Raw genomic sequence first — 57,399 nt, 5'->3', positions numbered from 1 at the left:
GGTCAGCGCGGTGGTGGCATCGCGGAAATACCGGGCACCGAAATCCGACGCGGCCTTGCTCCCCGTGGCAGCATTCGGATCAACGAATGCCGACAGTTCGGCGACAGGGCTCGCGGCAACCACCTGCGCATGCAGGAGACCCATGTAGCCGGCACCGACGATGGCAATCTTTAACTTGCTCAAAGGGTTTCTCCTTACAGGCATGTTGCAAGGTTGGATGCTGGCCGGGGTGCGCAGGCTGGTGATGTGATCGTGCGATCACCGAAGGCCAGCGTCATCACGTCTTCTTCCGTCGCCCCACGAGCCAGCGTGCCGACAGAGTGGCCTTCGCGCATGACGACGATGCGGTCGGCAACGCCGAGAACCTCGGGCAACTCGCTCGACACCATGAGGATCGCCGCGCCCTCGGCCTTCAATCTTGCGATCAGGTGATGGAGTTCGGATTTTGCGCCGACGTCGACGCCGCGTGTCGGCTCGTCGAGCAGGATGATCTTCGGCTTGGTGGCAAGCCATTTGCCGATGACGACCTTCTGCTGATTGCCGCCCGAAAGCTCGATGGTCATCTTGTCGGGCTGGGCCGGCCGCACCCCCAGTGAGCCGATGAGATCGCGCGCGAGTGCCAGGATGCGGCGAGGTCTCAGCAGGCCGAAGTGACTGTTGTCGCGAATCCAGGCGAGGGACAGATTGTCCCTGATCGACATCGTGCCGACGAAGCCTTCCAGATGCCGGTCTTCGGGTATGTAGACGATGCCGGCGCGATTGGCGGCCTTGGTGTCGCCGCCGGTCTGCTGCCCGCCGAAAATTCTAAGCGTGCCGCCATGCATGGTCTCGAGGCCGGCAATCAGCCTGAGCACCTCGGAGCGGCCGCTTCCCATCAGGCCGGCGAGCGCGACGATTTCGCCCCTGCACACGCTGAGCGTGGCCGACTTCAAGAGCTTGCCATCGGAGATGTTGCTGATCTCGATCGCGGTTTCGCCGACTTGCGCTTCGAGATAGGGGAAGATGTCGCCGACATCGCGCCCGACCATCATCGAGACGATCTCGGCCTCGCTAGTCTGGCGGGTCTGGCGCTCGCCGATGAAGCGCCCGTCACGCAGAACGACGACGCGGTCGCACTGGCTGAAGATCTCTTCCATCTTGTGGGAGATGTAGAGGATGCCGGCGCCGCGAGCTCTCAGCCTGTCGATCAGGTCGTAGAGTTGGTCGCGCTCGCGGTTGGAGAGCGCGCTGGTCGGCTCGTCCATGATGAAGAACCAGGCATCGGACAGAACGGCACGGGCAATTTCCACCATCTGCCGGTGTCCGACGGAAAGCGTTCGCAGCTCCGCGCCAATGTCAATATCGAGCGACAACTCGTCCATGATGGATTTCGCATTGCGCCGCATCCGGGCCCGGTCGAGAAATCCCAGGCGGGTATGCGGTTCGCGGCCGATGAAGAGATTCTCCGCCACCGTCAGGTCCGGCGAAAGGCTGAAATGCTGATGGATGACGCTGATGCCCTTGGCGTCGCTGGGGGAGTGGAACTGGACGGCGTTGCCGTCGATGACGATCTCACCCTCGTCCGGGCGATGCAGACCGGAAATGCACTTCACCAGCGTCGATTTTCCGGCCCCGTTCTCGCCGGCAAGTCCTACCACCTCGCCGGCCGAGACGGCAAAGCTGACACCGTCGAGTGCCTTGACGCCCGGAAAAGACTTGCCAAGCCCGCGCAAGGCGATGCTGTGTTTGCCGACCGGTGTTGCGGCGGTGTTGCGGGGCGACGGGGTGGACTTGCGGCCACCGGTCTTGAACAGGGCGGCGACACTCTCCGGCTGGCTGGTGAGAACGGCCACCAGAATGAGGCTCGCGGTCACGAAATAGATCAGGATCTGCGGTACCTGCAGGAAGGACAGGCCGGTGTTGATGACGCCCAGCAGCAGCGCCCCGATCGCCGTTCCCCAGATGGAGCCCTGGCCGCCGGACAGTTTCGTGCCGCCGATGATGGCGGCTGTGATGGCTGTAAATTCGAGGCCGGTGCCGGCAAGCGGCTGTGCCGAACCAAGGCGGCCGATGGTGAGTATCGCGCCGAGCCCGGCCGTTGCGCCGGCAATCAGGTAGACGGAGATGCGCACGAGGTCGACGGGAACCAGTGAGGCCCGCGCTGCTCCCGCATTGCCGCCGACCGCATAGATCCAGCGCCCGTACACCGTGCGATTGAGCACGAACCACCAGAGGCCTAGGCAGATGGCGGCGATGATGACGGAGACCGGCAGGAGGCCGATCGTCTCGCGTCCCGCGAAAAGCAGGACCGGATCGGCGACCGCGATACTGGATGCGCCTGAGAGACTGAGCGCCAGGCCGCGCGCAAACGCCATGGTGGCGAGCGTTGCGATGAATGGAGAGATGCCGGCAAAGCCGATCAGCGCTCCATTGAGCAGACCGATTGCGGCACCGCCACCGATCGCGGCGAGAAGGCTCAAGCTCGCCGAGCCGGTTGCCGTGTAGGCAAGGCCCGCGGCGATGCCGGAACAGGCAAGGTTGCTGCCGACGGAAATATCAATGCCGCGCGCGATGATCACGGCCGTCATGGCAAAAGAGATGAGAGCGATGACCGCACTCTGCTGCGCGATGCTGACAAGATTGCCGGTCGACAGAAAACGCGGATCGATCCAGCCGAAGACGGCGATGGCGACCAGCAGCACCGCGATGAGAACCGGTTCGTTGCGCCGCAGTAACGGAGAGGTCCAGGACTGGAACATGGGTTGGTCCTCTTATCGAGCATCATGCGCGGTCACCACGGAAGCGGCGACGGCGATCGTCAGGAAAAGGGGACGCCGGATGATATGTCATCCGGCGCTTGAGCCGCTTTAGGCTGTTACTTTGCCAGGGTCATGGCGGTCGCCGGAACCTTGGGACCGAGTTGCTCGGTATAGTTCTTGGCTTCCACCGCCTCCTTGTCGGTATTGATGTATTCGAAGGTGAGGCCATCCGCCTTGAGCTTCGCCGCCGTCGCATCCGAGGTCACGAAATAGGTCGGCATGTAGAGATCCTGCGGCAGCTTTTCGCCGTTGGCCAGGCGAGCGGCAACGGCGATGTTCCAGTAGCCGACACGGTAGGCGCCGGTCAGCACGTCCATCACCATCTTGCCGTCGTCGATCAGCGGCTTCATCTCGGCGTCGCCGTCATAGCCGCCGTAGAGCAGCTGGGTTCCCATCGAGCTGGCAACGGAATCGGCGGCCAGGCAAAGGCTGTCGGAGATGCAGCCGATGGCCTTCAGATCCGGATAGGTGGTGAGCCAGGTCTGGGCGGCATTGGTTGCCTTGGCTGCGTCCCAGCCGGTCGGCTCGATCCCGACCACCTTGATGTCCGGAAACTCCTTTTTCAGGGTTTCGACAAAGCCTTTTTCGCGCGTGTCGGACACGAAGTTGCCACGCGAACCGACAAGCAGAGCGACTTCGCCCTTGCCGCCAAGCGACTTGCCGAGCGCGCGGGCAACCATCGACATGTTGTCGTAGTCCGGATAGAGCGTCGAATAGTTCGAGCCGGCCTCGACCTTGTTGCCCATGGTGATCACCGGAATGCCGGCGGCGGTGGCTTTCTGGATGACCGGAATGACCGCATTCTTGTCGATCGGATCGATCAGGATCGCGCTGACGCCCTGATTGATGAAATTCTCGATGATGCTGACCTGTTTTTCCAGACTGCCCTCGGCGCTCTGCCAGGTGGATTTCACCCCATAGTCGGCGGCAGCCACGTCGCCCGCTTCCTTCATGCGGACAAAGAAGGAATTCTGCAGGTCGATTGCCGCAAGCCCAAGAACCTTTTCCGCGGCAAGCGAGGGCGTCGCGATGGCGAGTGCGAGCAGGGCAATGGATGCTTTCAGGGAAATGCGCATGTTTCAGTTCTCCTCTTGTTGCGACAGGGCGATTCTTCGCCTCTTTTTCATGTTCCGCACGACGACCGTCCCAGCGACAGGCATTCCGGCGGTATTCCGCGGCACTCGTGCCGTATCCATGTCAGGGCCGCGTCCTGCGTGGACCGACCTTGTTCAACCTCAGCCATTCAGGCCTTCGACACCGGCGCCGCAGACAAGCCCGGCGATGCGGGCGCCGCGCGGTGGCTTGAAAGCTCCGCTCGTCAACGCGGCCAGCGATGCCGCCCCACTGAGGTCGGCGGCAATGCCGAATTCGAACCAGAGTAATTCAGCGGCCTTCTGCATGTCCGCATCACCGACAAGGACGATGTCGTCGACGTGTTTGGCGACGATCGCGTAGATGCTTTCGTCCGTGCGGCCGCAGGCCATGGTCGCCACCTTCGTCGTTATCTCGGGCAAGCGAACGACACGGCCGGCAGCCAGGGAGGCATGAAGGGTCGGTGAACCGGTCGGCTCGACACCAATGATCCTGGCTTCAGGTTTGACATCCTTCAGGACTTCGGACATGCCGCTGATAAGGCCGCCACCGCCGATCGCGACGATGTAGATGTCGGCATCGGGAATCTGTTCGACCATCTCCAGCGCCACGGTTCCCTGACCGGACACGATCTGCGCATCGGCGAATGGATGCATGTAGAAGGCGCCGCGCGCCTTTGCCTCGGCCGATGCCGCCTCATGCGCTTCATCCCAGACATTGCCTTCGAAGCGAACGTCAGCGCCCCATTTGCGCAGCTTTTCCGCCTTCAGCGGGCTTGCATTGTTCGGCAGGTAAATGGTGGCGGGAACGCCGGCCCGGGCAGCCACACAGGCGGTGGCCAGGCCATGATTGCCGCCGGATGCGGCGACCAGTCCGTTTTCGATCCGGCTCGGCTCGAGCGTCTTCACCCGGTTCGTGGCGCCCCGGATCTTGAAGGAGCCGCTCACCTGGAGGCACTCGAGTTTCAGATAGACATCATTTTGAAGGTTTGCGCCCGCGGCATGGTCGAGCTTGACGACCGGGGTGCGCCGTATGAAGGGGGCAATGCGCCGGGCAGCCGCAATGATGTCCTCATGGCTCATCGGTCAGTGCCTCCGGATATTCGTTGGCAAGCACGAAGCAGCAATTCCCCGGACGCACGCGGCCGGGCTGACGCTTGGCGAAAACGATGCCGTCGATGGGGTGAAGGAGATCGATGGGCGCGCGGGACGGTGTGTGGAGGAAGTGAATGCGTCCGGCAAGGTCGCCTTTGCTGACGGCACTGCCGAGCGGGCTCAAGGGCTCGAAGACACCGTCCTCCTCGGAAAGCAGATAGCCTTCGCTTCCGGGCACCTTGAGCACGCGTGCGTTGGCGCCAGGGGCAATGTCAGGCGCACCCTTCAGGACGCCTGCATGTTTCAGCACATTGCGGATGCCCCTGCGGCAGATGGCCAGCGCATCTGGACTGACAAGGCCGCCGCCGGCCATCTCACTGCCGATGACGATCAGCCCCTGGTGGTTGGCGGACGCGGTCGAGGTCCGGGTTTCACCGAGATTGTCGACCATGACAACGGTCGGCGCCCCGAAGGCGAGCGTCGCCCTGATGTTCTTGCGATGCCCTTGCGCGGTCGGGGATGGCTCGATGATCGCGCTCGGCAGGATCATCAGGGACGAACCGCCGGAATGGAGATCCAGGAAGTAGTCGGCCATCGGAAACAGGATGTCATGCACGTAAGCCGCGATCTGGCTTGTCAGCGTGCCGTTGAAATCGCCCGGAAAACTGCGGTTGAAATTCAACCCGTCGACCGGGGAAGTGCGGGTGCCGGCCTCGACAGCCCGAATGTTGATGGCCGGAATCGCAATGATGCGACCGGCAATATCCCGTGGATCGATCTCGCGCAGAAGCTCGCCGAGCGCGATCGGCCCTTCATATTCATCGCCGTGGTTGCCGCCCTCGATCAGGACCGTCGGACCGTCTCCGTTCTTGATGACGGCGAGCGGAACCCGGACCGTGCCCCAGGCATCGTCGTGCGGCGATTGGGGCACATGGAAGAAGCCGATCTGCTTGCCCTCGCGATCGAAATCGACCGACGTGTAAACACTGTTGTTCCGGGGAGTGATGGTCGCGCGGACAGTGTTTGCAGGTCTCTGTACGGTCATCGGGTCGGCCTCGAAATTCATTGTCCCCGTCATCATGTCAGTTTTATATATGGTGTCAAGTTTGGATATAAAACCAATGGCAATTTCAATTTCTTGTCTCTATCGTGCGTGGACCGCCGGGGATTCTTCGAATGTCAGATGACGCAAAAGAGAGTGGCAAACCGACCTATTCGGCCCCGGCGCTGAGCAAGGGCCTGGATGTTCTGGAACTGCTGGCGGAAGCGCGGGCACCCTTGACGATGAAGGAGATCGCGGAAGGCCTCGGCCGTTCGAAGAATGAGATATTCCGGATGCTGATCGCGCTGCAGGAACGTCAATACATCGAGCGCAACGCCGAGACCGACGCCTATTCGTTGACCGACAAGCTTTTCAAGCTGGGGCTGCACACGCCGAGCGCTCAGGATCTCATGTCCGCCGCCATGCCCGAACTGACGCGGATTGCGGGGAACTCAAATCAGTCGCCGCACCTGGTCGTCTTCAATCACGGCTTGACCGTCGTAACCGCGGCCGTTCCCGGGGGCGAGGACATGGCGTTCACGCTTCGCCTTGGATACGGTCGTCTGGCCACCGACGCGACCTCCGGCCATGTGATACTTGCCTTCCAGCCGCCAAAGGTCGCGGCGCGGATGATCGATGAAAGTGAGGCGCACTCCCCGGCGCCGCTGGATCGTGACGCGCTGGAAAAGCAGCTTCGGATCATCCGCGCGGACGGCTACTGGATGCGCGAAAGCCGCGACTTCGTCGGCATCACCGATATCTGCTGTCCGGTCATCGGACCGGACGGCAGCGCCGTCGCCTCCATTATCGTCGCCTATATCAATCGCCATACGCGTGAAAGCCGCCATGCCTTTACTCTGGAGGTCCTGCGCGCGGCCTGCGATCGCATCTCCATGAAGTTGTCACCGCGGGTTCGCTGAGGGATCGTGGTGGGCCGGGGGCGCGGACGAAGCACCGTCCGCTGGCCGTTTGCACCGGATTGGTAATACCAGTATAGGTCCAGTCAGGAATGTTCCGATCCAGGGTGCTTCTCGCGCGGAGGAAAGGCAATGACAACCGTGAACCTGATCGGGCTTGTCAGTCGGGAAATGGAAGCGACAGCGTCCGATGTGCCGCTTTACAGGCGGTTGAAATCGGCGATCGAGGCAGCGATCCGCTCCAATGCATTGAAGGCCGGCGCGGTTCTGCCAGGCGAGCGGGTTCTGGCGGAAGCCCTGTCGATCTCGCGAGTCACTGTGAGAAAGGCCCTGGCGCTGCTCGAAGAGGAAGGGCAGCTCAATCGCCGGCACGGTTCCAAAACCGAGATCGGGTCGCGGGTCGAGAAATCGCTTTCGACGCTGACGAGCTTTTCGGAGGACATTCTGGCGCGCGGCCTGAAGCCTGGATGTCTATGGCTTTCCAAGCAGATAAGCCGCCCATCCCCAGCCGAAATGATGGCCTTGGGTATTGCAGGCAATACCAATGTAGTTCGCATGCGTCGTGTGAGGACGGCCGATGGCGCGCCGATCGCCGTCGAGGTCTCGGCCGTGCCGGTTCGCTTCCTTCCTTCGCCCGAGATGGTTCAGGATTCCCTTTATGAAGCGCTTGATGCACGCGGCTTCCTGCCTCAGAGGGCAGTCCAGCGCATGCGCTCGCGCGGCGCGTCGCTGGAGGATGCGAAACATCTTCATTGCGAGCCGGGCGCACCGCTGCTGATGACCGAGCGCCGCTGCTTTCTCGCCGACGGACAAATCGTCGAATACTGCGAGACACGATACAAGGGCGACGTCTACGATTTCGTCTTCGAGCTGCAAAGGTAATACCAGTTATGAACTGGTTGTAATCTGGTATTTTCCATTTATCGTGATGGCGACAAGGGAGTGCCGACGTGCAGCGGGAAGACATCACCAACAGTCTCATCGTGTCCTGCCAGCCGGTTCCCGGCGGCCCGATGGATAGTGCGCAATTCGTGACAGGCTTTGCCAAGGCCGCTGTTGAAGCCGGAGCCAAGGCCCTGCGCATCGAATCCGTGCCCTATGTCGCGGCCGCCCGCCTGGCCGTCCGCGTGCCGATCATCGGTATCGTCAAGCGCGATCTCACCGACAGCCCCGTGCGCATCACACCCTATCTGTCCGATGTCGAAGCCCTGGCCGAGGCGGAAGCCGATATCATCGCTTTCGATGCGACGGACCGTGTCCGTCCCGTTCCTGTCGAAGCGCTTGTGAAAGCCGTCAAGGCCAGGAACAAGCTGACCATGGCCGATTGCTCTTGCCTTGACGATGCGCGCCGGGCCCTTGCCGCGGGTGTCGATTTCGTCGGCACGACGCTTTCCGGCTATGTCGGCGGGCCGGAGCCGGAGGATCCGGATATCGCCCTCATTGCTCAAATGCGAACCTTGACCCCCTACGTCATCGCCGAAGGGCGTATCCGGTCGCCTGAGCAGGCGGCTGCCGCCGCGCGCGCCGGCGCCTGTGCCGTGGTTGTCGGCTCGGCGATCACCCGTACCGAGCACGTCACCTCATGGTTCCATCAGGCGCTTTCCGACGCCTATGTGGCGAGGGGCGCGCAAACCGCCCTTGGCACAAGTGTCCTGGGCCCAACCGTCCGGGGCTCAACCGTTCTGGGCCCATCCGTCTTGGGCATCGACATCGGGGGAACCAAGACCATGGCCGCGCTGGTCAGCGGCGGCAAGGTGATCGAGGACATGATCGTGCCGACCGCGCGAGAGGCTGGACCCGACGCCTGGCTTGCATCCTTGGCGCAAAGCACGTCGGCCTGGTCGAGCCGCTTCAGTCGTATCGGCATTGCGGTGACCGGATTGGTAGAGGATGGACGCTGGTCGGCGTTGAATCCGGCAACCCTCGGCATTCCCGACGGCTACCCGCTGGTCGAAAGGGCGTCCTCTGTTTTCGGCAAGCCGGTCTGTGCGGTCAACGATGCCCAGGCAGCTGCCTGGGGCGAATACAAATTCGGCGCCGGGCAAGGTCGCGACATCGTCTTTCTAACCATCTCGACCGGAATTGGCGGCGGCATCGTTTGCAACGGCCGATTGCTGTCCGGTCTTGCCGGTCACTTCGGTCTGATCCGTAGTCTGTCTGAAGACCGGGCTCCGCTCGAGGACGGCACCTCCGGCCGCTGGATCGCTTCGCAAGCCCTCAAGGCCGGCTTCAAGGCCGATGCCGTCGATGTGTTCAGGCGTGCGCTGAAGGGCGAGGCCTGGGCCGGCGCCATCGTCTCGCAGAGCGCCTCGCGGGTCGCGACGCTGTGCCGGGACATTCAGATGATGTTCGATCCCAAATTGATCGTCATCGGCGGCAGCATCGGTCTTGCAGAAGGCTATCTCGACCGGGTGCGCGCACATCTGAGCGAGGTCCCGCCGCGCCTTTCCCCCGATCTCGTAGCGGCGAAGCTCGGAGGCCACGCCGGCGTCATCGGTGTTGCCGATCTTGCCGAATGGGCAAGGTAACGGCGCGCCCGATCATGTCATGCAAAAATCATCAAAAAAGAAGGGAACGATCATGAAATTGAGCAGGACGTCTTTTGCGCTTATGGCCACCCTCCTTGCGGGGACGGCTTTGCCGACCTCTGCCAACGCAACCGTGACCGTGCTCGGCTGGCCTGGCGGCTCCGAGGAAACCGCACTGCGGGCAACCGTGGAAACCTACAACACGCAGGCCAGTGATGCCGACAAGGTGGAGTTGCTGTTCTTCAACCGCGAAGGCTTTTACGACAAGCTGCAGGCCGACATGGCGGCCGGATCCAGTGCCTTCGACGTGAACCTCGTCGCCACCTACTCGCTCGGTCGCTACGCGCCCTATATGGAGCCGATCGATCTTGGCGCGGACGCGGCCAAGGTTTTCGGCGAATCCGTTCTCAAGACGATGCAGTTCGACGGCAAGCAATACGGCGTGCCGACAGACCTTTCGTTGCACTTCATGTACTACCGCAAGGATCTCATCGACGCCTTGATCAGGGATGACGCCGCCAGGAAGACCTATGGTGAAATCGCCCAGAAGTATCTCGGCAAGCCGCTGCAGCCGAAAGACCCGGACAGCTGGACCTGGGACGACTGGGGGGCCACCGCCCTCTATTTCACCAAGCGGGTGAACCCCGACAGCCCGGTGCGCTACGGCACGGTCCTGCAGATGAAGAACCTGCTGTTCAACATGATGGTCTTCCAGTCGCTGCCGCGCTCCTACGGCGGCGACTGGATGGACAAGGACGGCAATGTCACGGTGGATTCCGATGCCTACAGGACAGGCCTCGAGCTCTACAAGAAGCTCTATGATGCCGGGTCGTCGCCCAAGGATTCGCTGAGCTACGAATATGCGGAAACCAACGCGGCCTTCGCATCCGGCCAGGCCGCGACAGCGCTCCAGTGGAACGCCGCGGCGGCGGATCTGACCAGCACCGAAAAATCCCCGGCCGTCGCCGAGGTGACCGGGATCATCGCGCCGCCGGCAGGTCCCGACGGACGCGCCGATCATATCCACGGCCTTGGTTTGGGCCTCAACAAGAACGCCAAGAACAAGGAAGGCGCCGTCAAGTTCCTGAAGTGGCTCGCCACCGAGGATGCGGCCTTGCTCTATGCGCGCAGCGGCGGTTCGCCGGCATTGTCTCCCGATGTCGTCGGCAAGGTTGCGAAGGAACGTCCCGACCTCGTCAAGCTCGGCGAATTCGCCAGCAAGTACGGCTATGTCATGACCGGAGCGACGTCCGCGAATGCGCTCCCGGTTTATGAGCTGCAGGCAAAGGAGTTCACCGGCTACTGGTCCGGCCAGCAGAGCCTCGAGGATGCGCTCGCCCACACCAAGGCGGGCATGCAGGACCTTCTGAAGAAATAAATTATTGGCCGGACGCCGGGCCGAGGCCCGGTATCCGGCGCGTTTGGCGGATCGACATGGCCCTTGTGACACGTGCCGAAGGCAGGAAGTATCTGACGCCGCTGGTCGGCTTCCTGCTTCTGTTTCTCGGCTTTCCGGCGATCGTCAATCTGATCTATTCCGTTTCGACCGTCACATTCGAGACGTTGCGCAGTCCGGTGTTGAGCGGTTTCGGTAACTATGTCGCGGTGTTGAACGACCGCGAATTCTGGAGCTCGGCCTGGTTCTCTCTGCGCTTCGGTATTCTTACCGCATCGGCGGAATGTCTGATCGGCCTTTTCCTTGCCATCTTCCTGGCGCCGCTTCTGAGCAAGCGTCCAGTCCTGATGGCGCCGTTGATGCTGCCGCTGATGGTCGCGCCGGCCATGGTCGGTCTCATGTACCGGCTGGTGCTGCATGAATTCGCGGGCCCCGTCCCCTACTATCTCTTCGAATGGTTCGGCGACAGCCCGGCCTTCCTCGACATCGACAATGCCTTCCGCACCCTTGTCGTCGTGGAGACGCTGCAATGGACGCCTTTCGCCTTCCTGCTCTTCTACATGGCCTATTCGGCCATACCGCTCGACGTGCGCGAAGCCTCCTCGCTCGATGGCGCATCACAGTTTGAGATCGTCCGCTGGATCGACCTGCCGTTGATGAAGCCGACGCTGGTCATCGCGTTTTTCATCCGTTTCATCGACGGTTTCAGGGTGTTCGACAATGTCTACGCACTGACCGGCAGTGGCGCTGGCGGTTCAACGACGTCCTTGTCGATCTACATCTATCAGGCTTTCTTCAAGGAAGGGGCTATCGGCAAGGCGGTCGCCGCCTCGGTTGTGCTGTTCCTGGCTTCGTTCATCGTTCTCCACGGCCTTAACCGGCTTGCCGGCCGCAGGAAGCTTTGACGATGGTCAGGGCACTGCGCTGGATCGTTTTTGCCATCGCCGTGCTGGCGATGAATTTCCCCATTATCGTGACGCTGATCACATCGCTCAAAAGCCAGCGCGAGCTTTCGACGAACCCCGGTTTGTGGATCAGCCAGCCGACGCTCGAAAACTATCTGGAGGTCCTGACGCAGACCAGCCGCTTCAACATCTATGCCTATCTGCTGAACAGCACCGTGGCGGCGCTGATTGGAACCGGCCTTGCGATCGCGCTCGCGTTCCCGGCTGCCTATGCGATCGCGCGTAGCGAGGCGGGAAAGCGCTTGGTCCTGCCGATCGTCATCAACCTTCGCGCCGTGCCGCTGATCATCTTCGCGATCCCGCTTTACATGATGTACCAGTGGCTGGGCCTGCTCGATACGCGGATCGGGCTCGGGCTCATCCTGACCATCGTCAACGCGCCGCTTGCGCTCGTCATCCTGGTGAACGCGATTTCAGATGTACCGGTCGAACTCGACGAGGCGGCGAAAGTCGATGGCGCAAGTTCCTTGCAGGTGATGATGATGATCGTCCGGCCCGTCATCCGACCGGCGCTCGTCACAACCTTCATTTTCGGCTTCATCACTGCCTGGAACGAGTTCCTCTTCGGCCTCATGCTGACAACCAGCCGTGCCGTCCCGATGACGGTCGGCGCATCGTTTTTTTTCGCCGCAAGCGGCGGCGGCGTAAAATGGGGAACCGCTTCCGCGGTCATGATGCTGGGCGCCTTGCCGCCGGCCTTGCTGGGTCTTGTGATGTATCGGCAGATATCAGGATCCATGACCGCTGGAGCGGTCAAAGGCTAAGGCAAGACGAGTTCGTCGTTCTGACTAGTTGGACAACCCTATCCGACAGGGCGAGCGCACTTGTCAGGCCAGGTGACTCGATTCCGAAAAGACTGATCAGCCGTCCGGACGAATCTGCCAGAATGTCGAAATCGCCGAACTGCAACCCGTTCGTTTTAGGCCGCAGCCCGCAATAGCTCGGCTCCAGTTCCCCGTCCCTCAGCCCCGGCCAATAGCGTCGGATGGCCGCGTAAAATGGCGTGGCCCGAGTTGGGTCGACCGCGTAGCCGACCTCATCGACGGGCTCGACGTCCGGCCCGAAACGAACCGATCCGCCCATATCCAGCGTCAGGTGAACTCCGAGGCCGCCTGGTTCCGGAACCGGATAAACAAGATGGTTGAAGGACGGGCGGCGTCCAAGCGCAAAATAATTGCCTTTGACGTAGGTGACATCTGGGATTTTGCCGCCATGCCCGCCCGCGAGGCTTCGGGCAACGAGATGGGCTGACAATCCGGCCGCATTGATGACCAGATTTGCGGCGATCCTATAGCCTTCCATATCGCCGCCAAACTGGAGCTCGCAGCCCGTTTCGTCGACGCTCCCGCCGAGAACCGGCGCGCGAAACGCAAAGGTGGCACCGGCATTCTCGGCATCGCCCTGTAGCCCCAGCATCAGCGCGCGGCTGTCGACGATCCCCGTGCTTGGGGACAAAAGCGCGCCGGCAACGTCCAGTTCAGGCTCAAGGCGTTCCACATCCGAGCGGCTGAGCATCTCCAGGTCCGCAACACCATTGTCCGCAGCCTTGGTCCGGATCCCCTCCAGAATCGGCAATTCCGCGTCGCTGGCGGCGACGATCAGCTTGCCGATGCGTTTGTGCGGAATCCCGCGCGCTTCGCAATAGCGGTAAAGCGCGTTCTTTCCTTCGACGCATAGCTGCGCTTTCAGGCTGCCCTTCGGATAGTAGATGCCGGCATGGATGACCTCGCTGTTGCGGCTCGACGTGCCCAGCCCGGGGCTGTCCTCGGCCTCCACGACAAGAACTTCGCGTCCATCGAGCGCCAGCTGCCGCGCAATCGCCAGGCCGACGACGCCGGCGCCGATGACGATGCAATCGACTTTCTCGTCGGGGACCTCCATCGTCAGTCGCCAGACCCTAGGGAACAATGCAGGACGTGCAAGCAGGCCTCACCAGAATTGCGGACCCACCGAAGGCGCCGCCAGCATGAGATGTCACCACAAGCATGACATGTCACTCCACCGCCGAGCAAATAGAACGAGATGTCCAGACCGATGCCGTTCATCGGCTGCTGGGTTCAATTCAAACTTGCGTTGTGTGGCGCACGCAGCGCAATTTGTTTGCGTCCCGTTGCATTGATGCCAACCGCGATCTCGGCGGCCCTGCCAAGGTCGTGCTTCAGAACCCAGACGCGCGGCGAAAGTTCATCGTCTTTCTGCAAGGGCAACTCGGCATCTCCGCGCAGGAGGCGGATACGATGCTGGAGCACTGCGCCAACTCCTTCGTCGGCATCTTCACGACCTTCGACCGTCGGTTTCGCCAGCGGTTCGCGAAGGCCGACATCGAAAGGCTGCTGCGCGAGATCAACGGCGAGGCGGATGAGCGGGACGATCAAGCCGCTTGAATTCGATGGCGCGTGCCCGCCGCAGCCCAGCTGCAAAAGGTAGCGGTTCAATGTTTGATTCACTGAACCGCTCCAACTTATTGTTTTTGCGCGGCTACTGAAGGAAGGCCGCTGTACGCCTTTCCTGGAGTTGCGCTACAGAAATTATCCCCGGCCCAGGATCATCTCCGCTGCCCGCTGCCCGATCATCATGCTGGGGGCATTGGTGTTGCCGCCGATCAGCTTCGGCATCACGGACGCATCCGCGACCCGCAAGCCACCGATGCCGCGCACCTTGAGCGTTGCCGGGTCGACGACGGCCATCGCGTCGGTCCCCATCTTGCACGTCCCCACCGGATGATAGACGGTGAGCGCTTCGGCACGCAAATAGGCGAGGATCTCGTCATCGCTGCGAACATCCTTGCCCGGCAGCATCTCCGTCCCCCTGATCGGGTCGAACTCGGATGCGGCAAAGATTTGACGCGCGATCTTGATGCCTTCGACCAACACCCTGGCATCCTCGTCGTTCGAGAAGAAGCGATGATCGATCAGCACATCCCGCTTCGATGCCTGGCCTGACAGTTTGAGTTCGCCGACGCTTTTGGGCCTGAGCACGCAGGTGTGGATTGCGTAGCCATGGCCGTACTCCACCAGCCTGCCGCGATGGCTGCGATAGCCGGGCACGAAGTGGAACTGGATGTCGGGAGTGCCGATCGCATACTTCGTCCGGGCAAAGCCGCCGGCTTCGACATAGTTGGTGGTGAGCATGCCCTTGCGGCCGGCAAAGTACCGGAAAGGCGCAGCCAGCACGCGGGGCAAGTTGGGCAGCGACAGGCCGAGCGTCTTCGTGCTCGAGGAGCGGACCGTGATCATGCCGTCGATATGGTCCTGAAGGTTCTTGCCCACGCCCGGCAGATCGACAACCGGCTTTATGCCGATCGCCTGCAACTCGGCGGCTGCGCCGATGCCGGACGCCAGCAGGATCTTCGGTGAATTGATGGCCCCGGCCGAAAGCACGATTTCGCGGCGGGCCGACAGCGTCTTCTGCTCGCCCTTGTGCCGCACCCGTACCCCTGTCGCGCGCCCCTGGGCTATATCGAGGTCGATCACTTCGCATTCGCTGAGGATTGTGAGATTCTTGCGATCGAGCACCGGGCGCATGAAGGCGGTGAAACTGCTGAAGCGCTGGCCGCGATCCTGGGTGACATTGTAGATGCCGAGGCCGAACTGGCTTTCGGCATTGAAGTCGCTGTTGGCCGGAAGACCGGCATTGTTGCCGGCCTTGACGAACATCGACGACAGCACATTCGGATCGCGCGGTCGACCAGCAGTTCCCCGCCTGTACCGTGGTAGTGCGGGTCTTGGCCAAGCAGGTTGCGCTCGAGCTTCTTGAAGACGGGAAGCACGTCGCTGAATGCCCAGCCTGCGCAGCCGAGTCGCGACCACTCGTCATAGTCCTGCGCGGCGCCCCTGATGTAGACCATCGAGTTGATCGAACTGGAGCCGCCCAATGCCTTGCCGCGATTGACCGGAATCCTGCGGCCCTTGAGGTTGGGCTGAGGCACGCCGACATAGCAGTAGTCATAGTTCGGATTGCCGTAGAGCGAGAGGATGCCGGCAGGCACCTTGACCCGCAGGCCGCTGTCGCTGCCGCCGGCTTCGATCAGGCACACTTTGTGGGACGGGTTGGCGCTCAGGCGATTGGCAAGGACGCAACCGGCCGAGCCTGCGCCGATGACGATGTAGTCGTAGTCAAGATTTTCGGTCTGCATGGCCAGCCCCTTTGAGAATGGAGATGCCGGGGCGGCGCGCGCCCCGGCTGAGCGGCTCATTGCAGAAGCTGCGTCCAGACCTTGGTGACGAGTTCCTGCGCCGCCGGCGAGCAGGCCTGGCCCATCTTGACGGGAACGGTCGGGAACAGCTCCGGAGCGTTCTCCTTGTTGTAGAGCGCCTTGCTCTCGTCGATCTTCACCGGCGAAGAGTGGCCGTAATAATTGTACTGCGCCGTCGCGTTGTCGATCTGGGTCATGAAATCGATGAACTTCTTGGCGTTCTCGATATTGGCCGCGCCCTTCGGCACGACATAGGAATCCAGCCAGCCGACCAGACCTTCTTTCGGCATCGCGTATTCGACATTGGCCTTGTCGTTGCGGCGAAGCCTCATGGTGTTGCCGTCCCACCAGAAATGGGCGGCAACCTCGCCGCTGCCGATGCGGTTTTCGATGTTGTCGCTGGAATAGGCCGCCACGAATGGCTTCTGCGCCAGCAAGAGGTCGAGCACGCGCTTCATCTCCTGCGGGTCTTCGCTGCAATATTTGATGCCGAGATAGTTTTCCGCTGCCGGTATGACTTCGTCGGGCTGCGCCAGGCTGGCGATCTTGCCGCGCAGCTCCGCCGGTGGCTCGAAATAGGTCTTCCAGCTGTCGACCGGGCCTTTGTAGAGGTCGCGGTTAACGGTGTAGCCGGCATTGCCGAAGGCGAGCGGGATCGAATGATTGCCTGTCGCATCCCACCACGGTTTCTGCCAGTCCGGCAGGACTTGGCTGTAGGCCGCCATCGAGCTGGCGCCGAAATCCTCGAGCAGCCCACTATCGATCATGATCTTCACGAAGTGCTGCGAAGGCGTGACGATGTCGTAGCCCGACGAGCCGGCCTGCAGCTTGGTCAGCAGGTCCTCGTTGGATGAGAAGGCGTCGACCGTGACCTTCATGCCGGTTTCCTTCTCGAATTTCGTGACCATCTCGGGCGAGATGGAATCCGCCCATGCGTAGATGGCCAGGCTGCCCTCGGCGAGAGCGGGCACGCTAAAGGCGAGGCTCATGGCACCGGCCATGGCGAGCGCTGCAATTTTAGTCGTCATGTCATTCCCCTGTTTGTTGTTCTCCCAAGGGCGACGATAACAAACCGTCGGGTTCGATAAATTCGATTTGCCCGACGCCTTGATTAGGAAAAACTACGCCGCTGCTACTGCCGTCGCTGAAGCAGGAAGGCCACGGTCGCCAGCACTACCGAAACAATCATGATCAAGGTCGAGATTGCGTTGAGCTGCGGCGACACGCCCTGCTTGATCAGGGAAAAAATGTAGACCGGCAGCGTGGTGGCGCCACCGGAATTCAACAGGTTGCTGGTGATGAAATCATCCATCGAGATGACGAAGGCGAGCATGGCGCCGGCGAACACACCCGGCAGGATGAGCGGCAGCGTGACGCGACGAAAGGCGACCCAACCGGTTGCATAGAGATCGCGGGCGGCTTCCTCCAGATCGAAGTCCATTCCCTGCAGGCGGGCGCGTATCGGCAGGAAGGCGAACGGGATGCAGAAGGTGGTGTGGGCGATCATCAGCTTCACCATTCCGTTGGCGAGCCCGATCTCGGAGAAGAGGATCAGGACGGCGACAGCAACGACGATTTCGGGCAGGAGCAGCGGCAGGTTCACCACCGCTTCGGAAATCCGGCGGAACCGGACATCGCGGCCGCGCACCAGCACCAATGCCGCCATCAACGCGACAAGCGTCGAGGCGACTGTGGCGACCGCGGCAACGAGCAGGGAGGTCTTCACCGCCGTCATCAGGTTCGCGTTGGACAAAGCGGTGGCGTACCAGTGCAATGAGAAGCCGCCCCAATTGGAGACGATCCGGTTCGCATTGAAAGAGTAGAACACCACGACGGCGATGGGCAAATAGAGATAGGCGAAGAAGATCGCGCTGAAGAGACCGAAGCCCGGATAGCGCCTGACATCATCGTCCGCGTTCATGCCGCACGCTCCAGGCCTTCGGTGCGCATCGAGCGCAGACCCTGGAAAATCAGGAAGACCATGACCGCGGCCATCAGCACGATGGCGATGGCGGCGCCGAGCGGCCAGTTGCGGGCGCCACCGAACTGCAGCTGGATGAGATTGCCCATCATCATGGTCTTGCCGCCGCCGAGCAGGGTCGGCTCCAGGACCGCGCCGAGGCTTGGAACGAACACCAGGATCGCGCCGGCGATCATGCCGGGCCGGGTGAGGGGTAGGATAACGCGGCGCAATGTGGTGAGGCGGTTGCCATAGAGATCATGCGACGCCTCGATGAGCGCAGGATCGAGCTTTTCGATCGAGGCGAAGATCGGCAGGATCATCAGCGGAATGTAGCTGTAGACGAGACCGAGCAGCATGGCGGTGTTGCCGAACAGCAGCGAGTCCATGTTGTCGACGAGGCCGAGACCGCGAAGGGTCTTTTCGACGACACCATCCTTGCCAAGGATGATGATCCAGGAATAGACGCGCACGATCATTGAAACCCAGAATGGCAGCGTGACGAGATAGATCAGCAGCACTTTGATCGCCGGCCGCTGCAGCGCGATGAAATAGGCGACCGGGAAGCTCAGAAGCAGGCAGATCGATGTTGTCACGGCCGACAGGACCAGCGTCCTGGCAACGACGATGAGATATTGCGGATTGAACTCCAGCTCGCCGGTCCAGCCTTCGTTGAACAGCAGCTGCTTGTAGGGCGCGGTGGTGAACACATATTCGAACCCGCCGTAAGGTCCGCGCGTCGAGAACGACACCACGATGATGATACCGATCGGGATGATCAGCGTCAGCAGCATGATGAGATGGGCCGGCAGCAGGCCGAGGACATTCCAGTCAGGAGTTTTTGTGGGTGCCTTCATGCGCCGAGGATCCGCACGGATTCGGCGGCAAAGCCAACTTTTACCGATTGCCCGATTTCGAACATCTGGCCGCGGCTGACGCTGTTGCGCTTGGAGATGCGCAGCTTGGTGCCGCCCGCTTCAATCAGATAGTATGTGTAGCCGCCGAGATAGTTGGTGCTCATGATCGTGCCGTCGATAGCGATCGGGTTGTCCTGGGCGGGCAGGCTGATTTTCTCCGGACGTATCGAGATGAAGGCCTTCTGCCCGGCGACCGCTTTCTTGTGAGAGGCCGTCAAGGTCATGCCGAGCTGCGTTTTCACGGTTGCCTGCTCGCCGTCCACGGCAATCACGTCAGCATCGAGGAAGTTGGTCTCGCCGATGAAATCGGCGACGAAGCGGTTCGACGGCTCCTCGTAGATCGCCGCGGGTGTGCCAAGCTGCTGGATCTCGCCATCGCCGAGAACGCAGATGCGATCCGACATGTCGAGCGCTTCTTCCTGGTCGTGGGTGACGAAGACGAAGGTGATGCCGGTCTTGCGCTGCAGGATGCGCAGTTCGTCGCGCATGGCCTGGCGCAGCTTCAGGTCGAGTGCCGAGAGCGGTTCGTCGAGCAGCAGCACTTCCGGTTCCGGCGCCAGAGCGCGGGCGAGCGCGACGCGCTGGCGCTGGCCGCCCGACAATTGCTGCGGCTTGCGCCCGGCAAAGGCCTCCATATGGACGAGACGAAGCATATCGGCGACGCGCGTATCGCGGCGGTCCTTTGACCAGCCGAGGTTTTCGAGCCCGAAGCCGATGTTCTGTTCGACGCTCATATGCGGAAACAGGGCGTAGCTCTGGAAGACGGTGTTGACCCGCCGCTTATGAGGGGGAAGTCCCTGTATGTCCGAGCCGTGCAGGAAAATCTGCCCCGCCGTCGGCCGCTCGAAACCGGCGATCATGCGCAGCAGGGTGGTCTTGCCGCAGCCGCTCGGGCCGAGCAGCGTGAAGAACTCGTTGTCGTAGATGTCGAAGGAAACAGGCTTCAGCGCCTGATAGGTGCCGAACACCTTGGAGACGCCCTTGATCTCGACGGCCTTTCGAGGTGCGCCGTTGCCGGCCTCGTCATTCATGGTCAGGCGCTCCGGTCAGGACTTTTTGCGAGCTCGGCGGTGATCGACGCCGCGCCACGAGAACGGGCGGCGTCGATCAGGTAGTTACATCTTCTCCCATTTGCCGCTGCGAACGACGAACATGTCGATGTCGATGGCCATGTTGGTCTGTCCGTTGGCATCGAACGAGACGTCTCCCAGAATGCCGTCGTGGTGGATGTCACGAATGGCCTTGCTCAGCGCTTCCTTGTCGTCGAGGCCTTTTTCCTTGATGACCTGAAGCAGGATCTGCGTCGCCTCGTAGGCATATTTCGCATAGGAGCCGGCAGGATCGGGATAAGCCTTGGTTTCATAGGCCTTGTTGAATTCCTCGAGCTTGGGGTTCGACTGGACGGCCGGAGTTCCGGCGATGGTGCCCTCGGCTGCAGCTCCCGCGATCTCGATGAATTTCGGGTCGTAGATGCCTGAAATTCCGTACATCGGCAGATTGCCCATGCCGAGGTCGGCCATCTGGCTGCGCACCAGCGCTGCTTCGGTGACGACGCCGCCGAAATAGACCGCGTCGGGCGACGCTGCCTTCGCGGTAGTCAGCATAGCGCGGAAATCGGTCGTGCCGACAGCCGCGGCATCCGAAGAAACGACCTCGCCGCCGGCCGCCTTGAAGAAATCGCCGAACCATTTGGTGTTGGCCGCACCGTAGTCGGTCGTGTCGGAGATGATGGCGATCTTCTTGATCTTGCCTTGCTTGGCGATGGCTTCGGCCAGCGGCTTGTTCTCGTTGACCAGCGTCGGCGTCACGCGGGTCACGTTCGGGAAGTTCTGTTCGGTGATCTTCGGGCTGACCGCGCCCCAGACGATGAACGGCATCTGCGAGCGGTTGAAGACCGGGATCGTCGCCAGCGCGACCGAGCTGTTCCAATGCCCCGTTGCCGCGACCACCGCGGGATCGTTGACCAGCTTCTGCGCCGCCGAAACGCCGACGGCCGGATCGGAGGCGTCATCGAGCACGACGCCTTCCACCTGGTGCGGATAGCCGCTGGCATTGGCCTGCTCGATGGCGAGCAGGAAGCCGTTGCGGGCGCCGAGGCCCTGCTGGGCGTTGCCGCCGGAGAGCGGCCCGATGAAGCCGAGCTTGATCTGGTCGGCCTGCGCCTGGGCGGCGCCCAGGGCGATGGCAAACAGAGAGCCGGCCAGAATTGACGATACGCGGATAAGCGCACTGCGCCTGTTTTGCATGGTTCCACCTCAAACAGAATTATCTGCCGCCGTCGTAGCGACCCGGCCGATCGTGATCGTCGGCTGATCATCAGTGTACGGGCGCGTATTCAGTGACGAAATTCGGAAATTGTGACTCGTGAGTTCGGAGATTCGTTCTGTCCGCCCGGGATGGCGGTTGATACCTGTCGGCTTCAATCGAGAGACGGACCGCATGGCGGAACTGCTTGTCCAGCAACTGGTGAACTGGATAACCCTTGGCTGCATCTATGCCTTGCTGGCGATCGGATTCAGCCTGATCTTCGGTGTCTTGAACGTCATTCATTTCTCGCATGGCGATGTCGCGATGACGGCGCCGTTCATCACGCTGGCGCTTGCCCAGGCGTTGGCGACCGCTCTTGGCGCCTCGGGGCCCGCCTGGCTGGTGCTTGCGGTTCCGGTCGCCGTGCTCGCCGTCGGTTTGATCGGCGTCCTGCTCGACAAGGTGGTCATCAGGCGCTTCCGCGATGCGCCCGCCATGATGGCGCTGGTGGCGACGGTGGCGCTCGGCATCGTCATCCGCGAGCTGATCCGCCATCTCTATCCGCAGGGATCGAACCCGCATGCCTTCCCGCGCCTGGTGTCGGGCATGGCTTTCGAAATCTCCGGTGTTGCCATCAGTTGGTTCGCGCTGCTGGTGGTGGTGCTGACCGTCGCGCTGGTTGCCATGCTGTTTGTCTTCCTGCGCATGACCCCGCTCGGACTGCGCATCCGGGCGGCCTCGGAGGACCGGGTTGTAGCGCGCATGATGGGCATCCGCGATGCACGCGTCTTCCGTGCGACATTCTTCATTGCCTCGGCTATCGGCGCCATCGCCGGACTTCTGTTCGCAAGCTATGCCGGCGTGACACGGTTCGACTTCGGCGTCATGGCCGGCCTGCTCGGCTTTTCCGCCGCGGTGATCGGCGGCCTCGGCTCGATGCCGGGCGCCATATTGGGCGGACTGATCATTGCCGGCATCGAAGTGCTGGCGCAGACATTCGTGCCGGACGGCGCTTCCTACCGGCTGGTCTTCGTCTTCCTGCTGGTCATCGCCGTGCTCATCTTCCGCCCCGCCGGCCTGCTTGGGCGCACCGTCATGGAGAAAGTCTAGCATGCAGGGTCGTGCTTCACCCGACGTGCCGGGCATAGCCGCGGCCACGGTCTTCGCCATCGCCTCGCAAATCATCGGGGCAGCGTTCCTGTACCTCATCCTCAGAGTCGACGGCGGCTGGCAGGTGGTCGGCCTGCTGGCCTTGCTCGGCCTCGGTTTCTATCTGCTGGAGAGGCTGCCGTGGATCGCCGACTATGCGTTGGCGAGCTTTGCCCGGGTTCCGCTCGTGGCGATGATCACTGCGGCGGTCATCGTCCTGGCCTTTCCGTTCTTCGTCGGTTCGAACACCTATATCCTTCATCTGCTGATCGTCGCCGAGCTCTATGCCGTGCTGGCGCTGGCGCTCAATTTCCAGCTCGGCAGCGCCAACATCCCGAACTTCGCCACCGGCGCTTCCTACGGCATCGGCGCCTACGTGTCGGCGCTGCTGGCGATCAATTTCGGCGTCAGCTTCTGGCTGACGCTGCCGGTCGCGGCGCTGGCCGCGACCTTGTTCGGTTTCATCATCGGCATCCCGTCGATGCGCACGCGCGACACTTATCTGGCGCTTGTCACCATCGCCTTCGGTGTCGTGGTCCAGCAACTGCTAAACAATTTCAGTTGGACCGGCGGACCGAACGGACTGGTCGGCATTCCGGCGCCCAGCCTGTTCGGCCATTCCTTTGCCGATCCGCTGGTGATCTTCGGCTGGAAGCTGCCGAGCCAGGCGAACTTCTATTATCTGTCGGCTGCATTGGTCGTCGTCGCCATCGTCACCGCGCACCGGCTGCACGGCTCGCGCATCGGGTTGGCCTGGAACGCGCTGCGCGCCGACGAGATCGCCGCCAAGGCGCAAGGCATCAACGTGGCGTGGTTCAAGGTGCTGGCCTTCGCGGTCGATGCCTTTCTCGCCGCTTTTGCCGGCACGATCTACGCCTTCTACGTGTCCTACATTTCTCCCGACAATTTCACCTTCCTGGTCTCCGTCACCATCATGACCATGGTCATCGTCGGCGGCATGGACAATATTTTCGGTGTCATCGTCGGTGCGTTCCTGCTGACCATCCTGCCGGAGAAATTGCGCGCGTTCGCCGACTACCGCCTGCTGTTCTTCGGCGTCGTCATCATCGGCTTCCTGATGATCCGGCCGCAAGGCCTGTTCCCGCAACGCATGCGGCGCTACGGAGGCGAGCCGTGAGCGCGCTTCTCAAGGTCGAGAATTTGACGATGCGCTTCGGCGGCCTGGTCGCGCTCAACGATGTCAGCCTGTCGATCGACAAGGGCGCGGTGCTCGCCGTCATCGGCCCGAACGGCGCCGGCAAGTCGACGCTGTTCAATGTCGTGACCGGCGTCTACCGGCCAACCTCCGGTCGCGTGACCTTCGACGGCGCCGAGATCACCGGCCGCCCGTCCTACGAAGTTGTCGACCGCGGCATCGCCCGCACATTCCAGTCGTCGCGTCTGTTCTCCGACCTCAGCGTCCTCGACAACGTGATCATCGGCATGCACACCCGCACCAGGACCGGCGTGCTAACCGCGCTGTTTCGGCCCGGCGCGTCGCGCCGTGAGATGGCGGCCTGCGTGGAAAAGGCCGAAACCCTGCTCAAGCTCGGCTCCGGCGACCTGTTCGAACAACGCTACCGGCCAGCGGGCACGCTGGCCCAAGCCGACAGGCGGCGGCTGGAAATTGCCCGCGCGCTCGCATCACAGCCCAAGCTCTTGCTGCTCGACGAACCTTCGGTCGGCATGGACGACACGGAAACCGACGCACTGGTGGCCGACATCACGCGGCTGCGCGTACAAAACCCTGCTCTGTCGGTGATCCTGATCGAGCACGACATGCGGGTGGTCGAAGCGTTCCCGCAGCATGTCACCTGCATCGACTATGGCAGCAAGATCGCCGAGGGCGACTTCGCGGCGGTGCGCGCCGACCCGCGCGTCCAGGAAGCCTATCTCGGGAAGGCTTTCGCCCATGCTTGAACTCAGGGATGTCGATACTTCCTATGGCGCGGTGCCGATGCTGCGCGGCGTGGCGATGAGCGTGCGCCCCGGCGAACTGGTCTGCCTGCTGGGGCCGAACGGCGCCGGCAAGACGACAACCTTCATGACAGTCTGCGGCGTCGTGCGAGCGCAGCGGGGCAAGGTCGAGGTGATGGGCAAGGACATGGCGACGCTCGGCACGGAAAACCTCGCGTCGCTCGGCGTCGGGCTCGTTCCCGAAGGGCGCCGGCTGTTCCCCGGCCTGACCGTGATGGAGAATTTGCGCCTGGGCTATGACGCGGTGTCGGGCAGGGGACCCAACTTCGCGGTGCAACTGGACAAGATGTGCAAGCTGTTTCCGCGCATCCGGGAGCGCCTGCGCCAGGTCGCCGGGACTTTGTCGGGCGGCGAACAGGCGATGGTGGCGCTGGCGCGCGCCCTGATCGGCGAACCCAGACTGGTGATCATGGACGAGCCGTCGCTCGGTCTCTCGCCAAAACTCATCGGCGAGTATTTCGAGATCACAAGGGAGATCCATCGCCAAGGCACGACCATCCTGTTGATCGAACAGAATGCCGAAATGGGGCTGGGCATCGCCGATCGCGGCTATGTGCTGGTCAAGGGTAAGGTCGCCCAGGAGGGGCCGGCAAAGGAGTTGCTCTCGTCCAAGGCGGCCAGAAGCCTTTATCTCTGAGCCGTCCGTTTCTTCTGTCTCGACAGTGATGATCCACGCCCCGCGCTCCACATCTTCGGCCATGCTTTCCGGCATTTAGGGACAAGCTAACCACTGCCACATGAAATCATAATTTTCGCTGCCCGGTGCCTCCAGTAAACCAACGATCAGATCTCCGCCGCATCCGCAGACACTCCCGGGGAGAGCCAGAAAGGGCCGCTGAAATGCCAGTCGAAACGGTAGACACGCTTGTTGTTGGCGGCGGCCAGGCGGGGCTGGCCATGAGCGAGCATCTGAGCAAGTGCGGGGTGCCGCATCTCGTGCTCGAGCGGAGCCGCATCGCCGAACGCTGGCGTACCGAAAGATGGGACTCGTTGGTTGCCAATGGTCCCGCCTGGCATGATCGTTTTCCCGGCATGGAATTTCCGGACGCCGGTCCCGACGCCTTTGTCGGCAAGGAGAAGGTCGCCGACTATTTTGTCGCTTACGCCGGCATGATCGCTGCCCCCATCCGCTGCGGCGTGGAGGTCAGGAGCGTGGAAAGGCTTGTCGGCCGTCCCGGCTTCCGGGTCGAAACCTCGGATGGCGTGATCGAGGCCAGGAGCGTGGTTGCCGCTACCGGGGCTTTCCAGCATCCGGTCATTCCGGCGGTTGTCCCCGGGGATGCCGGAGCGATGCAGATCCATTCCAGCGCCTATCGCAATCCGGGCCAGTTGCCCGAAGGTGCGGTGCTGGTGGTCGGCTCCGGGTCCTCGGGGGTGCAGATCGCCGACGAACTCCAGCGCGCGGGACGGCGCGTCTACCTCTCGGTCGGGCCGCATGATCGGCCGCCGCGGGCCTATCGCGAGCGTGACTTCTGCTGGTGGCTGGGGGTTTTGGGCAAATGGGACGCCCAAGCGCCGGCGCCTGGCACCGAACACGTCACCATCGCGGTGAGCGGCGCGCGGGGCGGCCAGACGATCGACTTCCGGCGTCTTGCCGCGCAAGGGATGACGCTGGTTGGCCGGACGGAATCCTATAAGGAAGGGGTCATGACCTTCGCTCCGGATCTGGCTAAAAATATCGCGCGCGGCGATGCGAACTACATGTCGGTGCTGGACGAGGCCGACGCCTATGTCGCTCGCAACGGCCTCGACCTTCCCGAGGAGCCCGCGGCCCGCGAGATCGGACCGGACCCTCGATGCATGACTGATCCCATTCTCGAGCTGAACCTGGCTGAAGCCGGGATAGGTTCGATCATCTGGGCAACGGGATTCACCGTCGATTACAACTGGCTGAAAGTCGATGTGTTTGACGAAAAGGGCAAGCCGAAGCACCAGCGCGGCGTGTCGACCGAGCCGGGGATCTATTTCCTGGGCCTGCCGTGGCAATCGCGGCGGGGGTCGAGCTTCATCTGGGGCGTCTGGCACGACGCACAGCATGTGGCAGACCATATCTCCACGCAGCGCAAGTACCTGGCCTACCATGCGTCCGCAAAGCGCGAGACCAGGGTAGCATAGAAACGGACGTCCCGACCTCGAGCCTGACTGACGGAGACCAAGATGGCGCATACAAGAATTCGCAAGTTCAACACCAAGGACACCTATCCCGAGCAGAAACTCGACAATGATCTGTGCCAGGCGGTCGTTACGCGGGGCGGCAGGACGGTCTATCTGCGCGGCCAATGCCCGCAGGATCTCGACACGGCCAAGAATATCGAAAGCCATGATCCGGTCGAGCAGACGCACAAGGTCATGCAGAACATCCGCCAGCTGATCGAGGAGTGCGGCGGCACCATGGAGCATTTGGTCAAGGTGGTGGTCTACATTACCGATGTCCGTCATCGCGAGGGGGTCTACCGCACCATGGGCGAGTATATCAAAGGCGTGCATCCCGTCTCGACCGGCCTTGTCGTGCAGGCCCTGGCGCGGCCGGACTGGCTGGTCGAGATCGACGGCACCGCAGTTATCCCGGATTAAAGTCATGACATTCTCCATCGTCGCGCGGTGCAGCCGCACCGGCATGTTCGGGGTCGCGGTGTCCTCCTCGTCGCCTGCTGTGGCGGCGCGCTGCGGCTATGCGCAGGCGGGCGCCGGCGCCATTGCCAGCCAGAACGTCACCGATCCGACGCTGGGGCTGCGAGGTCTCGAATTGTTGGCGCGCGGTGCGTCGGCCGCCGAGGCGGTTGCCATCCTGAAGCGCACCGGCGCTTATCCCGAATACCGGCAGGTGCTGGCTGTCGATGCCGCTGGAAAGACCGCGATCCATTCGGGTCCCAAGGCGCTTGGCATCTGGGCGGAGGCGCGTGCGGACAATGTCGCCTGCGGCGGCAACATGCTGGCCCATGACGGCGTTCCGCAAGCCATGGTCGACGCCTTCCTGGCGTCGGAAGGGCATCTGGGCGACCGCCTCATCGCGACCATGCGCGCCGCGCTGAAAGCGGGCGGCGAGGCTGGTCCTGTCCATTCCGCCGGCATGAAGCTGGTGCGCGAGGTTGCGTGGCCGGTCGCCGATTTGCGCTGTGACTGGACCGATGACTGCCCGATCGAGCAGCTGGCGACGCTGTGGGAACTCTACAAGCCGCAGCTCGATGCCTATGTGACCCGCGCCATAAACCCATCCGATGCGCCGAGCTACGGCGTGCCGGGCGACGAATAGTCAAGACAGGGTCACCTGCGATGAGCGAACTCAGCCACAAGGACTGGATCGGCAAGGCGTCCGCGATCCGTTTTCGCGACAAGGCGTTCATCGACGGCAAGACGGTTGCGGCGCGTTCGGGCCGGACCTTCGCCAGCGTCAATCCGGCAACTGGCGAGGTGCTGGCCGAAGTGGCGTCCTGCGGTGAGGAAGACATCGATCTGGCGGTTGCCGCAGCGCGGCGCAGCTTCAACACCGGCGTCTGGTCGCGGACCAGCCCGGCGCACCGTAAGGAGGTTCTGCTGCGGCTGGCGCAATTGCTGCGCGAAAACCTGCATGAACTGGCCCTGCTGGAATCGCTCGACATGGGCAAACTGGTCAGGGATGCGGCCGCGGTCGACGTCCCCAGCTCGGCAGCGATCTTCCAATGGTATGGCGAGGTCATCGACAAGATCTATGGCGAAGTGGCGCCGACCGGCGAAGGTGATCTGGTGCTGGTACGGCGCGAACCGCTTGGCGTGGTCGGCGCGGTGGTGCCTTGGAATTTCCCGCTCGACATGGCGACGTGGAAATGCGCGCCGGCACTGGCGGCAGGCAATTCGGTGGTGCTGAAACCCGCCGAGCAGTCGCCTTTGTCGGCCCTGCTTCTGGCGGAACTGGCAATGGAAGCGGGCCTGCCTGCAGGCGTGCTCAATGTCGTGCCCGGCCTTGGCGAAACCGCCGGCCAGGCGCTTGGCCGCCATATGGATGTGGATTGCCTCGCCTTCACCGGTTCGACCGCCGTGGGCAAGATGTTCCTGCAGTATTCCGGCCAGTCGAACATGAAGCAGGTCTGGCTGGAGACCGGTGGCAAGAGCCCGAACCTCATTTTTGCCGATTGCGGCGATCTCGACGCGGCAGCCGACATGGCGGCCTTCGGCATCTTCTTCAACCAGGGCGAGGTCTGTTCCGCCAATTCACGCCTGCTCGTCCAGCGCGGCATCAAGGATGCTCTGGTGGAGAAACTGGTGCAACGTGCGGCGGTCACGCAGCCCGGCGATCCGCTCGATCCGGCTTCGAAAATGGGCGCGATGGTCGATAGTCGCCACGCCGCCAACGTCATGCGCTTCGTCGAGGCCGGCAAGAAAACCGCGCGCCTGGTCGCGGGCGGCGACCTGGTCACGGTCAACGGGCGCGGCAGCTTTGTCCAGCCGACCATCTTCGACGATGTCGCGTCTGCCGATCCGATTGCCCGCGACGAGATCTTCGGGCCGGTGCTTTCGGTCATCGCCTTCGACGACGAGGCCGACGCGATCCGCATCGCCAATGACAGCCCTTATGGGCTGGCCGCATCGCTGTGGACCGACAGCCTGTCGCGCGCGCATCGTATCGCGGGCCGGCTGCATGCCGGCACGGTTTCCGTCAACACGGTCGACGCGCTGAGCCCGATGACGCCGTTCGGCGGTTTCAAGCAATCCGGCTTCGGCCGCGACCTGTCGCTGCATGCGCTCGACAAATACACCGCGCTCAAAACGACATGGATCAAGTACTGATGGGCGCCTAAAGCGCATCGCGATTGAACGGATTCACGCGATGCGCTTTAGGCCTTTGCTCTATGCATGTCGTTTGCGCAAAACCGGGGCCACTTTTGCGCGACATGCATTAGGCTTGATCGAAGCCCTCAAACCGGCAACATAGCCAGCCATGCCGCTACGCTTCACGCTCAGACAGCTGGAATATTTCGTCGCCGTGGGCGAAGCCGGCTCCATCGCCAAGGCGGCCGAACAGGTCAATGTCTCGCCGCCGTCGATTTCGGCTTCCATCGCCCAACTGGAAACCGAGTTCGGCGTCCAGCTTTTTGTCCGCAAGCATTCGCACGGTCTCTCGCTCACGGCCGGCGGCCGCGTCTTCCTCAAGGAAGCCGCCCGGCTGCTCAACGATGCCGACGCCTTGCACGACGTCGCCGGCGACTTTGCCGAAAAGGTGCGTGGTCCGCTGGCGGTAGGATGCCTGCTGACGTTTGCGCAGATCGTGCTGCCGGCGCTGCGCATGCGGTTCGAGCGCGCCTATCCCGATGTGCGCGTGCGCCAGTTCGAGCGCAATCAGGGGCAATTGCTCGAGATGCTGCAGCGCGGTGAAATCGATCTTGCACTGACCTACGATCTCGAACTGTCGCAGGACATGACCTTCGAGCCGCTGATGCTGGTGCCGGCCTATGTCATGCTGCCGGCGGGGCATCGCTTCGCGGCAAAGGCGTCGATCACGACGGAGGAATTGGCCGATGAGCCGATGGTGCTGCTCGACCTGCCGTTCAGCCGCGAATATTTCCTTTCGGCATTCCACCAGCGCGGGATCCGCCCCAACATTGCCGAGCGCACCGGCGACATCGCCGTCATGCGTTCCATGGTGGCTAACGGCTTCGGCTACGGCATCGCCAATATGCGGCCGCTCAACACGCTGGCGCCGGACGGCAAGCCGCTGGTCTTCGTGCCGTTGGACGGCGATCTGCGGCCGCTGACCATGGGCGTCGCCTTGCCCAGTTCCGAACACCGCACGCAAACCGTCCAGGCGTTCATCGACCACTGCCGGCATTTCGTCGTCGAGCAAGGCGTGTTCGGCGCCGAGCGGGCCGTCGGCCAGGCAGCACTTCCACAGAAGTAGCCCCGGTTAAGCCAACTGCTGGTCGGCAAGCCGCTGCAGCAATTTTTCCAGCATGCCGTCGCAGCGGCGCATCTGCTCGACGCTGACGAACTCATCCGGCTTGTGTCCCTGCGCCATCGATCCCGGTCCGCACACGACCGTCGGCGTGCCGAGATCGCGGCTGAACAGGCCGCCCTCCGTACCGTAGGCAACCTTGATGGTGTTGTTGGCGCCGGTCAGCGATTTGATGAAAGCGACGGCTTGCGAACTGGCCGGCGTGTCCAGGCCGGGATAGATGTTGGTGATGTCTATGTCGATCGCCGCCTCGGGGGCGGTGGCCGAGGCTTCGGATGCAATATGAGCAGCCTCCTTGCGCAGACGGTCGAGAATCTCGTGCGGATCGTCGGCCGCGACATTGCGGATCTCGAAGTCGACCTGGCAGAGGTTCGGCACGATGTTCAGCGCCACGCCGGCGTTGATCTTGCCGACATGGACGGTCGTGTAGGCAATGTCGTAGTCGCCGTCGCGGGCGCCATCGCGCACCAGCCGATCCTGCTCGCGGCGCAAGGCGGCGACGAAGTCGCAGCCGAGATGGATGGCGTTGAGCGCCAACGGGGCCAGCGCCGAATGGCCTTCGCGGCCTTTGCAGAGCGCGCGTGCGGCAAGCTTGCCCTTGTGGCCCGTCGCCACCTGCATGTCGGTGGGCTCGCCGACGATGCACAGCAAGGGCCGCTGCGGGGCTGCTTGCAGCATGTCGATCAGGCTGCGCACACCAATGCAGCCGATCTCCTCGTCGTAGGAGAGTGCCAAATGCAGCGGCGTGCGCAGCGTCATTTTCGAGGCTTTCAGGCACGCCGCGAGCGCGCAGGCCACAAAACCCTTCATGTCGGCTGTGCCACGTCCGTAAAGCTTGCCGTCTCGGCTCGTCATCTCGAAGGGCGGCAGCGTCCAGGCTTGGCCGTCGACGGGGACGACGTCGGTGTGACCGGACAGCATGATGCCGGAAGCGTCGGCCGGTCCGATGGTGGCAAAGAGGTTGGCCTTGTGGCCGTCCTCGCTGTGGATGATCTGGCTGGCAATGCCATGCGCGTCCAGCAGCTCCGCCACGTAGCCGACGAGGGCGAGGTTCGAATCGCGGCTCACCGTCGGGAACGCGATCAGTTTTTCAAGGATCTGGATGCTGTCCATGCGTCTTGTGTCTCATTGGCCGTCGGCACTTCTAGCATCGGGCGGCCGCGGCCTTGAAGTCGCATTTGGCTCAGCCGGGATTCAGCGGATGCTAATCCCGGCGGGCGATTAGGCGCGTCCTAACCGGCACAGAAGAAATCTGTTGTTTCCCGGCGCTTGTCGCAATTTATGAATGGTCTCAAGGCATCAACCCACTGGGCTGGCCGGCTTGCACCTTGGCTCGAAACCATGATCGGGCATGTGCAAGGCGACGCTGGCAGGAAGGCACGTTCCATGCGCGATCCGCGCTACGACATTTTGTTCGAGCCCGTGAAGATCGGTCCGGTGACCGCCAAGAACCGCTTCTACCAGGTTCCGCATTGCAATGGCGGCGGCTACCGCGACCCTTCGGCCGCAGCCGAGATGCGCCGCATCAAGTCGGAAGGCGGCTGGGGCGTCATCTTCACCGAGCAGACCGAGATGCACCATACTTCGGAGATCACGCCCTTCATCGAGCTCAGGCTGTGGGACGATGCCGATATCCCGGCACTGGCGAAGATGGCCAAGGCCATGCACCAGCATGGCGCGCTGGCCGGTATCCAGCTGGCCTATTCAGGCATCAACGGGCCGAACCTCTACACCAAGGAAGTGCCGCGCGGGCCATCGGCCTTGCCGATCCGGACCTTCACCAACGATCCGGTTCAGGCGCGCGCCATGGACAAGCAGGATATACGCGACCTGCGCCGCTGGCACCGCAATGCATTCAAGCGTGCCAGGCTTGCGGGCTTCGACCTGGTCTGCCTCTACGGCGCGCATGGCTTCGGCATCATCCAGCACTTCCTGTCCACCGCCACCAACCAGCGCAGCGACGAATATGGCGGCTCGCTGGAAAACCGCTCGCGGTTGATGCGTGAGTTGATCGAAGAGGGCAGGGATGCCATCGGCGACACGTGCGGCCTGACGCTGCGGCTGTCGCTGGACGAGATGATCGGCGAGCTTGGCTTCGCCAACTCCGAAGTGCGCGACATGATCGAGATGCACGCCGACCTGCCAGACCTCTGGGACCTGGCGCATGGCGCGTGGGAGGATTGTTCGGGGCCGTCGCGGTTCAAGGAGGAGGGCGCGCAGGAGAGCCTGGTGTCCGGCATCAAGACGCTGACCTCCAAGCCGGTCGTCGGTGTCGGCCGCTTCACCTCGCCGGATGTGATGGTGAAGATGATCAAGTCCGGTACGCTCGATTTCATCGGTTGCGCGCGCCCGTCGATCGCCGATCCCTTCCTGCCGAAGAAGGTGGAGGAGGGTCGGATCGAGGACATTCGCGAATGCATCGGCTGCAACATCTGCATCACCGGCGACATGACCATGTCGATCTCGCGCTGCACGCAGAACCCGACCTTCATGGAAGAGTGGCGCAAGGGCTGGCATCCCGAACGCATGCAGGCCAAGGGCGACAGCGACAGCGTGCTGATCGTCGGCGCCGGCCCGACCGGGCTGGAGGCGGCGCGTGCGCTCGGCCTGCGCGGCTATCAGGTGGCCATCGCCGAAGCCGGCACCGAACTCGGCGGCCGCGTGGCGCGCGAATGCCGCTTGCCCGGTCTCTCGGCATGGGGACGCGTGCGCGACTACCGCCAGTACCAGATCAGCCAGATGTCCAATGTCGACGTCTATTTCGAAAGCCGATTGTCGGCGCAGGAGATACTGGACTTCGGCTTTCAGAACATTGCGCTTGCCACCGGATCGACATGGCGCCGTGACGGCGTGGCGCGCGCGCATGTCGTGCCGATGCCGGCGGACCCGGCCATGCCGGTCTATACGCCGGACGATCTGATGGGCGGCAATGTGCCCACCGGCACTGTCGTGCTGTTCGATGACGATCACTATTACATGGGCGGCGTTCTGGCCGAGCTGATGGCGCGCCAGGGCGCGAAGGTGACGCTGGTGACACCGTCGGCCTATGTGTCCGACTGGACCCGCAACACGCTGGAGCAGGGCGCCATCCACCGCCGGCTGGCCGAACTCGGCGTCGATATCGTGCTGAATCGGATTGTGACCCGCATCGTGGCGGGTGGGGTTGCCACTGCGTGTGCCTATACGGGAAGCCAACGCGACATCGCCGCGGACGCCGTCGTGCTCGTGACGTCGCGCCAACAGGACGATGGCGTCTGGTGCGAGCTGAAGGCGCGGAGGGATGAATGGGCCGATAGCGGCATCCGCTCGATCAAAATCATCGGCGATGCCGAGGCGCCGGGTCCGATCGCCTGGGCAACCTACGCCGGCCACCGCTTCGCCCGCGAGCTGGACGAAGCCGATATTGGCGACGCACTGCCCTTCCGCCGCGAGGTCACGACGCTGGCGGCGGATTAGGCGCCTGCGGCGCGGTTAGCGAATCTCGGGTTGTTCAACCATACCGCATTGCACAACTCCTCCGCTTGGTCACAATGCAGGCATGGTTCGAACCGCACTCGCCGTCCTGGTGATCGACGAAAACCGCATCCGCGCCGCGATCATCGAGGCGGGGTTGCGCGAGGCCGGCCATGAGCGGGTCACCGTCATCCATGATGTGACCGGCATTGCGCGGCGGATCGCCGAGATCGAGCCCGATGTCATCGTCATCGATCTCGAAAACCCTAATCGCGACATGCTGGAAAACATGTTCCAGCTTTCGCGTGCCGTAAAACGGCCGATCGCCATGTTCGTCGACCGCTCGGACCAGGCCTCGATCGAGGCGGCGGTCGATGCCGGCGTTTCGGCCTATGTCGTCGACGGTCTGCGGCAAGAGCGCGTCAAACCGATTCTCGACATGGCGGTCAGCCGCTTCAACGCTTTTTCGCGCATGGCGCGCGAACTGGAAGAGGTTCGCGGCGAGCTCGAGAGCCGTAAGGTGATCGATCGTGCCAAGGGCATATTGATGAAGTCGCGCGGCCTCTCCGAAGAGGCCGCCTACACGCTGCTGCGCAAGACGGCGATGAACCAGAACCGCAAGATCGGCGACATCGCCCAGAGCCTGGTGACTGCCGCCGGGTTGCTGGGGCCGGCGGAGGACGAATGAGCATGGACGCCGCGCACCAGATCACCGCTGGCTTCATGCCGCTTTTCGACAGCGCCGTGCTGGTCGCGGCCGGTGAGCTTGGCTTTGCCGCACGAGAAGGCATCGACCTCACCCTGCACCGCGAGACGTCCTGGGCTAACATCCGCGACCGCATCGCCATCGGTCACTTCCATCTGGCGCATATGCTGGGACCGATGCCGCTCGCCTGCAATCTCGGGCTGACGCCGCTCGCTTCGGAAACCATCGTGCCGTTCTCGCTCGGACTCGGAGGCAATTGCGTCACCGTCTCCAACACTGTGTGGGCCGGAATGGTGGCGCACAGCGCCGAAGCCGATCTCGACCCCGCGCGCGCCGGTGCGGCGCTGCGCGCGCTCATTCGCGAGCGCGCTGCGGCCGGTGGCGACCCGCTGCGCTTCGCCGTGGTGCATCCGCATTCCGGGCACAATTACGAATTGCGCTATTGGCTCGCCGCCTGCGGCATCGATCCGACGCGCGAAATCGAGATCGTCATCGTGCCGCCGCCCTTCATGGCCGATGCACTGGCCGCCGGCCGCATCGACGGCTACTGCGTAGGCGAACCCTGGAACAGTGCTGCGGTTGCCGCCGGCACCGGGCATATCGTCACCGTCAAGGCGCGGATATGGCGTAACAGCCCGGAGAAGGTGATCGGCGTGCGCAAGGCCTGGGCAGACGAAAACCCCGAGGCCTTGGCGGCGCTGCTGCGCGCGCTGCATCACTCGGCACGCTGGTGCCAGGATCCGGCCAACCATGGCGAATTGGCTGCCGTCATGGCGCAGGCCGGCTTTCTCGGCCTGCCGCCGGCCGTGCAGATGCCGATCCTGACCGGCCATCTCCGACTGGGCGGCGGCGCGGAGCGGAGCATCGACGACTTCTTCCTCCCCTTCGACAAGGCGGCGAACTTTCCGTGGAAGAGCCATGCGCTGTGGTTCTACACGCAGATGGTGCGTTGGGGGCATGTGGCGCATACGCCTGAAGACCTCGCCATCGCGCGGGATTGCTATCGTCCCGATCTCTATCGTTCGGCGCTGAAGCCGCTCGGCATCGCACTTCCCGGCGCCAATTCGAAGGTCGAGGGCGCGCTCCAAGTTGCAACCGCGGTCGGCGCGACAGGCGCCGGCCTTGTGCTCGGTCCGGACGGTTTCTTCGACGGCCAGATCTTCGATCCGGACGAGGTCGACGCGTACATTACCGGCCAGAAATCGGCTCGCGCGGAAGCCTGATCATTTCCGCGTCATTCTTGTGCATTGCACAAAAATTGTGCGCGCGATTGCCCGAATGAGCAATCTTTGACCTTCCGGCCATAGGACCCGGCGCGTCCGCGATCGGCGCTGGTTACTGATTTAATTGATCTTTTTCGCCTCTCTCAAAACTGGCACGGTTCCTGCTTTGAAATAGACAGGCCCTTCGCGGGTCACGGAACAGGCGCCCAATGGCGGGCGCCACAGGCAAAGCTGCCGCTCAGGTTAATACGCGCTCCCGGTCACCCGGACGCGAAGACCTGGCTGGCGGCTTTTTTGTTTTGATCAACACACAATCGACGACGCGGATCCCAAGCCGCGCCCAACCGGAGACGACGATGACGAAACGGATCAGGACTGGAACGACCCTCAAAGACATGACGCGCCGCGATTTTCTGGTCAGCAGTGCAATGACGGCCGGCCTGTTCGTGGCGGCCCGCAAGCTCTTCCCTTCCGGCGCCTATGCTGCGACCGCCACTCCGGAGGTCACCGGCGCCAAGCTCGGCTTCATTGCCCTCACCGATGCGGCACCGCTGATGATCGCCAAGGAGAAGGGGCTGTTCGCCAAGTTCGGCATGCCCGATGTCGAGGTGCTCAAGCAGGCCTCCTGGGGCGCGACGCGCGACAATCTGATGCTCGGCGGCGCCGCCAACGGCATCGACGGTGCCCATATTCTGACGCCGCTGCCTTACCTCATGCACACCGGCAAGGTGACGCAGAACAACCAGCCGATGCCGATGGCGATCGTGGCGCGGCTCAACTACGACTGCCAAGGCATTTCGGTCGCCCAGGAATATGCCGGCACCGGCGTCGGCCTCGATGCCTCGAAGCTGAAAGACGCCTTTGCCGCCAAGAAGGCGGCCGGCAAGGAAATCAAGGCCGCCATGACCTTCCCGGGCGGTACGCATGATTTGTGGCTGCGCTACTGGCTGGCCGCCGGTGGCATCGACCCCGACAAGGACGTTTCGACCATCGTCGTGCCGCCGCCGCAGATGGTGGCCAACATGAAGGTCGGCAACATGGACGTGTTCTGCGTCGGCGAGCCGTGGAACGAGCAGCTCGTCCATCAGGGCGTCGGCTTCACCGCCGCCACGACGGGCGAATTGTGGAAGGGCCATCCGGAAAAGGCGCTCGGCCTGCGTGCCGAATTCATCGAGAAATACCCGAACGCCACCAAGGCGATCCTGATGGCCGTCATGGAAGCCCAGCAATGGTGCGAGGCCAGCGACAACAAGGACGAGATGGCCGCCATCATCGGCAAGCGGCAATGGATGAACGTGCCTGTCGCCGACATCATCGGCCGCCTCAAGGGCGACATCAACTACGGCAATGGCCGCGTCGCCAACGGCACCGATCTCTACATGAAGTTCTGGAAAGGCGGCGTCTCCTATCCGTTCAAGAGCCACGATGCGTGGTTCCTCGCCGAGAACATCCGCTGGGGCAAATTCGCGCCGACCACCGACATCAAGGCGCTGGTCGATCAGGTCAACCGCGAGGATCTGTGGCGCGAGGCGGCCAAGGATCTCGGCGTCGCGGCGGCCGACGTTCCGGCGTCGTCGTCGCGCGGCGTCGAGACCTTCTTCGACGGCAAGATCTTCGATCCGGCCAATCCGTCGGCCTATCTCGACAGCCTGAAGATCAAGGCATCGGCGTAGCACAACCGCAAGCGGCGCCCTGCGCCGCTTGCGATCACTACCTGCCCCCAAGGAGTTTTTCTCAGACATGTCGATCCAGACTATCGAGGACACAAAGGTGAAGGCGTTCCCCCCGAAGCCGGCGGAGGTCATCGCCTTCACCGCCAAGGCACGACGCCGCTTCGATCCGCTGGCGATTGCCGGCAAACTGGCGAGCGCGCTGGTGCCGCCCATCATCGTCATCGCGCTGATGCTGGTCGTCTGGCAGATCGCCTGTTCGTCGCCCACATCAAGCCTGCCGCCGCCGACCCAGGTGTGGAACGAGGCCTACGATTTGATCGCGCATCCGTTCTTCGACAATGGCCCGCAGGATATCGGCCTGGCATGGCGCGTGCTGATCTCGCTGCAGCGTGTCGCCATCGGTTTCGGCCTGGCGGCGGTGGTCGGCGTCGCGCTCGGCGCGCTGGTCGGCCAGTCGATCTGGGCGATGCGCGGCCTCGACCCGGTGTTCCAGATCCTGCGCACGGTGCCGCCGCTGGCCTGGCTGCCGCTGTCGCTGGCGGCGTTCCGCGATTCCAGCCCGTCGGCGATCTTCGTCATCTTCATCACGTCGATCTGGCCAATCATCATCAACACCGCCGTCGGCGTGCGCAACATCCCCGAGGATTACCGCAACGTCTCGCGCATCCTGCGGCTCAACCAGTTCGAATTCTTCGTCAAGATCATGGTACCGGCCGCCGCGCCCTACATCTTCACCGGCCTGAGGATCGGCATCGGCCTGTCCTGGCTCGCCATCGTCGCCGCCGAAATGCTGACCGGCGGCGTCGGCATCGGCTTCTTCATCTGGGACGCGTGGAACTCGTCGCGGCTGCCCGACATCATCGTGGCGCTCGCCTATATCGGCGTCACCGGCTTCTGCCTCGACCGTCTGGTCGCGGCGGTCGGCGCCTTCGTCACCCGCGGCACAACGGCAAAGTGAGGAGAGGGCGATGACGGCCTATCTGAAGCTCGACCATATCGACAAATCCTTCTCGCGTGGTGCCCAGGTCAGCGAGGTGTTGAAGGACATCAGGCTGACCATCGACAAGGGCGAATTCGTCTCCATCATCGGCCATTCCGGCTGCGGCAAGTCGACCCTGCTCAATCTGATCGCCGGGCTGACCAAGGTGTCCGCCGGCGCCGTGCTGCTCGAGGACAAGGAGGTCGACAGCCCCGGTCCCGAACGCGCCGTGGTGTTCCAGAACCACTCGCTGCTGCCGTGGCTGACCGTCTATGAAAACATCAACCTGGCGGTGTCGAAGGTTTTCGGTCGCTCGAAAAGCAAGGCCGAGCGGCATGACTGGATCATGCGCAATCTCGACCTCGTGCAGATGGCGCATGCCAAGGACAAGCGCCCGGCCGAGATATCGGGCGGCATGAAGCAGCGCGTCGGCATCGCCCGGGCGCTGGCCATGGAGCCGAAGATCCTGCTGCTCGACGAGCCGTTCGGCGCGCTCGACGCGCTGACGCGCGCGCATCTGCAGGACGCGGTGATGGACATCCATTCCAGGCTCGGCTCGACGACGATCATGATCACCCATGATGTCGACGAGGCGGTGCTGCTGTCCGACCGCATCGTCATGATGACCAATGGCCCGGCGGCAACCATCGGCGAAGTGCTTGCCGTGCCGCTGGCGCGGCCGCGCCGGCGCGTCGAACTCTCTTCCGACCGGACCTTCCTGCGCTGCCGTGAGGCGGTGCTGAAGTTCCTCTACGAACGCCACCGCTTCGTCGAAGCCGCGGAGTAGCACCATGAGCGAAAGACTTGTCATCATCGGCAATGGCATGGCCCCGGGGCGCATGCTGGAGCACCTGCTGGAACAGGCTCCGGGCCGCTACACGGTCACCATCTTCAACGCCGAGCCGCGCGTTAATTACGACCGCATCATGCTGTCGCCGGTGCTGTCGGGCGAGAAAGCCTATGAGGAGATCATCATCCACGGCGACGGCTGGTACATCGCCAACAACATCACCCTCTACAAGGGCCACAAGATCGTCGCCATCGACCGAGCGGCGAAGACCGTCACCTCCGATCATGGCGTCACCGAACCCTATGACAAGCTCGTCATCGCCACCGGCTCGGTGCCGTTCATCATTCCGGTGCCCGGCCATGACCTGCCGGGCGTGCTGACCTATCGCGATCTCGACGACGTGCAGGCGATGATGCTTGCCGCCCAGTCGCGGGCCAAGGCGGTGGTCATCGGCGGCGGCCTGCTCGGGCTGGAGGCGGCAGCAGGGCTAAACGCGCAAGGCATGGACGTCACCGTGCTGCATGTCATGCCGACGCTGATGGAGCGCCAGCTCGATCCCGCGGCCGGCTATCTCTTGCAGCGTGCGGTGGAACAGCGCGGCATCAAGGTCATCACCAAGGCCAACACACAGGCGATCACAGGCAACGGCAAGGTCGGGCAGGTGGAGCTCGCTGACGGCACCATTATCCCAGCAACGCTTGTGGTGATGGCCGTCGGCATCAGGCCGAATTCGGCGCTGGCGAAACAGGCCGGCATCGCCGTCAACAGGGGCATCGTCGTCGACGCCGGCATGCGCAGCAACGATCCCGACATCTACGCGCTCGGCGAATGTGCCGAGGTCAACGGCCAAGTCTACGGCCTCGTCGCACCGCTCTACGAGATGGCGCGCGTGACCGCCAGCCAGCTTGCCGGCGACGCGGCGGCGGCCTTCGTCCATATGGACACGCCGACCAAGCTCAAGGTCACCGGCATCGAGCTGTTCTCGCTCGGCGACTTCGCCGAGGGCGAGGATCGCCAGGAGATCGTGCTGCGCGACGCCGCCGCAGGCGTCTACAAGCGCCTGGTGCTGAAGGATGACCGCATCATCGGCACCGTGCTCTATGGCGAGACGGCTGACGGCGCCTGGTTCAACGACCTCAAGAAGAAGCAGACCGACATTTCCGAAATGCGCGACACGCTCATCTTCGGCCAGTCCTACCAGGGGGGTGCCCCGCTGGACCCTATGGCGGCCGTTGCAGCCTTGCCGGATGATGCGGAAATCTGCGGCTGCAACGGCGTTTGCAAGGGAAAGATCACCGGCGCGATCACGGCCAAGGGCCTGACCTCGCTTGACGACGTGCGCGCCCACACCAAGGCGTCGGCCTCCTGCGGCTCCTGCACCGGGCTGGTTGAAAAGCTGATGGTGCTGACCCTCGGCGACACGTACAACCCCGCCGCCGTACAGCCGATGTGCTCCTGCACCACCCTCGGCCATGACGAGGTGCGCCGGCTGATCAAGGCCAAGAGCCTGAAGACCATTCCCGCCGTCATGCAGGAACTGGAATGGACGACCTCCTGCGGCTGCGCCAAATGCCGGCCGGCGCTCAACTACTACCTCGTCTGCGACTGGCCGGATGACTACGCCGACGATTACCAGTCGCGCTTCATCAACGAGCGCGTCCACGCCAACATCCAGAAGGATGGGACCTATTCGGTGGTGCCGCGCATGTGGGGTGGGGTGACCAATGCCGCCGAACTGCGCGCCATCGCCGACGTCGTCGACAAGTTCGAAATTCCGATGGTCAAGGTCACCGGCGGCCAGCGCATCGACATGCTCGGCATCCGCAAGGAGGACCTGCCGGCAGTGTGGGCCGATCTCGGTCAGGCCGGCTTCGTCTCCGGCCACGCCTATGCCAAGGGGTTGCGCACGGTGAAGACCTGCGTCGGCTCAGACTGGTGCCGGTTCGGCACGCAGGATTCTACGGGCTTCGGCGTCCGCATCGAAAAATTCATGTGGGGCTCGTGGACGCCGGCCAAGGTCAAGATGGCGGTGTCGGGCTGTCCAAGGAACTGCGCCGAGGCGACCTGCAAGGATGTTGGCGTGATCTGCGTCGACTCCGGCTACGAAATCCATTTCGCCGGGGCGGCCGGCCTCGACATCAAGGGCACCGAGGTGCTGGGCCTGGTCAAGACCGAGGACGAGGCGCTGGAGCATATCGTGGCGCTGACGCAGATGTATCGCGAGCAGGGCCGCTATCTCGAGCGCATCTACAAATGGGCCAAGCGCATCGGCATCCCCGAGATCAAGCGTCAGATCATGGACGATGGCGAGAAGCGCAAGGCTTATTACGACCGCTTCGTCTTCAGCCAGAAATTCGCCCAGGTCGATCCGTGGTCGGAACGCGTTTCCGGCAAGGACAAGCATGAATTCCGGCCGATGGCCTCTGTCGGGTTTGCGCAGGCGGCGGAGTGACAATCATGAACTGGGTATCAATCGGCTCTATCTCGGACATCCCCCGCCGCGGCGCGCGCTGCGTCGCCACCCCGGAAGGCAAGATCGCCGTCTTCCGCACCGCCGACGATCAGGTCTATGCCATCGACGACCATTGCCCGCACAGAGGCGGACCGCTCAGCCAGGGCATCGTGCACGGTGCGGCGGTGACCTGTCCCTTGCACAATTGGGTGATTTCGTTGGAGACGGGCAAGGCGCTCGGCGCCGACGAGGGCGCGGTGCGCACCATTCCGGTGCGGGTCGAAGGCGAGCATCTGTTCATTGCGCTGGAAGCGCTGGCCAGCCGCGCGGCCTGAACCCATGGAGATCGACGAAGCGCGCGAGGTGAGGACCACCTGCCCCTATTGCGGGGTGGGCTGCGGCGTGCTGGCGAAGGCCACCGCGGACGGGCAGGTGTCCGTCCGCGGCCACCCCGACCACCCGGCCAATTTCGGCCGGCTCTGCTCCAAGGGCTCGGCACTCGCCGAGACCATCGACCTCGACGGCAGGCTGCTGCATCCGGAGGTCCACGGCCGCCGCGCCGGCTGGGACGAGGCGCTCGACCTTGTCGCCTCGACCTTCTCGCAAACCATCGCCGAGCATGGCCCGGATGCGGTCGCCTTCTATGTTTCGGGCCAGTTGCTGACCGAGGACTATTACGTCGCCAACAAGCTGATGAAGGGTTTTGTCGGCTCGGCCAACATCGACACCAATTCGCGCCTGTGCATGGCCTCCTCGGTCGCCGGCCACCGCCGCGCTTTCGGCTCCGACACCGTGCCGGGAACCTATGAGGATCTGGAATTGGCCGACCTGATCGTGCTGGTCGGCTCCAATCTCGCCTGGTGCCATCCGGTGCTCTACCAGCGCATCGCGGCTGCCCGGGAAAAGCGGCCGGAGATGAAGATCGTCCTGGTCGATCCGCGGCGCACCATGACCGCTGACATCGCCGACATGCATCTGGCGATCGCGCCGGATGGCGACGTCGCTTTGTTCACCGGGCTGCTCGCTTATCTCGGCCAGCACAATGCGCTCGACCGCGCCTACATCACGACGCACACGACCGGCTTCGGGCAAGCGCTTTTCGCGGCCTCCGCGCTCGACCTGGCCGGCGTCGCTGCCGCCACGGGCCTGAGCGAGGACGAGCTTGGCCGTTTCTACAGCCTGTTTGCGGCAACGGCGAAAACGGTGACGGTTTACAGCCAGGGTGTGAACCAGTCGTCATCCGGCACCGACAAGGTCAACGCCATCATCAACTGCCATCTCGCCACCGGCCGCATCGGCAAACCCGGAGCAGGGCCGTTTTCGGTGACCGGCCAGCCCAACGCCATGGGCGGCCGCGAGGTCGGCGGCATGGCCAACATGCTCGCCGCGCATATGGAAATCGAAAACCCCGACCATCGCGACCGCGTGCAGCGCTTCTGGAACGCGCCGGCCATTGCCGGAAAGCCCGGCCTGAAGGCAGTCGAGATGTTCCAGGCGCTGGCCGACGGGCGGATCAAGGCGCTGTGGATCATGGCCACCAACCCGGTCGATTCGATGCCGGACGCCGATGCCGTCGAGGCGGCGATCAAGGCGTGCCCGTTCGTGGTGGTGTCGGACGTGCTGGCCCAGACCGACACCGTCCGCCACGCCCATGTCCGGCTGCCCGCCGCCGCCTGGGGCGAGAAGGATGGCACCGTCACCAATTCAGAGCGCCGTGTGTCGCGCCAGCGCGCGTTTTTGCCCGTGCCCGGCGAGGCAAGGCCCGACTGGCGGATTGTCGCTGAGGTCGGCAAGCGGATGGGGTTTGGCGAGGCGTTTTCCTATGCGACGCCAGGGGAGGTGTTTGCCGAGCATGCCGCGCTGTCAGGATTCGAGAATGATGGCGCGCGGGATTTCGATATTGGTGCTTATGCCGGGGTTGATGCGGAGGAGTATGAGGCGCTGGAGCCGTTCCAATGGCCGGCGCCGAGCCCAGCCACCCCCCTCTGGCCTGCCGGCCATCTCCCCCGCAAGGGGGGAGATCGGCTGCCACCACGGCCTTCGCCAATTACAAACAATGCAGGAGATATGCGAGCATCAAAGCTGCCAATCTCCCTCCTTGCGGGGGAGATGTCCGGCAGGACAGAGGGGGGTGCTCAAGCTCGACATCAGTCGGACGAGCATCTTCGGGCCGGGCAGAGGCTGGAAGGTAACACCACCCGCTTCTTCGCCGACGGCAATTTCTACACGCCCGACCGCAAAGCGCGCTTCATCGCCATCCGCCCCACCACGGAAGTCCGCACCAGCCCGGACTATCCGCTGATCCTCAATACCGGCCGTATCCGCGACCATTGGCACACCATGACGCGAACCGGCAAAAGCCCGCGTTTGTCGCAGCACATCGCCGAGCCCTTCGTAGAAATCCACCCGGCGGATGCGCAGCGCTTCGGCATCGGCGACGCCGACATCGCGCGGGTTTCCAGCCCGCGCGGCGACGTGCTGGTGCGCGCGCTGGTGACGGCGCGCCAACGCCAGGGCAGCCTGTTTGCGCCGATGCACTGGACCGATCAGTTTGCGGCAAGGGGCCGGCTCGACACGCTGACCGCGCCGCTGACCGATCCCATTTCCGGCCAGCCGGCGCTGAAACATGTCGCCGCCCGCATCGAGAAATTCGCCGCAAAGGCCTTTGGCTTTGCGGTGACGCGGCGCAGGCCTGAGCCTGATACCGCGGCCTACTGGGCCGTGGCCAAATGCAAGGGCGGCTGGCGGGTCGAGCTTGCCTTTGCCGAAGACGACATCGATTGGGCTGGCTTTGCCGGGTCACTGTTCGGCGTGTCACCGGGTGCGGAAATGCTCGCCTATCATGACCGCGACGCCGGCCAGCATCGCATCGCCGCCTTCGACGGCGATCAACTGTCAGCCGCCTTGTTCGTCGCACCCGGCCCGGTCGCCGTGTCGCGCGGCTGGGCGGCGGAACAGTTGAGTGCCGATCATGTCGACCGGCGCGGCAGGTTGGCGATCGTAGCCGGACGACCGGGCGGGATCGACGTCGACCGCGGCGCCATCGTCTGCTCCTGTTTCGGCGTCGGCGCCAACCAGATCGCGGAAGCGGTGCGCGGCGGCTGCGGCAGCGTTGCGGCGATCGGCACGGCCCTGCATGCCGGCACGAATTGCGGCTCCTGCCGCGCCGAGATCAGGGTCATCATCGACGCGCAGAGTCTTCAAGCAGCCGAGTGATTGTCCCGACCAAAGGGGCCTGCGCGACGGCGCTGGTTGGGCTATGGTGGCGCAAGCGTGCCACGTCGTGCACGAATCGTCTTCAGTCAGGGTCATCCGATGGCAAATCCCCCGCGTCGACCGACAAATCCGATGACGGCCGCCGAGGCGGCTTTCAAGCCGGTGAAGAAGCCGGCCGCGCCGGTTCGTGAGCCCTCCGCCGCTCCAGGCGTCAGGGAGCTTGTTTCGATCCGGATCGATCGCGCCGTGCTGGACCACTTCCAGGAGGATGGGCCGGGCTGGCAGGACCGCATCAACGACGCCTTGCGGCAGGCGATAGAAGGCAAGCCTGTTGTTGCCGAGGATGATCGTTCAGACGACGAGTAGCGGCTGTTCCAGTCAGCTCACGCCTCGAAGTGCAGGATATAGAGCTTGCGCGTCTTCTCGTGGATCGTCCATTCGCCTTTCCAGCCTTTCGGCAGCACCAGCATTTCGCCCGGACCGACGTCCTCGCTGCGGCCATCGGGACCATGCAGCGAGACCCGACCTGACACGATGTGGCAGGTTTCGGAATTGCTCTCGCGCGATGCGGTGAAGCGGCCCGGCGTGCACTCCCAGACGCCGACTTCCAGTGTGCCGTCAGGCGAGGTCCACAGCGTCTTCGCTGCTTCGAGCTGATCGCCGCTGATCGAGGTCGGCTTGGGCTCAGGCTCGCCGAGGTCGATGGAAGCGAGATGGGCGAAGGTCTGGAAGTCGGTCATGGCAGTCTCCGGGCAGGCACTGAAAATGCAGAAAGTTTTGGAATCGCTCCGAGGCTCAATGCCCGGTGATGCGGTCGGCGATTGCGGCCAGTTTCGACGTATGCTGGAGGCCGGCTTCCTCGCGCTCGTCGGCGACGCGATAGAGCTGATACATCGAGTGGACGCCGAGCCAGCGCATCGGCTCGGGCTCCCATTTGCTCACCTGGCGGTTGACCCAGGGCAGGCGGGTCAGTTCGGTGTCGCGGCGCAGGATAAGGTCGCGCAGCGTGCGGCCCGAAAGGTTGGAACTCGAGACGCCAAGCCCGACATAGCCGCCGGCCCAGCCGATGCCGGTTTCAGGGTCGAGGCCTGATGTCGTGCACCAGTCGCGCGGCACGCCCAGAACGCCGCACCAGGCGTGGTCGATGCGAAGCCCGGCTGTCTGCGGCAGAAGCCGGGTGAGGATCGCGTGCAGGCTTTCGATCGTGGCCTGCTGCGTCTGGCCGCGCACATCCGTTTGCGAGCCGTAACGATAGGGCACGCCGCGCCCGCCCATGGTGATGCGGCCTTCCCGGGTGCGCTGCGCATAGCAATAGGCGTGCGCGGCGTCACCGAGAAGCTCATGGCCCTCCCAGCCGATCTCGTCCCATAGCGATTGCGGCAGCGGCTCGGTGATGATCTGCGCGCTGTTGAGCGGCAGCCAGAGCCGCTCATTGCCTGATATGCCGGCCGTGAACCCTTCCGTGGCGCGGATGATGATCGGCGCGCGCACGGTGCCGCGGTTCGTCGTGACCTTGCCCTTCTCGATGCCGGTCACGGTGGTCTGCTCGTAGATCGGCACGCCAAGCCGCTCGACGGCTTCGGAGAGCCCACGCACCAGCTTGGCCGGCTGCACGCGCGCGGTGCCGTGGTGGACATAGCCGCCAAGCACATTTTTGATGTTGATGCGGGCCTTGGCCTCTGCCTGGCCAATCAGGCTGACGCGGTCCTGCGGCACGCTCCAGCCGATCGCATCGGCATAGGCGGCCTTGATCCGTTCGAGCTGCGGCGGGTTGGTCGCAACCGTCAGATTGTCGACGCGGCGGATGTCGGCATCGATGCCTTCGGCCTCGGTCACCGCGATCACTTCGTCGACCGTGCCATGCATGGCGGTTTCCATGTCGATGACGGCGCCGCGCGTCGAGGTCCGCAGATATTTCTCGCGCGACCAGCTGAAGCCGCCGGACAGCCAGCCGCCATTGCGGCCCGACGCGCCGAAGCCGGCGAACTCCCTTTCGACGATGGCGATGCGGATCGAAGGATCGGCCTTCTTCAGATAGTAAGCTGTCCACAAGCCGGTGTAGCCGGCGCCGACGATGCAGACATCGGCTTCGAGGTCACCCGGGAGCGGCGCGCGATAGGCCGGCAGCCCGATGTCGGCATACCAGAACGAGACGTTGCCGTTGACTTTGGCGTCCATGTCTAAAAATCCTGCGGGGAAAAGAGCGATCAGGTCATCGTCATGTCGGCGCGATCGTCGTCGGCAAGAAGTTTTGCATCGACTACCGACCAGCGCAGATCGACCGTGTCACCAATCGAGAACGGTGTGGCTTCCAGCGACGAGCGCACGATGGCCACCGAGCCATCGCGAAGCGTCACCTGGTATTTCGAACCCGACCCCAGATAGATCGCCTCGCTGACCTCACCGGTGAGGCTGTTCTGCCCGGCGGCGGGAGGCGTGTTGGTGCCGGCAAGCGAGAGCTTTTCCGGCCGCAGCAGGACCACCGGTTTGCCTCCGCCGGCAAGCTTGCCGTTGGCCACGATCTTCTGGCCGGCGATCGTCAGGCTGGTCTCGTTTCCTGACGTCTGGGCGGTGCCACGCAAACTGGTCGATTCGCCGATGAACTTGGCCACGAACAAGGTCGTCGGCTCGTCATAGAGCTGGCGGCCGGTTCCGACCTGTTCGATGCGCCCCTGGTTGAACACGGCGATGCGGTCGGACAGAACCAGCGCTTCTTCCTGGTCGTGCGTCACATAGACGAAGGTGGTGCCGAGTTCGCGGTGGATGCGCTTGATCTCCAGCTGCAGCCATTCGCGCAGTTTCTTGTCGAGCGCGCCGAGCGGTTCGTCCATCAACAGCAGCGGCGGATCGAAGACGATGGCGCGCGCCAGCGCCACGCGCTGCTGCTGGCCGCCGGAAAGCTCTGAGGGATAGCGATGCGCGAAATCGGCCATCTTGACCATGTCCAGCGCTCGCACGACGAGACGGTCGCGCGCCTGCTTGTCCATGCCGCGCAAGGTGAGGGGATAGGCGACGTTCTTGCCGACGGTCATGTGCGGAAACAGCGCGTAGTGCTGGAACACGACGCCGATGTTGCGCTTGTGCGCCGGCAGGGCGACGATGCTGTTGCCGCCGACGGCAAGATCGCCTGCGGTGAGGTCGGTGAAGCCCGCAACGACGTTGAGCGTGGTCGTCTTGCCCGAGCCGCTAGGCCCCAGCAGCGTCATGAACTCGCCGGGCTCGATATGCAGGCTGACATCGTCGAGCGCGGTGAAATTGCCGTAGCGCTTGGTTGCGCCCTTGATGTCGATGGCCGCGCCACGTTCCCTCGCAGTCATCTCAACTCCTCGTCGATTTCGAGCTGATGATCAGCCCGGCGCTGATGATCAGCGTCGTGGCAATGAAGATGATGGTTCCGACGGCCGTCACCGTCGGGTCGGCGTCGCGGGTGATGCTGGTGAAGATCTGCACCGGCAAGGTCTTGAGGTAGGGACTGGTGATGAACAGCGCGACGATGATTTCATCGAAGGAGGTGACGAAGGCAAACAAAAGCCCGGACAGGATACCGGGCGCGATCAGCGGCAAGGTCACGGTGCGGAATGTGGTGAAGCGGTTGGCGCCGAGGCTGGCCGCCGCCGTTTCCAGCCGCACGTCGAAGACTTCGAGGCTTGCCGATACGGCGATGATGACGAAGGGGATCGCCAGCATCGTGTGCGCGATGACGAAGCCGGTGGTGGTGCCGACAAGCTGGTAGTCGAGGTAAACGGCATAGATGCCGATCGCCAGCACCACGCCGGGCACGATCATCGGCGTGATCAGGATGGCGCGCAGCAGGCCGGCGCCGGAATGTTTCATGCGGCTGAGGCCAAGCGACGCCAGCGTGCCGATCAGCGTGGCGGCAACGGCGACGAGGCCCGCGACCCTGAGCGAATTGAAGAAGCTCGACAGCCAATCGGGATTGGTGAAGAAATTCGCGTACCACTGCCAGGAGAAGCCGGACGGCGGGAAAGCGAGCGACTTCTTCTCGTTGAACGACATCGGGATGATGACCAGCGTCGGCATCACCAGCCAGACGGCGACCAGCAGGCAGAACAGGCCGAGCAGAATGCGGAACGGCGTTTGTCTCATGATCTGGACGCCTGCTTGTGGCGCTGGCGCATCAGCGGTGCGGCGAGCGCCAGCAGCACGAAGGTCGCGACCAGCAGGACGACGCCCATGGCGCCGCCTCGGCCCCAGTTGAGCAGGCTGAGCACCTGGCTCTGCACCAGCGTCGACAGCATGGTGCTGCGCGGGCCGCCGAGCAGGGCCGGCGTGATGTAGAAGCCGAGCGACAGGATGAAGACGATGATGGCGCCGGCGAAGACGCCGGGCAGCGACAACGGCAGATAGATTTCCAGGAAGGCGCGTGCCGGGCGCGCACCAAGGCTGCGCGCCGCCTGCACGAGGCGCAAATCGATGCCGCGCATGACCGAATAGAGCGGCAGGATCATGAACGGCAGCAACACCTGCGCCATGCCGATGACGACTCCGGTCTGCGTGCGGATCAGCTTCACGCCGTCAAAGCCGAGCAGCCTGATCACCGAATTGATGATGCCGGAATCTTGCAGCAGGATGACCCAGGCCAAGGTGCGCACCACGCCGCTGACCCAGAACGGCACCAAAACGCACAAGATGAGGACGAGTCGCAGGCGCGGCTCGACGGCCGTCATGAGATAGGCGTAGGGGTAGGCCGCGATGACGCAGACGATGGTGACCCAGGCGGCGATGGAAAAGGTGCGCCACAGGACGGTGACGTTCACCGGCGTGGAGAAGAACCAGACGTAGTTCTGCAGGCCCCAGGCCGGGTCCGAAAAACTGCGCAGCGTGACGGTCAGCAAGGGATAGCCCATAGCCGCGATAAGCAGGAGCAGGGCCGGCATCGCCAGCAGGGACGGATAGGCGGCAAGGCGCAGGCGCCGCTGCGGCCCCTGCACGGCACCTGACGGCCGGGAATGATCACCCCCGGCCGTCGGCGTATGCGATGTCTGGCTCACGCCGTCACCTCAGTGATAGCCGGCTCAGTTGCCGGCCATCAGCGCCGTCCACTTGTCGGACGCGGCGGCGAAATTGGCGACCCAGAACTTGATGTTCTGCTGGTAGCCGAGCTTCGCGTGGTCCGGCGTGTTGGTCAGGAAGGCGGCGACGGATGCGTCGACCTTGGGCTGCGCCTCGTTGTTGATCGGCGAGTAGGACGTCTGCTCGGTCAGGATCTCCTGCGACTTCTTGCCGAGATAGGCGTTGATCAGCGCGTAGGAGGCATCGGTGTCCTTGGCGCCGACCGGGATGGTCAGCTGATCCATGACGACCAGCCAGTCCTTCCACACCGGCGTATAGGCAGCGCCATTCTTGACCGCCGTCATGGCGCGGCCAGTCCACATGATGATCATGTCGGCCTCGCCGGATTCGGCAAGCTGCTGGGATTCTGCGCCGGTCTTCCAGAAGATGGTGTCGGGGCCGATCGCCTTGATCTTGGCGATGCCCTTGTCGATATCGGCAGGCGTCATGGCGTCGACCTTGCCGCCGTCGGCCAGGATGGCCTGTTCGATCAGGCCGCCGAGCGGGCTGCCACTGCCGTCGATGGCACGGGTGCCGGGGAATTTCGCGGTGTCGAAGAAATCCTTCCAGTCCTTTGGCGGATTGTCCTTGTACGTGTCGTTCTTGTACATCAGGACCATGCCGTAGTTCATCGCCGGCACGCTGCATTCGCCGACCTGTCCGGGCGGGATGTGCGAGATGTCGAGCTTGGTCAGATCGAGTTTCTGGAACAGTTTTCCGCAATGCACGAAGGGCGGAAAATCGTCTGTGTCGACGACATCCCAGGTCACATTGCCTGATTCGACCTGCGCCTGAAGCTTGGCGATTTCGGTCGGTCCGTCGTTCAAAAGCTTGACGCCGCTCTTGTCGACGAATTCCTTGAGCGCGGCAACCTGGCCGTCCTGGTAGATGCCGCCATAGGAGACGAAGGTCAGCGTCTTGCCCTTCAACGAGCCGTCGACCACGGTTCCGGCCGGCGGCGCGTTCTGCGCGTGAGCGGCGGCTGCGAGCAAGGCCAGTGCGGCGGCGCCGACAAATCCGGCCAATCTTGATCTGCTTCCCATTTTCTAACCCTCCGATGGCTCGCTGTTTGATTTTGGCAGGCCGGGCGCGAGCGTTTTCCGGGCTACATATTGATCGAGGTCGACAGCGCCGCTTGTCGGCGGCGCGATGATCCACAGCACCTCGGCCACCGCATCGCCGACATTGATCGTCCGGTGCGGCGTCGAGGTCGAATATTCGATGCTGTCGCCCTCTTCGAGGGTGAAGCTCTCGTCGCCGAGCGTCAGTTGCACGCGTCCGCGCAGCACGAGGAACATCTCGCTCGCGTTGCCATGCGTATAGGGCACGTCGCCGGTGGAGCCGCCGACGGCGAACTCGCCGCAATAGACTTCCATCTCGCGGATCGGCCGGCGCGACAGCAGCGTCTTGCGGTAGCCTTCGCTGGTCGGCAGCGCCGGCCGCTCGGCGCGTGTCAGCACCGCGTGCGGCGACACTTCGCAGTCGTCGAAAAGATCGGCGAGGCTGATGCCGAGCGCATTGGCGATCAGCATCAATGTGCTGGTGTTGGCGCCGGAAAGGCCGCGCTCGAGCTGGCTCAGGAAGCTGGCGGTGGTGCCGATCATGCCGCCGAGCTGGCGCAGCGTCAGGCGCCGCGTGGTGCGATAGGCCTTGATGCGATCGCCCAATACCGTCGAGCGGCGCGCTTCGGCGCTGGTTGCGGCATTGTCATTGAGTGCGTGATCCGCAGCGATTTTCATGGCGATCTCAGGGTTCACTTAACATGCTATTAAGTGAGGCGTCCTGGCAAGTAGATTCGCTTGGTCACCTGAAAATCATCGATGGACCTGCAGAGGGTGCATGATCGGCAGACCGGCAACGCCGGTTCGGCTCGATCACTGGATCATGAAGCGCGAACTGAACGGCAGGCTTGCCGCGCCGACGGCCTTCGGGCTGATGCTGACCCGCGCGGGCAGCGCTTCGATGCCGGGGAATTCCCGGCCGATGTCGTCGCACAAGGCCTCGGCGATCTTTTGCGGCGCATAGCTGGACAGGACGACCGAACTGAACTCGACAAACTGGGTCAGCGCGGAGATCGACGCTTTCAGGCGGTCGGAACACTCGCCCAGCCATGCGCTGTAGGCCTCGCCCAGGTCAGGCCACTCAGGGCTGCTGCTCCAGATGATTTCGGACGGGCGCCCGCGCATGGCCAGTTCGCTCTCCAGGCGCATCAGGCCATGATCGAAGCTGGCGCTGGAGTTTCCCTTGTAGATCTGGTGGTTGAGGATGAGCCTGCTCTGCAGCCGTGCTCCCAGATAGAAGAACAGATAGTCGTTGAGCGGCTTTGCGACGCCGAACATGCTCTCGCCGCCAGCTGCCGCGGTGATGTCGTTCTGCACGAAAACCGGCAGCTTGATCTGTTCCTCGATCTCCCCCTGCAAGGCTTTCAGCGAGGTGCTCGATCCGTTGCGGGTTGCAGCCATCGTGTCGACATCGTCGGGAACGGCCAGGCCGATGCCGGCAACCCGGCTGCGCGCCTCGACCGGCAGGCTGGTCATGGCTTGCCTGATCGCGCCGAACAGATCGCCGCTTTGCGGAAAGGGATTGGCTTCATCCGCCGGCAATTGCGTGTGGAAGCGCACGGTGCCGATGAAATCGATGAGTGCGATGTCGATCCGGCGTCGGCTGAAGCCGACGCCAACCGCATAGGCGCCCTCCGGGTTGAGCGAAAGCGGGATGGTGGGCGGCCCGACGCGGCCGCGCTGCGCCTCGCCTTGCGAGACCAGGCCTTCCTGCTCGAGCGAGCGGACGATAACCGATGCCGTCTGCGCCGAGAGGCCGGTTTTTTCGCCGATTTCCATCCGCGAAATGCCTTCGTTCTGAAGCAGCAGCGACAGCACCAGCCGCTCATTGTAGCTGCGGACGCTCAACGCATTCAGCCCGCTCGCGCGATCGGCGATGCGCAATGGATTGGGTGGTGCGAACCTCATGTCAGGCAAGGGTCGCCCCGTCGGTTGGAGCTCGTTGCCCGGTGGCTTTAGTGTTGCTCATGTCGAGCGGCTCCAGCCGATGGCATCGACCGCGCGGGCAAGTGCGGTGCCCAGCAATCTGTGCGCCTCGGCATCGATGTGAAAGCCGTCCGCTTCGCTGCACGACACCACCGAGCCGGCATCGAAAAAGTGGAGTTCGAGCGAGTCCGCCAGAACCTCGAACTCGAGCGCGAGCAGGCGCGATTTCTCCGGCGCACCGGCGAAGATGGACTTCCATTCCTTGACGTCGTCCTGCATCGGCGGCGGCGCCACGATCATGATCTCGGGCGTCGAGCCGCCTGGCCCAGGCGCCAGCTCCTTGATGTCATAGACGAGGCAGCCGATCCCCATCGCCACTTCCGACGGCGGCTTGTTGAAGCGGATCTTCAGGTCGTTGGTGCCGAGCATGATGATGACGAGGTCGAGCGTCGCATGGCTCTGCAGGCAGGGGCGAAGATAGGTTCTGCCGTTTTTGTGGGCGCCCTCGATCGGGTCGTCGTGGACGGTGGTGCGGCCGCTCAATCCTTCCTCGATGACATACCAGTCGGGGCCTAGCTGAGAACGCAATATTCCCGGCCAGCGTTCACCCGGCCCATAGCGCTCGAGCGGCCCCCTGCCGGGGATCTGGCCGTGCGTGTTGGAGTCGCCGTAGCACAAGACTGATCGCATGTTTTTCCCGCCGGGACTGACAGCGCGCCGAAGCCGGCGAGCGCCATTCATGATGGATAGCGGAGCGGTGAAAGGCAAGCAAGGGAATAGTCATTCAACATGACTAACTATTGACAGGGCGAATCCGCTGTGCTTCTAAAGTGCCGGAGGAGTTCTCAACCGTCACCATCGTCCAGCCCGGGTTGGGCCTCGACACGCATGTGTTCGGGGACGGGAGAATCGCGTGCATCGGTCGGTTTGCGACGACGAGCATGCATCGGGAGAGCGTCTCGCGGCAGTACACATTCGTACGGCCGGCCATACGAATTCGTAGGCCGGGACAACCACAAGGAGGAGAGTTGAATGTTAGGATTGCTGAAAACCGTCGGCCTGGGGATGCTAGTTGCGTCCACGCTTGCCGTGACGTCCCTGGCGCATGCGGAAGACATCAAGCTGATGGACGGCGTCGCGCCGCGCCCCGACGACACGCGCATGACCGCGGCCGGTGCGTTCAAGAAGGACCCGCCCTGGGTCATCGGAATGAGCGACTTCGGCGTCAACGCAAACACGTGGACGGTACAGGTGGCGCATGAGGCGGAGAATGCCGCGGCCAAGGACAAGCGCATCTCGAAATTCATCCTGCTCGATGCCGGCTTCGACCAGAAGAAGCAGGTGGCGGATATCGAGGACCTGATTGCGCAGCATGTCGACGCGATCATCGTGCAGCCGGTGACCAGCACATCGGCGAATGCCAGCATCGCCAAGGCGGTCGCCGCCGGCATTCCCGTCATTCTCCACACCGGTCGCATCGATTCCGACGCCTACACCACCGAAATCCAAGGCGGCGCCGAGCATTTCGGCAAGGTGATGGGCGACTGGCTGGTCAAGACCGTCGGCGACAACGGCAAGATCTGGGTCCTGCGTGGCCTGGCCGGACATCCGGAAGACACCAACCGCTACAACGGACTCCTGGAGTCGCTCAAGGGCACGCATGTGCAGATCATCGCCGAGGAGCATGGTGACTGGCAGTACGACAAGGCCAAGAAGCTGTGCGAGACGCTTTATCTGAACAACCCACAGGTTGACGGCATCTGGTCGTCCGGCGCTGACATGACGCGCGCCTGCGTCGATGTCTTCAAGCAGTTCGGCACGCCCGTTCCGCCGATTTCGGGCGAGGGCAACAATGGCTATTTCGGCCAGTGGATCACGGACGGGTTCAAGTCGATCTCGCCGGAATACAGCCCCGCCCAAGGTGCGGCCGGCGTGCGCGCCGCTGTTGCCCTTCTGGAAGGCAAGCAGCTCTACAAACGCTATGTCTATAATCCCGACGGATGGGACCAGGACAAGGCCAAAAAATACTATCGCGACGACCTGACCGCCAATGTCTGGTGGCCGAGCGAACTGCCCGAGGACAAGCTCAAGGAATATTACGGCAAGAAGTGACGGCGCCGTGGCTGGCGGGGAGTGGACAAGCATTCCCCGCAGGCCGTTCCATGTGTTGAATTTGGTTCGTTCGAGGGTTTCGTGACCAATCTTATCGAGATGTCCCACATTTCGAAGGCATTCGGAGGGAGCAAGGCGCTCCATTCCGTTTCCCTCGATCTCAAGGCGGGCAGCGTCCACGCCCTGATGGGCGAGAACGGCGCCGGCAAATCGACGTTGATGAAGATCCTGGCGGGCGTGCATCAGCCCGATTCCGGCGAGATCTTCATGAACGGGGAGAAGCTCGATCTGAAATCGCCGCGCGCCGCACTCGATGCCGGCATTTCGACCGTTTTCCAGGAGCATTCGCTGCTGCCCAATCTGTCGATCGCCGAAAACATGTTTCTGGGCCGGGAGCCGACGACCCGGTTCGGCTCGATCGATTATCGGGCGATGAAAAGCCAGACCGCCAAGGCGCTTGGCGAACTCGGCCTCACGCTCGACCCGTCGCAACTCGTTTCCAACCTGACCATAGCCGAGCGGCAATTCGTCGAGATCGCGCATTGCATCCAGGCGGACGCCAGCGTGCTTATCCTCGACGAGCCGACGGCTGCTCTCAACGCGGCCGATGTCGATGTGCTCAACCGCAACATCCGCCGGCTGCGCGATAAGGGAAAAGCCATCGTCTACATCTCGCATCGCATGGAGGAGATCTTCGAGCTGTGCGACACGGTGACGGTGCTGAAGGACGGCGCACTGGTCGGCACCAGGATGGTGTCCGAGATCACCACCGACGACCTCATCGCCATGATGGTCGGACGCGAACTCCAGGACCTTTTTCCCGATCGCACGGGCGATAAGGGTGATGAGATCCTGCGAGTCGAGAACCTCAGAATCACCGACACATCGCGGCCGCTGTCGCTGTCTTTGCACAAGGGTGAGATCGTAGCCCTGGCCGGACTGGAGGGGCAGGGCCAGCAGCGCTTCCTGAGATCGCTGATCGGCCGCTATCATCCCTCCGCCGGGACGATTTCCGTCAACGGCAAAGCGCTGAAAATGCCGCTCCCGGCATCATCAGGCGTTCGCCATTTGCAGCAGCTGAGGGTCGGCTTCGTTCCCGAGGACCGCAAGGAGGAGGGGCTCTTCCTCGCTTTGCCGATCGCCCACAACATCGCCATCGGATTGCATTCGAGGCGATTCGAACTCGCGCCGGCGCAGCCGTATCGAAACGTCATCGCCCGCATGATGGAGGTCATGAACATAAAGGCGGCAGGGCCGTCCGCGCCGGTCGGCTCCCTGTCGGGCGGCAACCAGCAAAAGGTTCTCCTCGGCCGCTACCTGGCCGCCGATCTCGATCTTCTGCTGGTCGAGGAGCCGACCCGCGGCGTCGACATCGGCGCCAAGTCCGAGATCTACCACCTGCTGCGCGACTTTACCGCCAAGGGCGGCGCCGTGCTGGTGCTGTCGCGCGAGACGATCGAGTTGATCGGGCTCTGCGATCGCATCTACGTCGTCCACGACGACACCATCGTTGCCGAAATGCCGGCGGCGCAGGCGACGGAACACAAGATCCTCGACGCGGCCCTGACGGGCGGCTCCGCGCGCCAGCACTAGGGGGGCTGCCATGGTTCGCTCGCTGTTCAACATCCTGAGTGGCCGGAACACGCGGCAAGGCCTGTGGGGCCTGCCACTGCTGGTCGCCTTGTTCATTTCGCTGTGGCTGACCGTCGAGACGACACAATTTGCCACGGCCGAAAACCTCTTCAACCTGGTGGCCCAGGCAATGCCGCTGATCATCGCGGCCATCGGACAGTTGGTGGTCGTGCTCATCGGCGGGCTCGATCTGTCGGTCGGCTCCGTCATCAGCTTCACCACGGCGGTGCTGGCGCTCGATCAGCCGGCTGTCGTGCTGATCCCGGCGGTCTTCGTGCTGGCGGCACTCATCGGGCTGATCAACGGCCTGGCGATCACCCGTTTCAACGTCCATCCGATCATCGCGACGCTGTCGACGCAGTACATCGTGCTCGGCATCACGCGCATCCTGCGTCCTGTGTCCGGCGGTACGGTGCCGGAGATCGTCATCGATGCCGTCTCAGGCAGTTTCCTCGGCGTTCCCTATCCGGTTTTCTGGGGCATCGTCGTGATCCTGGCAGCGTGGAAACTGCTCTACGGATCGCGATACGGGCTGCATCTGTTTGCGATTGGCGGCGGCATTGCTTCGGGCGCTGAAAGTGCTGCCCGCAATTTCGGCGTCTCCGACCGTCGCAACATCATCCTCGCCTATGTGGTCTGTTCCTGTTTCGCGGCCGTTGCCGGTGTCTTCCTGGCCGGGCGCATCGTGTCGGGCGATCCGAATGTCGGGCTGCTTTTCGAACTCGACACCGTCACCGCCGTCGCCCTTGGAGGCACCCAGCTCTCCGGCAGCATAGGCAGCCTGCACGGCACGGTGATCGGCGCGCTGGTCATGGCGCTGCTGGCCAATGGCATGAACCTCGCCAACGTCTCCCCCTTTGTCCAGACCGCGATCAAGGGCGGCATCCTGCTGGCGGTGGT

51 protein-coding genes and 1 pseudogene (2 of these 52 cut by a window edge) are annotated in these 57,399 nt (G+C 63.3%); 28 read left to right on the top strand and 24 right to left on the bottom strand.

The features are described from left to right. The 5 genes from NKI69_RS10035 to NKI69_RS10015 all read right to left on the bottom strand — a co-directional run. Positions 1 to 183, bottom strand: partial view of a Gfo/Idh/MocA family protein gene (locus NKI69_RS10035; protein WP_352721156.1) — the 5' portion only. It extends 840 nt beyond the left edge of the window; 183 of the gene's 1,023 nt are visible here — the first part of the coding sequence; it begins with the start codon at positions 181 to 183; its stop codon lies beyond the left edge, outside the window. 11 nt (positions 184 to 194) lie between these two features. Further along, positions 195 to 2,738 (bottom strand): ATP-binding cassette domain-containing protein, encoded by a 2,544-nt coding sequence (locus NKI69_RS10030; RefSeq protein ID WP_352721154.1) that lies wholly within the window; start codon positions 2,736 to 2,738, stop codon positions 195 to 197. Positions 2,739 to 2,854: 116 nt separating this feature from the next. Continuing rightward, positions 2,855 to 3,874: a sugar ABC transporter substrate-binding protein gene (locus NKI69_RS10025; protein WP_013530435.1), complete on the bottom strand. Its 1,020-nt coding sequence runs from the start codon at positions 3,872 to 3,874 to the stop codon at positions 2,855 to 2,857. Between the two features lie 159 nt (positions 3,875 to 4,033). Beyond that, entirely contained in the window at positions 4,034 to 4,972 is a 939-nt protein-coding gene (locus NKI69_RS10020; protein WP_352721152.1) for a threonine ammonia-lyase, read from the bottom strand. Further along, complete coding sequence (locus tag NKI69_RS10015; protein WP_352721150.1) at positions 4,962 to 6,065, bottom strand: succinylglutamate desuccinylase/aspartoacylase family protein; 1,104 nt, start codon at positions 6,063 to 6,065, stop codon at positions 4,962 to 4,964. Before NKI69_RS10015 ends, NKI69_RS10020 begins: the two co-directional genes overlap by 11 nt. A gap of 95 nt (positions 6,066 to 6,160) precedes the next feature. Between NKI69_RS10015 and NKI69_RS10010 the strand changes: the two genes are divergently transcribed. From NKI69_RS10010 to NKI69_RS09985, 6 genes are all read left to right on the top strand, one after another. After that, entirely contained in the window at positions 6,161 to 6,946 is a 786-nt protein-coding gene (locus tag NKI69_RS10010) for an IclR family transcriptional regulator (protein ID WP_352441979.1), read from the top strand. Between the two features lie 129 nt (positions 6,947 to 7,075). After that, positions 7,076 to 7,825 (top strand): GntR family transcriptional regulator, encoded by a 750-nt coding sequence (locus tag NKI69_RS10005; protein WP_023809444.1) that lies wholly within the window; start codon positions 7,076 to 7,078, stop codon positions 7,823 to 7,825. A 131-nt stretch (positions 7,826 to 7,956) separates the two neighbouring features. Then, positions 7,957 to 9,471: a putative N-acetylmannosamine-6-phosphate 2-epimerase gene (locus tag NKI69_RS10000; RefSeq protein WP_502900169.1), complete on the top strand. Its 1,515-nt coding sequence runs from the start codon at positions 7,957 to 7,959 to the stop codon at positions 9,469 to 9,471. A 52-nt stretch (positions 9,472 to 9,523) separates the two neighbouring features. After that, positions 9,524 to 10,849 carry an ABC transporter substrate-binding protein gene (locus tag NKI69_RS09995; protein WP_502900166.1) on the top strand — a complete coding sequence of 442 codons (1,326 nt, stop codon included), beginning with the start codon at positions 9,524 to 9,526 and terminating at the stop codon, positions 10,847 to 10,849. Positions 10,850 to 10,905: 56 nt separating this feature from the next. Continuing rightward, entirely contained in the window at positions 10,906 to 11,772 is an 867-nt protein-coding gene (locus tag NKI69_RS09990; protein ID WP_352721143.1) for a carbohydrate ABC transporter permease, read from the top strand. Positions 11,773 to 11,774: 2 nt separating this feature from the next. Further along, a complete protein-coding gene (locus NKI69_RS09985) occupies positions 11,775 to 12,596 on the top strand; it encodes a carbohydrate ABC transporter permease (RefSeq protein WP_352721141.1) in 822 nt (273 codons plus the stop codon). Here NKI69_RS09985 and NKI69_RS09980 read toward each other — a convergent pair. The 9 genes and pseudogenes from NKI69_RS09980 to NKI69_RS09940 form a co-directional block, all read right to left on the bottom strand. Then, complete coding sequence (locus tag NKI69_RS09980) at positions 12,586 to 13,713, bottom strand: NAD(P)/FAD-dependent oxidoreductase (protein WP_128303908.1); 1,128 nt, start codon at positions 13,711 to 13,713, stop codon at positions 12,586 to 12,588. The two genes, NKI69_RS09985 and NKI69_RS09980, sit on opposite strands and share 11 nt — an antisense overlap. Positions 13,714 to 13,889: 176 nt before the next feature. Further along, on the bottom strand, positions 13,890 to 14,279 hold the full coding sequence (locus NKI69_RS09975; protein ID WP_155930552.1) for a hypothetical protein: 390 nt from the start codon (positions 14,277 to 14,279) through the stop codon (positions 13,890 to 13,892). Positions 14,280 to 14,360: 81 nt separating this feature from the next. Further along, positions 14,361 to 15,488: a GMC family oxidoreductase gene (locus tag NKI69_RS09970; protein ID WP_352721139.1), complete on the bottom strand. Its 1,128-nt coding sequence runs from the start codon at positions 15,486 to 15,488 to the stop codon at positions 14,361 to 14,363. 137 nt (positions 15,489 to 15,625) lie between these two features. Continuing rightward, a pseudogene (locus NKI69_RS09965) lies at positions 15,626 to 15,967 on the bottom strand (GMC family oxidoreductase N-terminal domain-containing protein); the annotation flags it as partial. A 56-nt stretch (positions 15,968 to 16,023) separates the two neighbouring features. Further along, the gene (locus NKI69_RS09960; protein ID WP_352721137.1) at positions 16,024 to 17,055 is read right to left on the bottom strand and encodes an extracellular solute-binding protein; all 1,032 of its coding nucleotides are present in this window, start codon (positions 17,053 to 17,055) and stop codon (positions 16,024 to 16,026) included. Between the two features lie 104 nt (positions 17,056 to 17,159). Next, the gene (locus tag NKI69_RS09955; RefSeq protein WP_127292325.1) at positions 17,160 to 17,948 is read right to left on the bottom strand and encodes an ABC transporter permease; all 789 of its coding nucleotides are present in this window, start codon (positions 17,946 to 17,948) and stop codon (positions 17,160 to 17,162) included. Beyond that, complete coding sequence (locus tag NKI69_RS09950; protein WP_031212568.1) at positions 17,945 to 18,844, bottom strand: ABC transporter permease; 900 nt, start codon at positions 18,842 to 18,844, stop codon at positions 17,945 to 17,947. Before NKI69_RS09950 ends, NKI69_RS09955 begins: the two co-directional genes overlap by 4 nt. Next, the gene (locus tag NKI69_RS09945; RefSeq protein WP_352721134.1) at positions 18,841 to 19,935 is read right to left on the bottom strand and encodes an ABC transporter ATP-binding protein; all 1,095 of its coding nucleotides are present in this window, start codon (positions 19,933 to 19,935) and stop codon (positions 18,841 to 18,843) included. The genes NKI69_RS09950 and NKI69_RS09945 overlap by 4 nt, the downstream gene beginning before the upstream one ends. Before the next feature lie 84 nt (positions 19,936 to 20,019). Next, complete coding sequence (locus NKI69_RS09940; RefSeq protein WP_127271535.1) at positions 20,020 to 21,150, bottom strand: branched-chain amino acid ABC transporter substrate-binding protein; 1,131 nt, start codon at positions 21,148 to 21,150, stop codon at positions 20,020 to 20,022. A gap of 193 nt (positions 21,151 to 21,343) precedes the next feature. Here NKI69_RS09940 and NKI69_RS09935 point away from each other — a divergent pair, with 193 nt between their 5' ends. From NKI69_RS09935 to NKI69_RS09895, 9 genes are all read left to right on the top strand, one after another. After that, positions 21,344 to 22,261: a branched-chain amino acid ABC transporter permease gene (locus NKI69_RS09935; protein WP_023809431.1), complete on the top strand. Its 918-nt coding sequence runs from the start codon at positions 21,344 to 21,346 to the stop codon at positions 22,259 to 22,261. Between the two features lies 1 nt (position 22,262). Then, positions 22,263 to 23,438 carry a branched-chain amino acid ABC transporter permease gene (locus tag NKI69_RS09930; RefSeq protein WP_023809430.1) on the top strand — a complete coding sequence of 392 codons (1,176 nt, stop codon included), beginning with the start codon at positions 22,263 to 22,265 and terminating at the stop codon, positions 23,436 to 23,438. Next, positions 23,435 to 24,220: an ABC transporter ATP-binding protein gene (locus tag NKI69_RS09925; RefSeq protein ID WP_352721132.1), complete on the top strand. Its 786-nt coding sequence runs from the start codon at positions 23,435 to 23,437 to the stop codon at positions 24,218 to 24,220. Before NKI69_RS09930 ends, NKI69_RS09925 begins: the two co-directional genes overlap by 4 nt. Continuing rightward, positions 24,213 to 24,914, top strand: coding sequence for an ABC transporter ATP-binding protein (locus tag NKI69_RS09920; protein WP_352721130.1), 702 nt, complete (start codon positions 24,213 to 24,215; stop codon positions 24,912 to 24,914). Before NKI69_RS09925 ends, NKI69_RS09920 begins: the two co-directional genes overlap by 8 nt. Positions 24,915 to 25,117: 203 nt before the next feature. Then, a complete protein-coding gene (locus NKI69_RS09915; protein WP_023809427.1) occupies positions 25,118 to 26,392 on the top strand; it encodes a flavin-containing monooxygenase in 1,275 nt (424 codons plus the stop codon). A 42-nt stretch (positions 26,393 to 26,434) separates the two neighbouring features. Further along, a complete protein-coding gene (locus tag NKI69_RS09910) occupies positions 26,435 to 26,851 on the top strand; it encodes a RidA family protein (protein ID WP_352721128.1) in 417 nt (138 codons plus the stop codon). 4 nt (positions 26,852 to 26,855) lie between these two features. After that, complete coding sequence (locus NKI69_RS09905) at positions 26,856 to 27,530, top strand: DUF1028 domain-containing protein (protein WP_352721126.1); 675 nt, start codon at positions 26,856 to 26,858, stop codon at positions 27,528 to 27,530. A gap of 20 nt (positions 27,531 to 27,550) precedes the next feature. Beyond that, on the top strand, positions 27,551 to 29,041 hold the full coding sequence (locus NKI69_RS09900) for an aldehyde dehydrogenase (protein ID WP_352721124.1): 1,491 nt from the start codon (positions 27,551 to 27,553) through the stop codon (positions 29,039 to 29,041). 151 nt (positions 29,042 to 29,192) lie between these two features. After that, positions 29,193 to 30,149, top strand: a complete 957-nt coding sequence (locus tag NKI69_RS09895) for a LysR family transcriptional regulator (protein ID WP_023809423.1) — start codon at positions 29,193 to 29,195, stop codon at positions 30,147 to 30,149. A gap of 6 nt (positions 30,150 to 30,155) precedes the next feature. On the opposite strand, the gene argE is transcribed toward NKI69_RS09895, so the two are convergent. Continuing rightward, positions 30,156 to 31,316, bottom strand: coding sequence for an acetylornithine deacetylase (gene argE, locus NKI69_RS09890; RefSeq protein ID WP_352721121.1), 1,161 nt, complete (start codon positions 31,314 to 31,316; stop codon positions 30,156 to 30,158). 273 nt (positions 31,317 to 31,589) lie between these two features. Here argE and NKI69_RS09885 point away from each other — a divergent pair, with 273 nt between their 5' ends. The 10 genes from NKI69_RS09885 to NKI69_RS09840 all read left to right on the top strand — a co-directional run bounded on the left by NKI69_RS09885 (position 31,590) and on the right by NKI69_RS09840 (position 45,061). Next, positions 31,590 to 33,659, top strand: a complete 2,070-nt coding sequence (locus NKI69_RS09885; RefSeq protein WP_352721119.1) for an oxidoreductase — start codon at positions 31,590 to 31,592, stop codon at positions 33,657 to 33,659. Positions 33,660 to 33,741: 82 nt separating this feature from the next. After that, positions 33,742 to 34,344, top strand: a complete 603-nt coding sequence (locus NKI69_RS09880; protein WP_013530455.1) for an ANTAR domain-containing response regulator — start codon at positions 33,742 to 33,744, stop codon at positions 34,342 to 34,344. 2 nt (positions 34,345 to 34,346) lie between these two features. Next, positions 34,347 to 35,585, top strand: a complete 1,239-nt coding sequence (locus tag NKI69_RS09875) for a CmpA/NrtA family ABC transporter substrate-binding protein (protein WP_352721191.1) — start codon at positions 34,347 to 34,349, stop codon at positions 35,583 to 35,585. 356 nt (positions 35,586 to 35,941) lie between these two features. After that, positions 35,942 to 37,258 (top strand): CmpA/NrtA family ABC transporter substrate-binding protein, encoded by a 1,317-nt coding sequence (locus NKI69_RS09870; RefSeq protein WP_023809419.1) that lies wholly within the window; start codon positions 35,942 to 35,944, stop codon positions 37,256 to 37,258. 67 nt (positions 37,259 to 37,325) lie between these two features. Further along, positions 37,326 to 38,216, top strand: coding sequence for a nitrate ABC transporter permease (gene ntrB, locus NKI69_RS09865; protein ID WP_352610876.1), 891 nt, complete (start codon positions 37,326 to 37,328; stop codon positions 38,214 to 38,216). A 10-nt stretch (positions 38,217 to 38,226) separates the two neighbouring features. Beyond that, the gene (locus tag NKI69_RS09860; RefSeq protein WP_023809417.1) at positions 38,227 to 39,024 is read left to right on the top strand and encodes an ABC transporter ATP-binding protein; all 798 of its coding nucleotides are present in this window, start codon (positions 38,227 to 38,229) and stop codon (positions 39,022 to 39,024) included. A gap of 4 nt (positions 39,025 to 39,028) precedes the next feature. Next, the gene (gene nirB / locus NKI69_RS09855) at positions 39,029 to 41,479 is read left to right on the top strand and encodes a nitrite reductase large subunit NirB (protein WP_352610874.1); all 2,451 of its coding nucleotides are present in this window, start codon (positions 39,029 to 39,031) and stop codon (positions 41,477 to 41,479) included. A 5-nt stretch (positions 41,480 to 41,484) separates the two neighbouring features. Next, entirely contained in the window at positions 41,485 to 41,814 is a 330-nt protein-coding gene (nirD, locus tag NKI69_RS09850; RefSeq protein WP_352551520.1) for a nitrite reductase small subunit NirD, read from the top strand. A 4-nt stretch (positions 41,815 to 41,818) separates the two neighbouring features. Continuing rightward, a complete protein-coding gene (locus NKI69_RS09845; RefSeq protein ID WP_352721116.1) occupies positions 41,819 to 44,695 on the top strand; it encodes a nitrate reductase in 2,877 nt (958 codons plus the stop codon). Between the two features lie 99 nt (positions 44,696 to 44,794). Beyond that, positions 44,795 to 45,061, top strand: coding sequence for a BrnA antitoxin family protein (locus tag NKI69_RS09840; RefSeq protein WP_023809413.1), 267 nt, complete (start codon positions 44,795 to 44,797; stop codon positions 45,059 to 45,061). Between the two features lie 17 nt (positions 45,062 to 45,078). On the opposite strand, the gene NKI69_RS09835 is transcribed toward NKI69_RS09840, so the two are convergent. The 9 genes from NKI69_RS09835 to NKI69_RS09795 form a co-directional block, all read right to left on the bottom strand. Continuing rightward, positions 45,079 to 45,435 (bottom strand): cupin domain-containing protein, encoded by a 357-nt coding sequence (locus NKI69_RS09835; RefSeq protein WP_023809412.1) that lies wholly within the window; start codon positions 45,433 to 45,435, stop codon positions 45,079 to 45,081. 55 nt (positions 45,436 to 45,490) lie between these two features. After that, positions 45,491 to 46,873 (bottom strand): NAD(P)/FAD-dependent oxidoreductase, encoded by a 1,383-nt coding sequence (locus tag NKI69_RS09830; protein WP_023809411.1) that lies wholly within the window; start codon positions 46,871 to 46,873, stop codon positions 45,491 to 45,493. Positions 46,874 to 46,902: 29 nt separating this feature from the next. After that, entirely contained in the window at positions 46,903 to 48,012 is a 1,110-nt protein-coding gene (locus NKI69_RS09825; protein ID WP_023809410.1) for an ABC transporter ATP-binding protein, read from the bottom strand. Between the two features lies 1 nt (position 48,013). Next, on the bottom strand, positions 48,014 to 48,802 hold the full coding sequence (locus NKI69_RS09820) for an ABC transporter permease (RefSeq protein ID WP_023809409.1): 789 nt from the start codon (positions 48,800 to 48,802) through the stop codon (positions 48,014 to 48,016). Continuing rightward, positions 48,799 to 49,707, bottom strand: a complete 909-nt coding sequence (locus NKI69_RS09815) for an ABC transporter permease (protein ID WP_023809408.1) — start codon at positions 49,705 to 49,707, stop codon at positions 48,799 to 48,801. The genes NKI69_RS09820 and NKI69_RS09815 overlap by 4 nt, the downstream gene beginning before the upstream one ends. A gap of 24 nt (positions 49,708 to 49,731) precedes the next feature. Continuing rightward, positions 49,732 to 50,811: an extracellular solute-binding protein gene (locus NKI69_RS09810; protein WP_023809407.1), complete on the bottom strand. Its 1,080-nt coding sequence runs from the start codon at positions 50,809 to 50,811 to the stop codon at positions 49,732 to 49,734. A gap of 3 nt (positions 50,812 to 50,814) precedes the next feature. Continuing rightward, complete coding sequence (locus tag NKI69_RS09805) at positions 50,815 to 51,507, bottom strand: helix-turn-helix domain-containing protein (RefSeq protein ID WP_023809406.1); 693 nt, start codon at positions 51,505 to 51,507, stop codon at positions 50,815 to 50,817. Between the two features lie 135 nt (positions 51,508 to 51,642). Next, entirely contained in the window at positions 51,643 to 52,737 is a 1,095-nt protein-coding gene (locus NKI69_RS09800) for an ROK family transcriptional regulator (RefSeq protein ID WP_023809405.1), read from the bottom strand. Positions 52,738 to 52,794: 57 nt separating this feature from the next. After that, complete coding sequence (locus NKI69_RS09795) at positions 52,795 to 53,445, bottom strand: SGNH/GDSL hydrolase family protein (protein WP_023809404.1); 651 nt, start codon at positions 53,443 to 53,445, stop codon at positions 52,795 to 52,797. A gap of 342 nt (positions 53,446 to 53,787) precedes the next feature. Here NKI69_RS09795 and NKI69_RS09790 point away from each other — a divergent pair, with 342 nt between their 5' ends. From NKI69_RS09790 to NKI69_RS09780, 3 genes are all read left to right on the top strand, one after another. Further along, entirely contained in the window at positions 53,788 to 54,867 is a 1,080-nt protein-coding gene (locus tag NKI69_RS09790) for a substrate-binding domain-containing protein (protein WP_023809403.1), read from the top strand. 81 nt (positions 54,868 to 54,948) lie between these two features. Further along, on the top strand, positions 54,949 to 56,460 hold the full coding sequence (locus tag NKI69_RS09785; protein ID WP_023809402.1) for a sugar ABC transporter ATP-binding protein: 1,512 nt from the start codon (positions 54,949 to 54,951) through the stop codon (positions 56,458 to 56,460). 10 nt (positions 56,461 to 56,470) lie between these two features. Beyond that, positions 56,471 to 57,399: the 5' portion of an ABC transporter permease gene (locus tag NKI69_RS09780; protein ID WP_023809401.1), read on the top strand. It continues 34 nt past the right edge of the window; the window shows 929 of its 963 coding nt (coding positions 1-929); it begins with the start codon at positions 56,471 to 56,473; the stop codon falls past the right edge of the window.

Origin of the sequence: Mesorhizobium sp. M0491, from assembly GCF_040321265.1 — a bacterium.
Lineage (GTDB): Bacteria > Pseudomonadota > Alphaproteobacteria > Rhizobiales > Rhizobiaceae > Mesorhizobium.
The sequence above is the reverse complement of the archived record's forward strand: the minus strand, read 5'-3'. Positions and strand labels throughout refer to the sequence as shown.

Coding starts and splice junctions, on each gene's coding strand:
- NKI69_RS10030 (WP_352721154.1), bottom strand. CDS start 2,738: ATGTTCCAGTCCTGGACCTCTCCGTTACTGCGGCGCAACGAACCGGTT.
- NKI69_RS10025 (WP_013530435.1), bottom strand. CDS start 3,874: ATGCGCATTTCCCTGAAAGCATCCATTGCCCTGCTCGCACTCGCCATC.
- NKI69_RS10020 (WP_352721152.1), bottom strand. CDS start 4,972: ATGAGCCATGAGGACATCATTGCGGCTGCCCGGCGCATTGCCCCCTTC.
- NKI69_RS10015 (WP_352721150.1), bottom strand. CDS start 6,065: ATGATGACGGGGACAATGAATTTCGAGGCCGACCCGATGACCGTACAG.
- NKI69_RS10010 (WP_352441979.1), top strand. CDS start 6,161: ATGTCAGATGACGCAAAAGAGAGTGGCAAACCGACCTATTCGGCCCCG.
- NKI69_RS10005 (WP_023809444.1), top strand. CDS start 7,076: ATGACAACCGTGAACCTGATCGGGCTTGTCAGTCGGGAAATGGAAGCG.
- NKI69_RS10000 (WP_502900169.1), top strand. CDS start 7,957: ATGGATAGTGCGCAATTCGTGACAGGCTTTGCCAAGGCCGCTGTTGAA.
- NKI69_RS09995 (WP_502900166.1), top strand. CDS start 9,524: ATGAAATTGAGCAGGACGTCTTTTGCGCTTATGGCCACCCTCCTTGCG.
- NKI69_RS09990 (WP_352721143.1), top strand. CDS start 10,906: ATGGCCCTTGTGACACGTGCCGAAGGCAGGAAGTATCTGACGCCGCTG.
- NKI69_RS09985 (WP_352721141.1), top strand. CDS start 11,775: ATGGTCAGGGCACTGCGCTGGATCGTTTTTGCCATCGCCGTGCTGGCG.
- NKI69_RS09980 (WP_128303908.1), bottom strand. CDS start 13,713: ATGGAGGTCCCCGACGAGAAAGTCGATTGCATCGTCATCGGCGCCGGC.
- NKI69_RS09970 (WP_352721139.1), bottom strand. CDS start 15,488: ATGTTCGTCAAGGCCGGCAACAATGCCGGTCTTCCGGCCAACAGCGAC.
- NKI69_RS09960 (WP_352721137.1), bottom strand. CDS start 17,055: ATGACGACTAAAATTGCAGCGCTCGCCATGGCCGGTGCCATGAGCCTC.
- NKI69_RS09955 (WP_127292325.1), bottom strand. CDS start 17,948: ATGAACGCGGACGATGATGTCAGGCGCTATCCGGGCTTCGGTCTCTTC.
- NKI69_RS09950 (WP_031212568.1), bottom strand. CDS start 18,844: ATGAAGGCACCCACAAAAACTCCTGACTGGAATGTCCTCGGCCTGCTG.
- NKI69_RS09945 (WP_352721134.1), bottom strand. CDS start 19,935: ATGAATGACGAGGCCGGCAACGGCGCACCTCGAAAGGCCGTCGAGATC.
- NKI69_RS09940 (WP_127271535.1), bottom strand. CDS start 21,150: ATGCAAAACAGGCGCAGTGCGCTTATCCGCGTATCGTCAATTCTGGCC.
- NKI69_RS09935 (WP_023809431.1), top strand. CDS start 21,344: ATGGCGGAACTGCTTGTCCAGCAACTGGTGAACTGGATAACCCTTGGC.
- NKI69_RS09930 (WP_023809430.1), top strand. CDS start 22,263: ATGCAGGGTCGTGCTTCACCCGACGTGCCGGGCATAGCCGCGGCCACG.
- NKI69_RS09920 (WP_352721130.1), top strand. CDS start 24,213: ATGCTTGAACTCAGGGATGTCGATACTTCCTATGGCGCGGTGCCGATG.
- NKI69_RS09915 (WP_023809427.1), top strand. CDS start 25,118: ATGCCAGTCGAAACGGTAGACACGCTTGTTGTTGGCGGCGGCCAGGCG.
- NKI69_RS09910 (WP_352721128.1), top strand. CDS start 26,435: ATGGCGCATACAAGAATTCGCAAGTTCAACACCAAGGACACCTATCCC.
- NKI69_RS09905 (WP_352721126.1), top strand. CDS start 26,856: ATGACATTCTCCATCGTCGCGCGGTGCAGCCGCACCGGCATGTTCGGG.
- NKI69_RS09900 (WP_352721124.1), top strand. CDS start 27,551: ATGAGCGAACTCAGCCACAAGGACTGGATCGGCAAGGCGTCCGCGATC.
- NKI69_RS09895 (WP_023809423.1), top strand. CDS start 29,193: ATGCCGCTACGCTTCACGCTCAGACAGCTGGAATATTTCGTCGCCGTG.
- argE (WP_352721121.1), bottom strand. CDS start 31,316: ATGGACAGCATCCAGATCCTTGAAAAACTGATCGCGTTCCCGACGGTG.
- NKI69_RS09885 (WP_352721119.1), top strand. CDS start 31,590: ATGCGCGATCCGCGCTACGACATTTTGTTCGAGCCCGTGAAGATCGGT.
- NKI69_RS09880 (WP_013530455.1), top strand. CDS start 33,742: ATGGTTCGAACCGCACTCGCCGTCCTGGTGATCGACGAAAACCGCATC.
- NKI69_RS09875 (WP_352721191.1), top strand. CDS start 34,347: ATGGACGCCGCGCACCAGATCACCGCTGGCTTCATGCCGCTTTTCGAC.
- NKI69_RS09870 (WP_023809419.1), top strand. CDS start 35,942: ATGACGAAACGGATCAGGACTGGAACGACCCTCAAAGACATGACGCGC.
- ntrB (WP_352610876.1), top strand. CDS start 37,326: ATGTCGATCCAGACTATCGAGGACACAAAGGTGAAGGCGTTCCCCCCG.
- NKI69_RS09860 (WP_023809417.1), top strand. CDS start 38,227: ATGACGGCCTATCTGAAGCTCGACCATATCGACAAATCCTTCTCGCGT.
- nirB (WP_352610874.1), top strand. CDS start 39,029: ATGAGCGAAAGACTTGTCATCATCGGCAATGGCATGGCCCCGGGGCGC.
- nirD (WP_352551520.1), top strand. CDS start 41,485: ATGAACTGGGTATCAATCGGCTCTATCTCGGACATCCCCCGCCGCGGC.
- NKI69_RS09845 (WP_352721116.1), top strand. CDS start 41,819: ATGGAGATCGACGAAGCGCGCGAGGTGAGGACCACCTGCCCCTATTGC.
- NKI69_RS09840 (WP_023809413.1), top strand. CDS start 44,795: ATGGCAAATCCCCCGCGTCGACCGACAAATCCGATGACGGCCGCCGAG.
- NKI69_RS09835 (WP_023809412.1), bottom strand. CDS start 45,435: ATGACCGACTTCCAGACCTTCGCCCATCTCGCTTCCATCGACCTCGGC.
- NKI69_RS09830 (WP_023809411.1), bottom strand. CDS start 46,873: ATGGACGCCAAAGTCAACGGCAACGTCTCGTTCTGGTATGCCGACATC.
- NKI69_RS09825 (WP_023809410.1), bottom strand. CDS start 48,012: ATGACTGCGAGGGAACGTGGCGCGGCCATCGACATCAAGGGCGCAACC.
- NKI69_RS09820 (WP_023809409.1), bottom strand. CDS start 48,802: ATGAGACAAACGCCGTTCCGCATTCTGCTCGGCCTGTTCTGCCTGCTG.
- NKI69_RS09810 (WP_023809407.1), bottom strand. CDS start 50,811: ATGGGAAGCAGATCAAGATTGGCCGGATTTGTCGGCGCCGCCGCACTG.
- NKI69_RS09805 (WP_023809406.1), bottom strand. CDS start 51,507: ATGAAAATCGCTGCGGATCACGCACTCAATGACAATGCCGCAACCAGC.
- NKI69_RS09800 (WP_023809405.1), bottom strand. CDS start 52,737: ATGAGGTTCGCACCACCCAATCCATTGCGCATCGCCGATCGCGCGAGC.
- NKI69_RS09795 (WP_023809404.1), bottom strand. CDS start 53,445: ATGCGATCAGTCTTGTGCTACGGCGACTCCAACACGCACGGCCAGATC.
- NKI69_RS09790 (WP_023809403.1), top strand. CDS start 53,788: ATGTTAGGATTGCTGAAAACCGTCGGCCTGGGGATGCTAGTTGCGTCC.